Annotated in this window: 34 protein-coding genes and 3 pseudogenes; 23 read left to right on the plus strand and 14 right to left on the minus strand. The window is 73.7% G+C overall.

Going from position 1 to position 49,384, the window contains the following annotated elements; translation table 11 throughout:
* Positions 1 to 110: 110 nt before the first annotated feature.
* From ACGFX4_RS36905 to ACGFX4_RS36960, 12 genes are all read right to left on the minus strand, one after another.
* Positions 111 to 1,166, minus strand: a complete 1,056-nt coding sequence (locus tag ACGFX4_RS36905; protein WP_393084498.1) for a hydrogenase expression protein HypE — start codon at positions 1,164 to 1,166, stop codon at positions 111 to 113.
* Between the two features lie 134 nt (positions 1,167 to 1,300).
* Positions 1,301 to 3,010: an enoyl-CoA hydratase-related protein gene (locus ACGFX4_RS36910; protein WP_393084501.1), complete on the minus strand. Its 1,710-nt coding sequence runs from the start codon at positions 3,008 to 3,010 to the stop codon at positions 1,301 to 1,303.
* Positions 3,011 to 3,233: 223 nt separating this feature from the next.
* The gene (locus tag ACGFX4_RS36915) at positions 3,234 to 3,713 is read right to left on the minus strand and encodes a suppressor of fused domain protein (RefSeq protein ID WP_393084504.1); all 480 of its coding nucleotides are present in this window, start codon (positions 3,711 to 3,713) and stop codon (positions 3,234 to 3,236) included.
* 293 nt (positions 3,714 to 4,006) lie between these two features.
* Positions 4,007 to 4,195: a hypothetical protein gene (locus ACGFX4_RS36920; RefSeq protein ID WP_393084507.1), complete on the minus strand. Its 189-nt coding sequence runs from the start codon at positions 4,193 to 4,195 to the stop codon at positions 4,007 to 4,009.
* Between the two features lie 70 nt (positions 4,196 to 4,265).
* The gene (locus tag ACGFX4_RS36925) at positions 4,266 to 4,685 is read right to left on the minus strand and encodes a hypothetical protein (RefSeq protein ID WP_393084510.1); all 420 of its coding nucleotides are present in this window, start codon (positions 4,683 to 4,685) and stop codon (positions 4,266 to 4,268) included.
* A complete protein-coding gene (locus ACGFX4_RS36930; protein ID WP_393084513.1) occupies positions 4,682 to 6,715 on the minus strand; it encodes a hypothetical protein in 2,034 nt (677 codons plus the stop codon). Before ACGFX4_RS36930 ends, ACGFX4_RS36925 begins: the two co-directional genes overlap by 4 nt.
* Complete coding sequence (locus tag ACGFX4_RS36935) at positions 6,712 to 7,848, minus strand: VWA domain-containing protein (RefSeq protein ID WP_393084515.1); 1,137 nt, start codon at positions 7,846 to 7,848, stop codon at positions 6,712 to 6,714. The genes ACGFX4_RS36930 and ACGFX4_RS36935 overlap by 4 nt, the downstream gene beginning before the upstream one ends.
* Positions 7,845 to 10,340, minus strand: coding sequence for a DUF5682 family protein (locus ACGFX4_RS36940; RefSeq protein ID WP_393084517.1), 2,496 nt, complete (start codon positions 10,338 to 10,340; stop codon positions 7,845 to 7,847). The genes ACGFX4_RS36935 and ACGFX4_RS36940 overlap by 4 nt, the downstream gene beginning before the upstream one ends.
* 23 nt (positions 10,341 to 10,363) lie before the next feature.
* The gene (locus ACGFX4_RS36945) at positions 10,364 to 11,467 is read right to left on the minus strand and encodes an AAA family ATPase (protein ID WP_393084519.1); all 1,104 of its coding nucleotides are present in this window, start codon (positions 11,465 to 11,467) and stop codon (positions 10,364 to 10,366) included.
* A complete protein-coding gene (locus tag ACGFX4_RS36950) occupies positions 11,464 to 15,126 on the minus strand; it encodes a WGR and DUF4132 domain-containing protein (RefSeq protein ID WP_393084521.1) in 3,663 nt (1,220 codons plus the stop codon). Before ACGFX4_RS36950 ends, ACGFX4_RS36945 begins: the two co-directional genes overlap by 4 nt.
* A gap of 142 nt (positions 15,127 to 15,268) precedes the next feature.
* On the minus strand, positions 15,269 to 15,904 hold the full coding sequence (locus tag ACGFX4_RS36955; protein ID WP_393084524.1) for a dihydrofolate reductase family protein: 636 nt from the start codon (positions 15,902 to 15,904) through the stop codon (positions 15,269 to 15,271).
* A 194-nt stretch (positions 15,905 to 16,098) separates the two neighbouring features.
* Positions 16,099 to 16,617 carry a GNAT family N-acetyltransferase gene (locus ACGFX4_RS36960; RefSeq protein ID WP_393084527.1) on the minus strand — a complete coding sequence of 173 codons (519 nt, stop codon included), beginning with the start codon at positions 16,615 to 16,617 and terminating at the stop codon, positions 16,099 to 16,101.
* Between the two features lie 286 nt (positions 16,618 to 16,903).
* Between ACGFX4_RS36960 and ACGFX4_RS36965 the strand changes: the two genes are divergently transcribed.
* From ACGFX4_RS36965 to ACGFX4_RS37045, 17 genes are read left to right on the plus strand one after another with little or no spacing between them, the layout of a single operon-like run.
* Complete coding sequence (locus ACGFX4_RS36965; RefSeq protein WP_393084530.1) at positions 16,904 to 17,452, plus strand: Pvc16 family protein; 549 nt, start codon at positions 16,904 to 16,906, stop codon at positions 17,450 to 17,452.
* Positions 17,449 to 18,039 (plus strand): hypothetical protein, encoded by a 591-nt coding sequence (locus ACGFX4_RS36970; RefSeq protein WP_393084533.1) that lies wholly within the window; start codon positions 17,449 to 17,451, stop codon positions 18,037 to 18,039. The genes ACGFX4_RS36965 and ACGFX4_RS36970 overlap by 4 nt, the downstream gene beginning before the upstream one ends.
* 41 nt (positions 18,040 to 18,080) lie before the next feature.
* Positions 18,081 to 20,690, plus strand: a complete 2,610-nt coding sequence (locus ACGFX4_RS36975; protein WP_393084536.1) for a phage tail sheath subtilisin-like domain-containing protein — start codon at positions 18,081 to 18,083, stop codon at positions 20,688 to 20,690.
* Between the two features lie 11 nt (positions 20,691 to 20,701).
* Positions 20,702 to 21,139 carry a phage tail protein gene (locus tag ACGFX4_RS36980; RefSeq protein ID WP_393084539.1) on the plus strand — a complete coding sequence of 146 codons (438 nt, stop codon included), beginning with the start codon at positions 20,702 to 20,704 and terminating at the stop codon, positions 21,137 to 21,139.
* Position 21,140: 1 nt separating this feature from the next.
* Positions 21,141 to 21,605: a phage tail protein gene (locus tag ACGFX4_RS36985; RefSeq protein ID WP_393084542.1), complete on the plus strand. Its 465-nt coding sequence runs from the start codon at positions 21,141 to 21,143 to the stop codon at positions 21,603 to 21,605.
* Between the two features lies 1 nt (position 21,606).
* Complete coding sequence (locus tag ACGFX4_RS36990) at positions 21,607 to 21,771, plus strand: hypothetical protein (protein ID WP_393084544.1); 165 nt, start codon at positions 21,607 to 21,609, stop codon at positions 21,769 to 21,771.
* Entirely contained in the window at positions 21,768 to 22,442 is a 675-nt protein-coding gene (locus ACGFX4_RS36995) for a LysM peptidoglycan-binding domain-containing protein (protein ID WP_393084547.1), read from the plus strand. The genes ACGFX4_RS36990 and ACGFX4_RS36995 overlap by 4 nt, the downstream gene beginning before the upstream one ends.
* Entirely contained in the window at positions 22,439 to 24,157 is a 1,719-nt protein-coding gene (locus ACGFX4_RS37000; RefSeq protein WP_393084550.1) for a phage baseplate assembly protein V, read from the plus strand. Before ACGFX4_RS36995 ends, ACGFX4_RS37000 begins: the two co-directional genes overlap by 4 nt.
* Before the next feature lie 17 nt (positions 24,158 to 24,174).
* Entirely contained in the window at positions 24,175 to 24,453 is a 279-nt protein-coding gene (locus ACGFX4_RS37005) for a PAAR domain-containing protein (RefSeq protein ID WP_393084553.1), read from the plus strand.
* Positions 24,450 to 24,866, plus strand: coding sequence for a GPW/gp25 family protein (locus tag ACGFX4_RS37010; protein WP_393084557.1), 417 nt, complete (start codon positions 24,450 to 24,452; stop codon positions 24,864 to 24,866). The genes ACGFX4_RS37005 and ACGFX4_RS37010 overlap by 4 nt, the downstream gene beginning before the upstream one ends.
* Entirely contained in the window at positions 24,863 to 27,565 is a 2,703-nt protein-coding gene (locus ACGFX4_RS37015) for a baseplate J/gp47 family protein (RefSeq protein WP_393084560.1), read from the plus strand. The genes ACGFX4_RS37010 and ACGFX4_RS37015 overlap by 4 nt, the downstream gene beginning before the upstream one ends.
* Positions 27,562 to 29,193: a hypothetical protein gene (locus tag ACGFX4_RS37020; protein ID WP_393084563.1), complete on the plus strand. Its 1,632-nt coding sequence runs from the start codon at positions 27,562 to 27,564 to the stop codon at positions 29,191 to 29,193. Before ACGFX4_RS37015 ends, ACGFX4_RS37020 begins: the two co-directional genes overlap by 4 nt.
* Positions 29,186 to 30,022: a hypothetical protein gene (locus ACGFX4_RS37025; protein WP_393084566.1), complete on the plus strand. Its 837-nt coding sequence runs from the start codon at positions 29,186 to 29,188 to the stop codon at positions 30,020 to 30,022. Before ACGFX4_RS37020 ends, ACGFX4_RS37025 begins: the two co-directional genes overlap by 8 nt.
* Positions 30,023 to 30,052: 30 nt before the next feature.
* Entirely contained in the window at positions 30,053 to 32,062 is a 2,010-nt protein-coding gene (locus tag ACGFX4_RS37030; RefSeq protein WP_393084569.1) for a hypothetical protein, read from the plus strand.
* On the plus strand, positions 32,059 to 33,270 hold the full coding sequence (locus tag ACGFX4_RS37035) for a contractile injection system tape measure protein (protein ID WP_393084572.1): 1,212 nt from the start codon (positions 32,059 to 32,061) through the stop codon (positions 33,268 to 33,270). The genes ACGFX4_RS37030 and ACGFX4_RS37035 overlap by 4 nt, the downstream gene beginning before the upstream one ends.
* Positions 33,267 to 34,589: an ATP-binding protein gene (locus ACGFX4_RS37040; protein ID WP_393084575.1), complete on the plus strand. Its 1,323-nt coding sequence runs from the start codon at positions 33,267 to 33,269 to the stop codon at positions 34,587 to 34,589. The genes ACGFX4_RS37035 and ACGFX4_RS37040 overlap by 4 nt, the downstream gene beginning before the upstream one ends.
* Positions 34,586 to 39,601, plus strand: a complete 5,016-nt coding sequence (locus ACGFX4_RS37045; RefSeq protein WP_393084577.1) for a hypothetical protein — start codon at positions 34,586 to 34,588, stop codon at positions 39,599 to 39,601. Before ACGFX4_RS37040 ends, ACGFX4_RS37045 begins: the two co-directional genes overlap by 4 nt.
* Before the next feature lie 98 nt (positions 39,602 to 39,699).
* Here the strand turns inward: ACGFX4_RS37045 and ACGFX4_RS37050 are convergent, their stop codons facing one another.
* Complete coding sequence (locus ACGFX4_RS37050) at positions 39,700 to 40,059, minus strand: DUF6191 domain-containing protein (protein ID WP_393084579.1); 360 nt, start codon at positions 40,057 to 40,059, stop codon at positions 39,700 to 39,702.
* A gap of 480 nt (positions 40,060 to 40,539) precedes the next feature.
* Between ACGFX4_RS37050 and ACGFX4_RS37055 the strand changes: the two genes are divergently transcribed.
* From ACGFX4_RS37055 to ACGFX4_RS37065, 3 genes and pseudogenes are all read left to right on the plus strand, one after another.
* Positions 40,540 to 42,135 (plus strand): serine hydrolase domain-containing protein, encoded by a 1,596-nt coding sequence (locus ACGFX4_RS37055; RefSeq protein WP_393084582.1) that lies wholly within the window; start codon positions 40,540 to 40,542, stop codon positions 42,133 to 42,135.
* Between the two features lie 474 nt (positions 42,136 to 42,609).
* A pseudogene (locus ACGFX4_RS37060) lies at positions 42,610 to 42,849 on the plus strand (peptidoglycan-binding protein); the annotation flags it as partial.
* Positions 42,850 to 42,951: 102 nt separating this feature from the next.
* A pseudogene (locus ACGFX4_RS37065) lies at positions 42,952 to 43,245 on the plus strand (M23 family metallopeptidase); the annotation flags it as partial.
* Between the two features lie 268 nt (positions 43,246 to 43,513).
* Here the strand turns inward: ACGFX4_RS37065 and ACGFX4_RS37070 are convergent.
* Positions 43,514 to 43,918 (minus strand): type II toxin-antitoxin system PemK/MazF family toxin, encoded by a 405-nt coding sequence (locus ACGFX4_RS37070; RefSeq protein WP_393084584.1) that lies wholly within the window; start codon positions 43,916 to 43,918, stop codon positions 43,514 to 43,516.
* A 154-nt stretch (positions 43,919 to 44,072) separates the two neighbouring features.
* On the opposite strand from ACGFX4_RS37070, the pseudogene ACGFX4_RS37075 reads away from it, so the two are divergent.
* The 3 genes and pseudogenes from ACGFX4_RS37075 to ACGFX4_RS37085 form a co-directional block, all read left to right on the plus strand.
* Positions 44,073 to 44,311, plus strand: a pseudogene (locus ACGFX4_RS37075) (IS701 family transposase); the annotation flags it as partial.
* A 134-nt stretch (positions 44,312 to 44,445) separates the two neighbouring features.
* Positions 44,446 to 45,099: a hypothetical protein gene (locus ACGFX4_RS37080; protein WP_393084586.1), complete on the plus strand. Its 654-nt coding sequence runs from the start codon at positions 44,446 to 44,448 to the stop codon at positions 45,097 to 45,099.
* Between the two features lie 243 nt (positions 45,100 to 45,342).
* On the plus strand, positions 45,343 to 49,209 hold the full coding sequence (locus tag ACGFX4_RS37085) for an FG-GAP-like repeat-containing protein (protein WP_393084589.1): 3,867 nt from the start codon (positions 45,343 to 45,345) through the stop codon (positions 49,207 to 49,209).
* The last annotated feature ends 175 nt before the right edge of the window (positions 49,210 to 49,384 follow it).

Genomic DNA, 49,384 nt, shown 5'->3' on the forward strand with positions numbered 1-49,384 from the left:
TCGCGGGCCTCGTTGTTGGGGGGTCCCTGGTTGTGTGGGGGGGCGTGGTGGGGGGGGGGGGGGGTGGGGGCGGGGGGGCCCCCCGCGCCCGCGCGCGGCGCCCCGCCGGTTCACCACGGAGCGCGGTAGCCGGTCGTGAGCTTGCGCCCGGTGTGGCGCCACTTGGGTTCCTTGTCGACCGTCTTGAGGGTGATCGAGCGCAGCCGCCGGATCGCCGAGCCGTACGCGGAGCTGGCCGCGGTCGACACCGTCGAGCCGGGCGGCGGGTCCATGAACGGCATGAACTTGTCGGGGAAGCCGGGCATCGTGCAGGCGATGCAGATGCCGCCCACGTTCGGGCAGCCGCCGACACCGTTGATCCAGCCCCGCTTGGGGACGTTGCACTTCACGACCGGACCCCAGCAGCCGAGCCGCACCAGGCACTCCGGCGTGCCGTAGTCGGTGGCGAACTGCCCCTGCTCGTAGTAGCCGCCGCGGTCGCAGCCCTCGTGCACGGTCGCACCGAACAGCCAGGCGGGACGCAGCTTGTCGTCCAGCGGGATCATCGGCGCCGAGCCGGCCAGCTGGTAGAGCAGGTAGGTGAGGGTCTCGGCGAAGTTGTCGGGCTGGATCGGACAGCCGGGCACGCACACGATCGGCAGCCCGGCCTTGGACTTCCAGCCCCACCCTAGGTAGTCCGGCACACCCATGGCGCCGGTCGGGTTGCCCTCCATGGCGTGGATACCGCCGTACGTGGCACAGGTGCCGATCGCGACGACCCCGGTGGCCTTCGGCGCGAGCCGGTCCAGCCACTCACTGGTGGTGATCGGCTGACCGGTGTTCGGGTCGTCGCCGAAGCCGCACCAGTAGCCCTCCTCCTTGATCTCCTCGTTGGGGATCGATCCCTCGACGACCAGGACGAACGGGTCGAGCTCGCCCCGGTCGGCCTTGAAGAACCACTCCACGAAGTTGTCCGCGCCCTGCACCGGCCCGCACTCGAAGTCGATCAGCGGCCAGTGGACGGCGACCTTCGGCAGGCCCGGCAGGGCCCCGGTGACGATCTCCTCGATGCTCGGCTGCATGGCGGCGGTCAGGGAGACCGAGTCGCCGTCGCAGCTGAGCCCCGCGTTGATCCAGAGAATGTGCACCACGTCGCTTTCGGTGGCGCTCGATGTTGCAGCACCCATGAGGATGCCTCCTCAGAACTGGGAGAGCCGGACGCAATGGCTCAGAACCGTCTTAACAGCGGTTGGCCCCGCCCGCCGGTCCGCAGGGCCGCGCGGGACATCCGAAGGGACGCAAGCCGGATCCGCCGTTCGGGTCAGTCCGTCGCCGCCGGAGCCGGCAGCTTGCGGACGAAAGCGGCCCGCAGCGCGTGGTACGGCGCGTCCGGGTCGAAGAACTGGCGCCGCATCACCGCCAGCTCCTCGGCCCGGTACGAGGCAAGCGGCCGAACGCGCTCGTCGGCCTCCCGGGCGGCCTTCTTGGCCGCGATCCGGCCGTGGACCGTCGGCGACGCCGCCGACAGCCGCGCCAACCGGGCGGTCTGCGGCCCGAACTCCTCCGGTGCGCACGGCAGGACCCGGTCCACCAGCCCGAGGCGCAGGGCCGCCGGGGCGCCCACCGGGAGGGCCTGCCCGGTGAGCCTGAGCGCCGTCGCCGCGCCGACCCGGCGCGGCAGGGTGTAGGTCCAGTACTCGGAGCCGTACAGGCCCATCAGCCGGTAGTGCGGGTTCAGCACCGAACCCTGCCGGCACCAGACCTCGTCCGCGGCCAGCGCGAGCATCGCGCCGCCGGCCGCGGCGTTGCCGCCGACCGCCGCGACCACCAGCCGGTCGGTGGTGGTGAGCACCGCCTCGACCAGGTCGTCGATGGCGTTGATGTTCGCCCAGGACTCGGCGGCCGGATCCGCTGCCCCCTCGATCACGTTCAGGTGGATGCCGTTGGAGAAGAAGTCGCGGCCGCCGCCCAGCACCAGCACCGAGGTCGGCCGGGTCAGCGCGAAGCGGTACGCCGCCAGCAGCCGGCGGCAGTGCTCCGTGCTCATCGCCCCGCCGGGGAAGGCGAACCGCACCAGACCGACCTGCCCGTCCTCGACGTAGCGGATGTCCGACCAATCCGGATCCTCCTCCGCCGCCACCTTCGACGCCGCCATCAACGGGGCCGCCATCAACGGGGCCGGCACCTCCGGCAGCGGCGGCAGCACGCCGCCGAGCGCGGTGACCGCCGGCAGCTTGAAGGTCGCGGGCCCGCCGGGGGAGCGGCGCCGCCGCAGCTCGGGGATCCACACCGCGCCGTCGGCGGTCGCCCGGCACACCGCGCCCGCGCGGGTGGCCACCAGCTCGCCGGGGCGCCCGCGCAACCGCCGCTCCGGGTGGCCGCCGTGCAAGTACCATTCGGCGCCGAGCAGTTCGTCCAGCACTCCCGGCCGGGAGTCCGCGGCCCGGAGCACGCGGACCACGGCGTCGGTGCCGTCCCGCTCCCAGTCGATCCGGCGGACCTCCTGGCGCAGGTACGGCCGGGTGCGGCCGACGGCGCGCCAGTCCGGTCCGCCCTGCCGGCGCGGGGTGTACGTACCCGAGGCGAAACGCTCCACCGCCCGCAGCACCGCCTCGACGGCGGCGTCCGAGACCTCGCCCCGGTACAGGTCGCTCTTGGCGACCGGCGGCAGCGGGCAGTGCGCCGACGCCCACACCGGGCCGCCGTCCATCACCGCGTCCGCCTGGAGCACCGTCACACCCCACTCCGTCGCCCCCTCGTGGACCGCCCAGTCGAGCGAGGACGGCCCGCGGTCACCCGGCGGACCGGGATGCACGATCAGACAGGTGACGGACGACCAGACGTCCTGCGGCAGCGCCGTCCTGAGCATCGGCGCGACCACCAGATCCGGGGCGAAGCGCCGCAGCGCCTCCCGGAGCGCCTCGTCCTCCCCGGCCAGATGCACCTCCACCGTGTGCCGCAGCTCCCGGAGCTCGCCGTGGACCCGCTGGGTGAGACTGTTGAACGCACTCGCGACGAGCAGGATCCGCACTGCGCCTCCGACCGTGTGGGCACCCCTGAACCCGGCGATCCTCCCTCCGCACGCACCGCAACCCGCCGCACCGCGCCGACCGTTCACCCGTGCGGTTCCCCCGCACGAGGCACCGGACCGGCGCGCAGCCCACCGCACGGCGCACACGGCCCCGGCGCACGCCGGTGCGGCAGGCGTCAGGCGTCGGGTGCGCCCACCCGGCGGCGGGCACCGCCGCGCACGCTCACAGGTCGATCCGGGGACGGGCCGGGTCGAGGAGATCGGGGTCCTGGCGGGCCAGCTCGCCCTCGAACGCCTCCCAGCCCTTGTCGGACACGAAGGCGGTTTCCTCGGCCGTGATCGGGACGAGCCAGACGATGACGACCTCGCTGCCGTTCTCGACGGTGACGGAGAAGAAGTCCTCGTCGAAATAGACGGGCAGCGCCGCGTAGAGGGACGTCATGGTGCCACCCGGAAGCGGCACGGGAAGCGGCACCACGTCGCCGCGCAGCAGCGGACGGCCGCCGGCCACCAGCCGCCCGGCCACGAATTCCAGGACGTCGGGGAAGTGCCCGTAGCCGGCCGGGCGGTCGGTGTTCTCGCAGGCCAGCAGTTCCAGGTGGAAGTGGCGGCCCGAGTCCGGATCCCACAGCGGAGTGCGCGAGAGGCCGACCGTCGCGAACGACTGGGTGCCCGGGAGCCGGCCCTCGCGGAAGCACGCCACCTGAGGAGCCTCCGGAGGGGCACCCGCCGGAGGGGACCAGGCGCCGATCATGCGCCCGAGTCTGCTCTCGAGATGGTCGATGAGCTTCGGCACCAGGTCCTCCCGTCGGATGTCCGAGCACGTAGGGCCCGGCGAGGACCCATGATGCCCGACCGCAACGACCACGACGGAGCGGGTGCCAGCCAGGTCTTCCCACCGGATGTCCCACGCGGTTGACAGGGTCCGGTTCCGTGACAGGTTGTCGCTCTCTTGCCGTGAGGCCGTCGGTGCCTGGCGGACGTGCCGGCGGAGGGTCAGACGTCGGCCCAGGCCTGCTGACCCGGCGCGCAGTGGTAGCAGTGGGCGACGAGACCGTCGTGGTTGTACCACTCGTGGGCCCCGCAGTCCTGGCTGCCCTTGCCGGCCAGCCCCCACTCGATCAGGAACCACGGCAGGTGCCTGCGCAGGCGGGTACGCCATCGATAACGGCCGGTCCGAGTCATCCCGGCAGGCTATCCGCGGCGGGCGGTCGTGATGATCTCGGGGCGCCACGTGCACCGGACCGAGCGGGGGCTACCGGGTGAAGCGGCGCCAGTAGGACCAGTGCTCCGGGGGTGCGGGGCGGTCGGGGTCGGGGTCGTCGGGGGGTGTGGGGCGGGTGTCGAAGAAGTAGGCGTGGAGGTCGAGGAGGAAGCCGTACAGCTCGCCCTCCGAGTAGAAGTGCATGTCGTGGTTGGTGATGGCGTGCCAGGTGCCCAGGCTGGCCGGCTGTTGCTCCAGCAGGTGTTCCAGGCTGGTGCGCAGGCGTGCGGCGTAGGCGCGGTCGCGGGCGAGGGCGCGCTTCTCCTCGACGAGGTCGATGCCGATGTTGGGGTGGAGGAAATAGAGGTAGAAGGCGCGGAGCCGGCCGTCCTCGCCCCAGCCGGGGATGTCGCGGGCGCTCCAGACGGGCGGTCCGGCCTTGAAGTAGGTGAGTTTCGGGCGGTCGGTCATGGCGTGGTGACGTCCTCGCGGTCGGTGCGGGGGTGGTCGGCGCCGGTCTCGTGGTGCAGGTCCAGGGCGGTGAGGAGGTGGACGGCGGCGTCGGCCCAGGTGTCGGGGGTGCGGGGGGTGATGGCGTCGAGGAGGCCGGCCGCGGTGGTGAGGCCGGTGGTGCGCAGTGCGGTGGCGGCTGCGGCGAGGCGGGTGGGGTCGGCGTGGCGCAGTCCCGCGTGGGTGAGGTCGGCGAGGGTGGCGAGGGCCGACTCCAGGGCGGTGGTGATCGGATCGCCGGTGTGGCGCGGGGCGGGGGTGAGGGCCGGGGAGGCGGTCGCCGGGGCGAGGTCGGGGACGGTGGGGCCGTCGGGGGTGAGGACGGCGAGCGGGTCGAGCACGGGGCGGCCGCCCTCGCGTCGCAGGAAGCCGGAGAGATGGCTGACGTGACCGGAGCCGAGCGCCTCGGCGAGGGTGTCCAGCCGGCCGGGGGCGGCGGGTTCGTGGTCGGCGCAAACCAGGACGGCGTTCCCGGCGGCGTCGCGGACGACGGCCTCCAGGCGCTGCGCGGCGGCGTCGTAGCCGAGGGATTCGACGGCGCTGACCGCCAGGACACGCGTGTGGTCGGCCTCCACGCGGGGCCGGACCAGACGCGGCGGGCGGTCGCTCCACCGGTCGAGGTGGGCGGCGGCGTCGCGGACCAGCACGGTGTCCGGGAGGTCGGCCCAGGCCGCGCCGACCGGTGTGACGCTGGTGGCGGCCACCCGGCCGCGTCCGATGGTGACCGTCCGGCCGGGGCTGCGGGAGATCTGCTCGCTGACGACGTTGGCGGTGGCGAGCGCGTGCAGCGGGTGGCCGAGCAGACGGCGGGTGGCGAGGTCGGCGCCGGTGGGCTGCCGGCCGTCGGTGAGTTGCCACTGCCGGCGCATCACCAGGACGATCCCGGCGTCCGGCTGGGCGAAGTACAGCTCCGCGGTGCGGTCGAGTGCGGTGCGTCCGGTGATCCGGCAGCCGAGGGCGACCAGGCGGGTCCGGCGCAGGGGGGTCTGGGCGGGTTCGCGGGTGCCGAGGGCGCCGGGCCGGTCGAGTACGGCGGCGAGGTGGCGGGCGTGGAGCTCGGCGAGCAGCGCGGCGACCTTCGCCGGTTCGTACCGGGCGTCGCGGGCGGCGCCCCAGGCGACCTGGTCGCGGAGCTCGCCGAGGGCGGCCGCCGGCCAGTGGAGCGCGGCGCGGGACAGGTCGTCGGCGGCGCGGGTCAGCTGGGCGGCGAAGACCGGGGTGGTGCGGGTGACGCCGTCCAGGAGCAGGTCCCGGGCCAGGGCGAGGGCCTCGTCGAGCTCGCCCGTCCGGCCTCGTCCGTCCGGCGCGTCCGATGTGTCAGGCCCGTCCGATGCGTCCGGCCCGTTCGAGGCAGGGGCAGGGGCAGGGGCGGCGGTGGCGGCGGGGCCGCCGATGGAGAGCGGGCCGTCCGCGGTGGCGGCCCGGAAGGCCCAGACGGCCAGGACGACCGTCTCGCCCGCGCGGGCCGGTGCGGCGTCGCTGAGCGCGTAGCCGAGTTCGCGCGGCACGGGGAATCGGACCGTGCAGGTGGGCAGTTCCACCCACGGGACCGCGGTCGCCCCGCCGGCCCGGTGCACGGTCGCCCGGTAGCCGCGCTCGAAGGCGCGTCGCGCGGCGGCCATCGCCGCCCGGCCGAAGGCCGCCGCGAGCTGCGCGTCGTCGAAGTCCGCGGGCGACCAGGCGGGGTCGGGCTCCGGGGCGGCGGCGGAGTGGCGTTGGTGGGCGAGGACCAGTCCGATCGTGTGCCGGCACACCCCGGCCGCGCCGCAGCTGCAGGTGGCGCCGTCCAGGGCGGCGCCGGCGGGCAGGCAGGTCCGGCTGCCGTCCGGGTGGACGCCGAGGACGGTGTCGTCGTCCCGGTACGCGAGTTCGGGCCCGGTACCGGCGTCGACCTCCTTGGCGGCGCGCTTGACCAGGCCCCGGTTGGTGAGTGCGGCGAGGGTGTCGGGGGAGAGCGCGAGCAGGTCCGGGCGGGTGGGGGAGGCGGTCACCGGCCCACCTTCTCGGCGACGAACTCGGCGAGCCGGCCCGGCGTCATCGCGCCGATGTGCGCGCCGACGTCGGCGAGCCGCCCGGCCAGGCCGCGGTCGTACACCGGGTCGGCGGCCTCGTCGAGGGCCGCCAGGCCGAGGACGACCGTACCCTGCTCGACCAGGCGGCGGACCGTGCGGACCAGCCGGTGCGGGTCGCCGCCCTCGTAGAAGTCGGTGATCAGCGCGACGATCGCGCGGCGCGGGGTGTCGACCAGCCCGGCGGCGTAGTCCACCGCGCGGGCGATGTCGGTGCCGCCGCCGAGCTGGACACGCATCAGCAGCTCGACCGGGTCGGTGACGTCCGAGGTCAGGTCGACCACCGAGGTGTCGAAGGCGACCAGGTGGGTGCGCAGGCCGGGCAGGCTCCACAGGCAGGCGGCGGTCACCGCGGAGTGGATCACCGAGTCCACCATCGACCCGGACTGGTCGACCAGCAGGATCAGCTGCCACTGCTCCAGGTGCCGCCGGGTGCGCGAGTGGAACCGCGGACGCTCGATCAGCACCCGGCGCTGCTCCGGCTGGTAGTGCGCCAGGTTGGCGCGGACGGTGCCCCGGAAGTCGAAGTCGCGGGCGAGCGGCAGGTTGCTGGGACGGCGCACACGGGAACCGGTGAGGGCGCGGCGCAGCTCCGGGCGCAGCCGGTCCATCAGCTCGCGGACCACCGCCTCGACGATCCGCCGGGCCATCACGAGGACGTCCGGGTTCATCAGGTGCTTGGTGCGCAGGACGGCGCGCAGCAGGCTCGCGCTGGGCTCGACGCGGGACAGCACCTCGGGATCGGTCACGATCTCGGTGATCTCGTACCGCTCGATCGCGTCGCGCTCCAGCCGCTCGACGGTCTCCTTCGGGAACAGCCGGTGGACGTCGTCGAGCCAGTCCACGGCGGTGAGCACGGACGGGCCGTCACCGCCCGTCCGGCCGGAGAGCGGGGTGCTGCGGACCCCGCGCTGCTCCAGGTCGCCGTCGCGGCCGTACAGCCACTCGAGCGCGGCGTCGCGGGCGGCAGCCGTCCCGGTGAGCGGGCCGGTGGCGCGGTCGGCGGGCGCGCCGAGGATCAGCCGCCAGCGCTCCAGGCCTTCGTCGGCGGTCACCGCGCCGCCCGCCCGGGGCGCAGGCCGGAGCGGTCGAGCAGACGGATCACGTTCTCCTCCAGGGAGCGGGCGCGGGCCAGCAGCAGCGGGTCGGCGGTGGTGCGCAGCAGCGTGCGGGCGGAACCGCGGACGCCGCGGCGCTCCAGCAGCCGCTCCGCGATCCGCTCGCGCTCCCGCGGCGGGAAGAACGCGAACGCCTGACGCAGGGCCGGCAGACCGGTGAGGAAGTCGTCGCCGGTCATCGCGGTGACCAGCTCGTCGAGGGTGTCGAGCAGCGACGGCCCGGCGGCCTGCGGCGTGGTGCCGAGGCCGGTCAGCTCGTCGCGGGCCAGCGCGAACAGCCCGGCCAGCCAGTCGCCCAGCGCTCCGGGATCGCCCGCGGCGAGCAGCCGGGCCTCCCGCACGGCGTCGGTACCGACGGGGACCGCTGCGGCGCCGTCGGTCTGTGAGGGAGCGGTGGTGGCGGCGGGGCCGGGGCCGAGGGACCAGCACAGGCCCAGGGCGGCGCCGCGGAGGTCGGGTGGGGCGGCGTGGTCGGCGGCGATGCGGCGGGCGGTGGCGACGGCGGCGGCGCGGGGGAGGGCGAGGGGCAGGTCGGGCAGGCGGAGGGCGTCGCGGGCGGCGGCCACGGCCCGCAGCCGGCCGGGGTCGACGACGCCGCCGCTGCCGTGCAGGCCTTCGGCGAGCCAGAACACCCGGCCGACCGCCGCGTCCACGATGTCCGCGAGCAGCGGGTCACCGGCGACCCCGTAGATCCGGTCGTGCCGCCACAGGTGCAGGGCCGTCGCCAGCAGGTCGCCGGTCGCGCCGAGCCCGGCGAGGGCGCGGACCCGGTCCGCGAGCGTGGTGAGCAGGTCGGCGGAGAGGGTGTCCGCGCCGCACAGCACGGCGTCGAACAGGACGCCGGCGAGTGCGGCCGCCACCTCGTCGGGGGCACCGGTGACGGCCTCGCGGGCCCGGGTCGCGAGCGCGACCGCGGCGGCCTCGTCCAGCCGCGCGCCGTACGCGCCGGCCTCGATCAGCGCCGCCTCGCGGCCGTGCGACGGTGCGGGCTCCCAGTGCTCGGTGAAGACCGGGTCCGCCCCGGTCTCGGGGCCGGCCGTCCGGACGTGGCCGGGGACGGCGAGCACCCGCAGCCGGTGCAGCAGCCGGCTGCGCTCCAGCCCGTCGGCCGTGGTCAGGTCGCAGTCGGCCGGACGGCGGGCGAGGACACCGCAGTGCGCGGACCGGGCGGCGACGTCGTGGACCAGCGGCGGCGCGGGCGTCCTGGGATGCAGCCGGCCGATCCGGTCGCCGGTGCTCGCGGCAACCATCTCCACCACGACCGGGTGGGTGCCCGGGGTGAGCGCGCCGCCCGCGGTCCACGGCAGCGGCTGCTCCAGGGCCTCGCCGACCAGGGCGCCCACCAGGCCGTCCAGGACGTCGGTGCGGGAGCGCACCCGGTGGCCGCGCAGCGCGGCCAGGCCGTCGGCCAGGGTACGGGCGGCGATCAGGTCGGCGGTCGAGACCGGGAGCCGCCGCCCGCGCAGCCGGCGGACCACCTGCTCCAGCAGGCCCTCGGCGGCGGCCGCGGGACCGTGCTCCCACAGCAGCTGGTAGTAGCCGGGCGAGGGCATGCCGGACTGGTACCCGGCGAAGGCGTCCAACTGCCGGAAGGAGTACGGCACCAGGAAGCTGCCGCCCTGCGCGCCGTCGGGCGGCTGCGGCACCTCGGGCCAGTCGGTGGCCGGGGAGGGGGCGGCGGCGGGGGCGGTGGCCGGGGCGGGGACGGAGGCCAGGGTCCGCAGCGCGGGCGTGTGGAAGCCGCCGGTCACCACCAGTACCGGCCCCTCGTCGCGGGCGAGCGCGGCCCTGACCCAGCCGGCCATGTACTCCTCGCGCGCCCGGTCGCCGGGCTCGGCCCGGGCATCGCCCCGGACCAGGTCGAAGTACACGTCCAGACGCCGGGCCAGCCAGTCGAGCCCGTCGAGCCCGTCCGACCCGTCGATGCCCGAAGGCCCGTCCGGCCCGTCCGACGGCCCGTCCGGTGCGCCGACCTCGACCAGCCCGTCCCACAGCGCGTCCGCCGAGTCCGCGCCGAACCGTTCGCACAGCCGCCGGGTCGCCTCCGCGTACCGGGCCTCGGCGTCCGCGAAGCGGTTGGCCAGCGGCTCGGGCCGCTCGGTGAACGCCGGATGCCAGGCCGGTAGGTCGACGAAGCGGACCTGCGCCCCGGCGGCCCGGCCGTGCTGGAGGGCGACCCACTCCGGGGAGTAGTCGCACAGCGGCGTCCACGAGGTCGCGGTGCGCCCCGCGTCGCGGTAGTGGCTGAACACCGCGACCGGCAGCCGATGGCCGAGCAGCAGCTCGTCCAGCCGGTCGTTCATGTCCGCGGGCCCCTCGACCAGCACGTGCGCGGGCTGCAGGCTGGCGATGGTGCGGGCGACCAGCCGGGCGCAGGCCGGGGAGTGGTGGCGGACTCCGAGGAACACCGCGGCGGTCTCACGGCCCATCGGCCGGTCCATCAGCCGGTCCATCAGTCGGCCAGCAGGTGTCGGGCCTCGTACAGCGCCTGCCACTGCGCGCCGCGGCGGCGGGCGGCCTCCTGCTCCAGGAAGCGGCGCAGTCGGGCGAGGTCCTCCGGGCTGTCCTTGGCGGCGGTGCCGGCCAGGCAGGTCACCACGTCGGCGGCGCTGCCGGCCTCGCCGCGCAGGAACCAGCCGCGGACGCCGACCGCGTGGGCCACCGACACCGCCTCGGCGGTGGACATCACGGCGGACAGCCGTTCGCCGGACGGTTCGCGGCCGCGCAGCTCGCGGAAGGTGCCGACCAGCACCTCCAGGACGTCCCGGTCCAGCGCCGCCTCGACGCCGGAGCGGCGCAGCAGCGCGCCCGCCTCGGCCTCGACCAGGGCCAGCTCGGTGTCGAAGTCCGGGATCGGGAAGACCGTCTCGAAGTTGAACCGGCGCTTGAGCGCCGCGCTCATCTCGTTGACGCCGCGGTCCCGGGTGTTGGCGGTGGCGATCACGTTGAACCCGGCGCGGGCGAACACCATGCCGTCCGGCCCGTCCAGCTCCGGTACCGCCAGCACCCGTTCGGAGAGCAGTGAGAGCAGGCAGTCCTGTACCTCCAGCGGGCAGCGGGTGATCTCCTCGAAGCGGACCACCCGGCCCTCCGCCATCCCGCGGTACATCGGCGCCGGGACCAGCGACCGGCGGGAGGGGCCCTCGGAGACCAGCAGCGCGTAGTTCCACGAGTACTTGATCTGGTCCTCGGTGGTGGCCGCGCCGCCCTGGACGGTGAGCGTGGAGCTGCCGCCGACCGCCGCCGCGATCAGTTCGGAGAGCAGGGACTTGGCGGTGCCCGGCTCGCCGACCAGCATCAGGCCGCGGTCGGTCGCCAGGGTCACCAGGGCCCGTTCGACCAGCGCGGGGTTGCCGACGAACTTGCGGCTGATGCCCGCCTGCGGGTCGCCGACCACGAAGCGGCGGGCGGCCCGCAGGCCGAGCTGCCAGCCGGGCGGGCGCGGGCCGTCGTCCTGGGCGCGCAGGGCGGCCAGTTCGTCGGCGTAGCGGACCTCGGCGGGCGGCCGCTGCAGCGGGTGTTCGGGGGCGGGCGGGTGCTCGGGGCCGGTGGTCATGAGGCCGTCATCTCCTCGAGGTCGGCGAGCAGTTCGGAGGCGGCGACGGCGTCGAGGTCGCCGAAGCGCAGTGGGTACTCGCGGCCCGACCAGTGGTCGCCGGGGGCGGTGTCCAGCCAGACCGTCTCGAAGGTCTGGTCGGGGAACTCGCTGACCACACCCACCCAGATGCCCTGGTCCAGCTGGATCACCAGGTGGCAGCCGTCGGATATCCGCTTGGAGAACCAGCGCTCGACGCCGGCGTCCTGCGGGACGCCGCGCTCCCAGCCCTTCTTGGTCATGCCGAGCAGCCGGCCCACCGGCACGGTGACGCCCTCGAAGCGCGGCAGCCGGTTGGAAGCCGTCTCCTGCGCCGTCAGCCGGCGCACCGGACGGCCCAGCTGCGGGAACGGCTGCAGGATCTCGTAGTCCGCGAACAGCTCCGACCACACCGGCAGCTCCGCACCGAGGTGCAGCGGGTGGGCCAGGCGCACGCTCGCGCCCTCGGGCAGCGCGAACGCCTCGTCGGAGGCGTCGGCGAAGGTCCGGTCCTCGGCGACCCGGAAGGCCACGGTCGGCGCGTCGGCCACGTCCGCCAGCCAGACCAGACGGCGCGCCAGGTGCCAGACCAGCGGGTGGCGCAGGAACAGCTCGTCGAACTCCGCCGCCGACCAGGACCGGCCGGCGACCATCGCCGCCTCCAGCCGGCGGATCTGGTCGGCGGCCACCGCGCGGACGTCCTTCTTCAGCGCGGCGAACCGCTTGCGTTCCGCCGGGGCCAGTTCCCGGTCGTCCCGGGCGCCCGGCACCGGCAGGTCCTTGCGCCGCTTGCCGTCGGCGTCCAGCACGTACGGGCGCAGCTGCTCGTCGAAGCCCACGGTGAACCGGCGCGGACCGTAGTCGACGACCGTCGTGCCGTCCGCGTCCAGGCCGAGGTCCGGCACCAGCCGGTCCGACAGCTGCTCCCCGGTCAGCCCGAGCCCCTCCGCGACCTCGGCGATCTTCTCCTGGGCACGCAGCTTGAGCGCCTTGAACTTCACCCGCTGGGCGATCGTGTGCAGGTGCAGCAGCGCCACGTCGGTGCCGATCTCCGCGAGCACGTTCAGGCCCTCCACGGCGCGGTGGTGGGCACCCTCGCCGGGCCACTCGCGGACGATCGGGGTGAGCCGGCGGACCGTGTCGTCGTCCCCGAGCACCCCGAGCGCCTGCAGCACCCAGCTCTCCTTGGCGGGCATCGCCGCCTGCCGCCACTCCTCGAACATCGCCCAGCCGAGCGCCGCCAGCGAAGCCGGCCGACAGGCGTCGACGGCCGCGGCGAGAGCCGGGAACGGGTCGCCGGGCTTGGACAGGGCCAGCATCGTCAGCACGTGCCCGGTCGCGGCGTCCGGCAGCGCCTCGCCGGAGGCGAGCAGCAGCTGCGGCAGGACGGCGGGCTGCAGCCAGGCCGGCAGCACCGGCATCTTGGCGGGCAGCGCGTTCTCCAACGGGTCCGAACCCAGCGCCTCGGCGAGGATCCCGGCCGCCTCCTCGCCGTAGCGGTCCGTCGCGGCGGCCAGCAGGGCATCGGCACCCTCGGCCGCGGCGACCACTCGCAGCGCCTGTTCGGCCGCCCGGCGGGCCCGACCGACCGGACCCACCGCGTCGGGCACCAGCAGTACGGCGGCCGGGACACCGTGCCGGGCGAACCACGAACGCGCGGTCGCCTGCACCGACTTGAGCCGGACCAGGCCGTCCGCCATCACCCGGGCCGCGGCCACGTCCAGGATCGGGAGCAGCAGCGGCGCCAGGGTGGCGGGCTGCGTCCGGGCGGCGTGGAGCGCCGTCGGCACCGCCGCCGGACCGAACTTGGCGAGGACCGGGCGCAAGCACTCCAGCCCGTTCCACAGGTCGCCCGGCCGCCAGTCCACGACGTACGGGGACAGCTCCTCCACCGGCCCCTGGAGGAGCAGCCGGGTGGCGTACCAGAGACCGGCATGCTCGTTGAGCACCCGCTCGGCGGTCACCCCCCACTCGGTGTTCGCCGGGTACTCGTAGCCGGAGAGCTCCGTGCGGGCCCACTGCTCCTGCTCGCCGTCGCGCCACAGCAGCGCCGAGGCGGCGTCCGGCTCCAGGCCGGCCAGCACACGCGGCTTGCTCGGGGTGCGCTTGCGGGTCCACGGCGGCGAGACCAGCACGGGCGGCAGCGCGTCCGGCGCGGCCTCGGCCACCCGGGCCGCGGCGGCGTCCATCGAGCGGACCAGCTCGGCGGCCGCGGGGTCGAGCTGCGGCAGGATGGCGGGCAGCTGGGCGTGGTGCAGCCGGACATGGCTGTCGAGCAACTGCCGGGCGGCGGGCGCGTTCTTGCCGGACCCCGCGGCCGCCTCCGCGAGCAGCCGCACGGCCCGGACCGGATACCGGGTCATGGCCTTCTGCAGCGCGGCCCGGGAGTGCTTGTCGTCCAGCCGGGAGAGCAGGAACCCGAAGGCGTCGTCGGTCGGGAAGACCGTCGCCGCGTCGGCGACGGCCCGGATGTGGTCCGTGCCGTAGCCGTGCTCGACCGCCTCCGGGAGCAGCGGCACGCAGGCCGTCCCCACCGAGTCGGCGAGCGTCGCGAAGAAGTCCACCGTCCAGGCGTTCCAGACGAGCTGCGGCTTGGGGCCGAGGCCCCGCAGCTGCGCCGGGTCGTCCAGGGACTGCATCAGCATCGTCCGCAGCCACGGGCCGTCGTCGACGTACGGCTGGTCCGCCAGGCACTCGTCCGCCCAGCCCGGCGTCCCCGGGGCGAGGAAGACCGTGACGACCCGGCGCCGGGGCGTCGTCCGGCACACCGCCAGGGCGTCCACCGCCTCCCGGTAGGACGCCTCGTCGGTGACGGCGAGCAGGGCCCGCACCAGGGTCGCCACACGGCGCTCCAAGTGCCAGGCGCTGCTGGTGTAGTGGGGCCCCTGGAGGAGGGGCCGGCACAGCATCATGTCGGAGCGGTGACGGCCGGCCTGCTGGTAGGCGGTGCGCACCTCGAAGAGCTCGACCGCCGCCAGGGCGGCGAAGGCCGGCCCGTGCTGGGCGGCCCACCGGTCGACGATCGGCAGCCGCTTCAGCAAGGTGTCCCCCATGACGGAGAACAGCATGCTCGCCACCGCCGCCGCGCCGAGCGCGTCCGGCTCACCGGCCAGGTACGCATGCGCGGCGCGCACCAGCTCGGGGTCGGAGGCCGGCGCGGCGAGGACCTGGTCGATCCAGGCCTGATGCTCCGCGAGATCGGCGGGCTCCAGGCCCCGGCCGCCGCGCGCGGCGGGCGCGGAGGCGGGTGTCGCGCGGGAGCGGCGGGGCAGCGCCTTCGCGCGCCACTCCGCGGGCAGCACGAACGTGTCCTCGTCGGGCAGCCCGGCGGGCTCGTCGATCGGCGCGGCGGCGGGCGCCGACGGTTCGGCCTGCCCGGCCACGGCGGGGGCGGGGGCCTGCGCCGGGGCCTGTGCCGAGGCCTGTGCAGGCTGCGGACCGCTCTCGGCGTACCCCTTGCGCTCCTTCTCCGCGACCAGCTTGGCGAAGTGCGCCCCGGCCGCCTCGTCCGAGGCCAGCTCCTTCACCTGCTCGCGGCCGCCGGTGCCGATCCGGCCGTACCGGACCCGCACCGACGCGCCCTCGACCGCCGCCTCCCAGAACTTCGCCGAACCGTCCCCGACCAGCTCCCAGCGCCGCACCGCTCCTCCTCCACGCCTTGGGTGATCAACGGGCGAAACCCTAGCGACCACCTCCGACAGCCCGTGTCCGACCCCAGGGGGCCCGACCTGCCCGGACGCGCCCACGGCGGCCGGGCCGGGGGTGGTGGGGGAGCGGCGTCGGTCAGCCGGCGTCGTGGGCGTCGCGCCCGGGTGCGCCCATGTCCCCGGTGGCGGGAGTGCCGTCGGCGAGCGCGTACCGCAGGTAGACGGCGCCGCGCGGGCCGGCGATGGGCGCATCGAGGAGCGTGAGGTTGGCGGGGACGGTGCCCGTGTCGAAGACCTTCTTCCCGGTGCCGAGGGTGAGGGGGTGGACCCACAAGTCGAGGCGGTCGAACAGCCGCTCGCGCAGGAGGGTCTGCACCAGGTCCAGGCTGCCGACGACCTTCACGTGCTCGTGGCGGTCGCGCAGCTCGCGCACCGCGGCGGGCAGGTCGGGTCCGAGCTGGGTGGAGTGGGCCCAGGGGAGGTCCGGGGTGCCGCGGGAGGCCACGTACTTCGGGATGCTGTTGAACAGCGCGGCGAACGGGTTGCCCTCGGCCTTGGGCCAGTAGGCGGCGAAGATGTCGTAGGTGCGCCGGCCGAGCAGCAGCGCGTCGGCGTTCTCGTACGCGGCGTCGACCTGCGCCCCGGCCACCTCGTCCATCAGCGGGACCTGCCAGCCGCCGAAGGCGAAGCCCTCGGGGTCCTCGTCCGGGCCGCCGGGCGCCTGCGCGACGAGGTCGAGGGTGGTGAACAACTCGATGTGGATGAGTCCCATGGTCTGCTCCCGATGCGGTGGATCGTCCTGTCGAGAACTGAGACGGGTCGGGGCGGCCGAACTCATCGCTCCCCCGGCAGGAGCCGACAAAGCGCAGGTCCGGCCGGTCGCCGACAGCGGCGATGCGGGTCCGCCGCCCCACGCGCCGCCGGACGCGCCCCGGGAGGGTCAGGAGCCGTCGCCGCCGGCTCGCATCACTGGGCGCGAGTGCTGGCGAAGACCGCCTCCGGCGGGTCGGCGGGGTTGTAGCGGTCGGAGATGCCTTCGTCGAGCATGCCGGCCTTCCGCGCGACCCGCAGCGAGGCGTGGTTGCCCGGGTCGACGGTGGCGACCAGCCGCGAGACGCCGAGAGCGTGGGCGTGTTCGAGGGCTGCGGTGGCCGCCTCGGTGGCGTAGCCGCGGCCCCAGTACGGGGCGGCGAAATGCCAGCCGATCTCGTGCTCGCCGGGGTGGCCGGCCATGGGGCGGACGTAGACGTCGCCGACGAAACCGACACGGTCTGCGTCGACCGCCCAGAATCCGCAGCCGGGGCCGCGGTCGGCAACCGTCTGCCAACGGGCGATGTCCGCGTGGATCACCGAGAGGTCGCCGGGCGGATCGTCACCCGTGTACCGGCACACCTCGGGGTCGGACCACATCGCGAACACGGCGTCCGCGTCGGCCGTGGCGAAGGGGCGGATCGTGAGCCGGGGCGTGCGGAACACAGGAGCCATGGGCCGGATGCTACTGCTCCGGTTCGTACCCGGCGACGGAAAATCCTGTGGTACGGCGCCCGGCCGCACGACGCCGGCCGGGCCAACTGCAGTACCGCGCTCACCCGATCGAAGGAGACACCGGGCAGCGGTTGCCGATCTGCCCCGCGTACGCGGCCTGACGGCGAATCATCGAGGTGCCGTCGGGTCGTGGTCGCGCCACCGGACACCGAGCCGTACGGCGACGGGCCGTGGTGTGCCACGGGTGCGGAACGCGATGGCGGGTCGGCGGGAGAGGGAGCGGGGCATGGGGTCGATGGCCGAGGTCAGCGAGGCCCTGTGTGACGTCGTCCACCGGGCCACGCCCGACTTCGGGAACTGGATGGTCGTGCACTCGCTCTCGCAGGCGGACAAGACGCCGGTGCCGGAGGCGAAGGGCATCCTCGCGCTGATCGCCGTCGAGGAGCACGACCACCTGCGCAACCGGCCGCTCGTCGAGGGCGCGGCCGGACTGGTCCGGGCGCCGCTGGCGCTGAAGCTGCACTACCTGGTCACGTTCACCGGCGACCACGAGGAGGTCCAGCGCCGGCTGACCCGGATCGCGCAGGCCTTCCACAGCACGCCGATCCTGCGCCCGCCGTTGCTCGGACCGCCGCTGGCCGACGAGGTCGAGAGCCTCACGGTCCGTCTGGTCGCGCCCACGCACGACCAGCGCAATCAGATCTGGGGTGCGCTCGGCCGGCCCGGGCGGCTCTCGCTGTTCTACGAGGTGGACACGGCGCCGATCCCGGTCCTGCCGCAGGACGGTGCGCGCCGTGTGGTCGAGCACCGCGTCGAGTACGTGAGGGAGCCGTGACCACCGAGACGTCCACCACCACCCTTCGGCACCACGTGCGCCTGGTGCACGCTTCCACGGGCGCGCCGATCGGTCCGCTCGCCGCCGAGCTCACCGAGGCGCGGTACGGGTGGGCCACCCGGACCGTCCCGGACGGTGTCGTCGTCACCGCGCGGGCCGACGCCGCCGTCCCGTCCGCCCCGCCGAGCCTTGCGGTCACCGTCACGGACGGCGCCGTGGCGCAGTTGCTGGTGTTCCCGCCGGTACCGGGCCGGCCGCCGCACACCGTGGTGGTCGAGCTCACCGCACCCGAGATCGAGCGTCCGCTCCGGCCTGTGCCGATGACTCTGACGGTCACTCTGGTGGCGCCGTCCACGACCGTTCCCCGGACCGGGCGGACAGTCACCGCCCGGGCCACGGCGGGCCCGGAGCCGAAGCCGGAGATCGCGCTGCCCGAGGCCGAGCCCGGCGTCTACGCCTCGGCCCCGACCGAGTGGACGGCCGCCCTCACCCCGGTGGATCTGCTGGTCGACGGCACGTTCCTGCGCACCGTTTCGATGAGCGGGTCGTCCGCGGCGACCCGGATCCGGCTGGTCGACACGACCTGAACGACGAGTCCACGACCCGAACGACGAGCTGAGGAGAGTCCGTGACGTATTCATCGCCGGGCGTGTACATCGAGGAAGTCCCGTCCGGGCCGCAGCCGATCGCCGCCGCGCCGACCAGTGTGGTGGCGATCGTCGGCACGACGCGGAAGGGGCCGGTGCTCACCCCGACCCGGGTGACCGGCTGGGCCGACTACCTGCGGACCTTCGGTGCCCCGACCGCGCGCGGCTTCACCGGCGAGTCCGTCTTCGGCTACTTCGAGAACGGGGGGCCGGCGGCCTGGGTGGTGCGGGTGGACCCGTCGACCGCGGCGTCCTGGAAGGTCTTCGACGCCTCCGGGAGGGACAGCTTCGCCGTCACCGCCGCTTCGCCGGGCTCCTGGGGGACGGCGCTGGGGATCGGCGTCAGGCCCGACGCGTCCGGCGCCTCCGGCGCCTTCTACCGTGCGCAGACGACGGGTGCCACGGTCGCGGTGACCAGCACCGGGACCTTCACCCTGCAGGTGCCGTCCACGACCGGACTCCGCCCGGGTGACGACCTGGTGCTCGTGCCGGTCCCCGCCTCGGGTGCGGTGAGCGCGCCCGTGGCCGCGACCGTCGTCTCGCTGAGCCCGACCGCGATCGAGCTGACCGCGGCCGGCTCGGCGTCCATGGCCGCCGGCTCGATCGTCGCGAGTGCGCTGGCAGGCGGCCGGACGGCCCTCTTCCTCCCGTCCGGCAAGGGCTTCCGCAAGGGGGACGTGGTCGTCGCGACCGCCCCGAACGGCGGGCGGTCCGGTGCACTGGTGACGGACGTCGTCACCGCCGGCACGTCGGTCGCACTCACCCTGGACACCGCGCCCGGTGCGGTCGCGGGGGCCGCGTTCGTGCAACGCCGGGCCGACTTCCCGGCGGTCGCCACCGTCACCGGCACACCCTCGGGCGCACCGCCCAGGACCAATGTGGCCATGTCGGCGCTGACCTTCGAGCGCCCCGTCACCGCACCGGTCGCGGCCGAGCTCTCGGCCTCCGCCCCGCAGAGCGCCGCCGCCCGGATCACGATGCCCGACGGCCGCACCGCGGACTGGACGGTGAACCGGTTCGAGCTGGTGGGCGCCGCACCACCGCCGAGCGGGCCCGTCACGGTGAACGCCCCGGTGTCGGCCGTCCTCCTGGCGGACACCGGTCTGAGCATCACCGGCCTGACCGCCGCCGGTGTCCTCGCCGACTACGGATTCCTGCCCACCGGCGCGAAGGTCACCTACACCGGCGCCGGAGCCACCACGGTGGTCGCCACCCGCACGGCCGGCAGCTTCACCCTGGCCCCCGCCCCGAACGCGGCGCACACCTTCACCGACGCGGCCTTCACCCTGCAGGGCACCGCGGACGCCGGTATCGCCGTGCGCTGCGCCGTCGAGCCGCGGGTCGGTGACCGGCTCGCGATCGACACGGTCTTCGCCCCGATCACGGATGTCGTCCGCAACGGCAGCGGCACCTACCTGCTGCGCTTCGCCGACGGAACGAACGTCCCGAACGCCGCCCAGACCCGGTTCGGGCTGTTCGCGGTGGAGAGCGCCTCGGTGGTGGCCGAACGGTTCGCGCTGTCCGTGGTGGTGGACGGTGTCGTCGCCGAGAGCTTCGGTGGCCTGTCGCTCAGCCCGGAGCACCCTTCGTACCTCGCCAAGGCCGGTGTGGTGAACGGCGTTTCGGCGCTCGTCACGGTCGCGCCGCGGGCCGCCGCCGCACCGGCGGTGGCGCCGGACTCGGTGCCGTTCTACGTCGCACCGGACCGGAGCGGCGCGGACCGGACCGCGACCAACGCCGACTTCCGCGAGGGCCTGGCCCGCCTGGAGGCGGTGGACGAACCCGCGATGCTGATCTGCCCGGACCTGGTCACCGTCGACGACCCGTTGCTGCAGGCCGATCTGGTGGGACAGGTCGTCACCCACTGCGAGCACTTCCGCCGGTTCGCCGTGATCGACGCACCGGACGAGGGCGACGACTCCGCGCTGCTCGACTGGCGCAACAGGACCCTGTCGTCCACCTTCGCGGCGGTCTACGCCCCGCACATGCGGATCGTCGCGATCGATCCGGACTCGCAGGACAGGTTCGCCTCGGTGCCGCCGTCGGGTTTCGTCGCCGGGGTCATCGCCCGGACCGACCGGCTCCGGGGTGTGCACAAGGCCCCGGGCAACGAGGTGGTGACCGGTGTGGTCGGGCTGTCGCAGACCTACACCCAGCGTCGGCAGGACCTGCTCAACCCCGCCGGTGTCAACCTCGTCCGGGCCTTCCCCGGCCGTGGCACCCGGGTCTGGGGCGCCCGGAACGCGACCGACGACACCACCTGGCGCTACGTCAACGTCCGCCGGCTGTTCAACATGATCGAGACCTCGGTCGACCGGGCCCTGCAGTGGGTGGTCTTCGAGCCGAACACCGCCCAGACCTGGATCCGGATCAAGGTCTCGGTGGAGAACTTCCTCGACCAGCAGTGGCGGGCCGGCGCTCTCGCCGGGACCAAGCCCGAGCAGGCCTACCGGGTGCGCGTCGGCCTCGGCGAGACCATGACCGAGACCGATGTCGACCTGGGCCTGGTGATCACCGAGGTCGCCCTCGCCCCGGCCAGACCCGCCGAGTTCGTCGTCGTCCGGTTCAGCCACAAGCGACTGTCCGAGTAGGAGTGTCACCCATGTATCCCATGACCACCCTGCACTTCGCGGTGAGCTGGGGGGACCGGCAGCAGACCTCGAGCTTCTCCGAGGTCAGCGGTCTGACGATGGAAGCCGAGGTCATCGAGTACCGCGGCGGTGCCGACCCGCAGTTCTCCACCCACAAGCAACCCGGGTTGCGCAAGTTCTCGAACGTGACGATGAAGCGGGGCATCGCCCCCGCCGAGGCAGGCAACGGTCTCTTCGAGTGGTACAACTCGATCACGGTCGGCGCGGTGGAGCGCCGCGACGTCACGGTCAGCCTCCTCAACGAGGAGCGGGACCCGGTGATGACGTGGAAGATCAGGGCGGCCTGGCCGGTGAAGCTCGAAGGCCCGGGCCTCAAGTCCACCGGCACCGACATCGCCATCGAGTCGGTCGAGTTCGCCTGCGAAGGCATCCTGATCGAGACCCGGTGACATGGCGCAGCCGCTGGTGTCGCCCCTGGTCACGCCGTTCACCACGGCGCACTTCGTGCTGTCCATCGACGGTCTGGCCTCGGTGAACTTCGCCAAGTGCACGGGCCTGGCCGGGGAGGTCGGCGTGGAGGAGTACCAGGAGGGCGGCGAGAACCGGTTCGCCCACCGCTTCCCGACCCGGGCCTCGTACCCGAACCTGGTGCTCAGCCAGGGCGCCGGGCCGGTGCGGGAACTGTGGGACTGGTTCGCCGAGTTCCACGTCGCCGGTCTGGTCGCGCCACGGGACGGGAGCGTCATGCTGATGGGTTCCGTCGAGGGCGTGCTCGCCCCGGTCCGGGTGTGGGCGTTCACCAGGGGCTGGCCCGCCAAGCTCACCGGCCCCGACCTGGACGCGCAGTCGGCCGCCGTGGCGATCGACGCCATCGAGATCGCCCACCACGGGCTCTCCCTGAAGAAGGTGCTCTGAGATGGCCGTCGTGATCGGACAGATCGTCACCGAAACCGTACTGGCACCCGTGCCCCCGGCCGCCCCGCCGCCCGGTGGAGCTCCGGGGGAGCAGGAGCTGGACGTGGTCGTGCGCCGGGCGACCGAGCGGGTGCTGGAGATCCTCCGCCGGGAGTGGGACCTGTGAACCCGACCGCGACCCAGCTCGCCAAACTGACCGTCGACGCCTACGCGGACATCAAGTTCCAGCAGTTCACCGGCATCAGCTGGCGGGCCCTGCTGAACCCGACCGAGCTGTCCTTCTCCCGGAAGAACCTGTACCTGGCGACGCAGTCCGCCGGGACCTCCGCCCCGCAGCAGTCGTTCGGCGGCGGCGAGCCGGACCAGGTGCAGATCGACCTGCTGCTGGACGGCACCGGAGTGGTGGGCGAACCCGGCAGCATCGGCCCGCTGCTCGACGCCCTGCTGGAGCTGACCCGGTTCCGGGGCGACACCCACCAGCCGTACTACGTGCACGCGCACTGGGGACGGTTCGGCTTCCGCGGGATCCTCACCCAGGCCGACGTCACGTACAAGCTGTTCGACCGGGCCGGCGAGCCGCTGCGGGCCACGGTCAAGCTGTCCCTCAAGGAGGCGCTCTCCACCGAGGAGGTGGCCGCGAAGGACCGGCCGTCCTCACCCGACCTCTACCAGACCTGGCTGGTCACGGACGGCGAGACACTCGACGCGATCGCCGCCCGGGTGTACGGGGACCCGGCCTACTGGCGGCCGCTGGCCGCGGCGAACCGCCTCGCCAACCCGCGCGGCCTGCGCACCGGTCAACTGCTCGTGCTCCCGCCACTGGCGGCCGGACGATGAGCGCGGCCGAGCGGGACCGGCCCGCGTTCGAGGTCCGGGTGGCCGGCGCGGCGCTACCGCCGCCGGTGGCCGCGGACGTGGTCGAACTGGACGTCTCCGAGGAGGTCGGACGGCACGGCCGCCTGGCCGTGATCGTGCAGAACTGGGACGCGGACCGCCGCCGCGTCCGGCACAGCGACGACGGCCCGTTCGAACCGGGGGCGGCGATCGCCGTCTCGCTCGGGTACCACTCCCGGCTGACCACCGTGTTCGAGGGTGTCATCACCTCACTGACCACGCACTTCCCGCGCGGCAGCCGCCCGGTGCTGCGGGTGGAGGCGCGGAGCAGGTCGATCCTGCTGGAGCACCCGCCCCGCTCCCGCCAACTGGCCGACGTCTCCGACGCGGACCTCGCCTCGGCCGTCGCCGCCGACTACGCGCTCTCCACGGACGCGGCGGACGGCGTCAGACGGCCGTCCGTGGTGAGCGACCGGACCGGCGACTGGGAGCTGCTCAAGCGCCGCGCGGCCGAACTGGGCTGGGTCACCTACGTCCGCGGCGACACCCTCGTGCTGCGGCCGCCCGCGCGGAAGGAGCAGCCGATCCCGATGGACTGCACCCGCGACATCGTCGAGCTGCACCTCACCCAGGACCTGACCCGCGCCATCGGCACGGCCGTCGGCGTCGCCTGGGACGTGGCCACGCTCGAGGCCGCCGAATCCGAGCAGAGCGCCGCCGCGGCGGGCATCGACGTCGGCGAACGGGCCGCGCACGACAGGGCGGCGGCCGACTCCGGCTGGCCGTCGCGCGACCAGCGCACCGAGTCGCCGGCCGTCGCCGGCCCGGACGAGGCCGACGCCCGGGCCGTCGCCGCGCAGCGCAAGGCCGCCCTGGCGCACTACCACGGGTCCGGCGTCGTCCACGGCGACCCGGCGCTGCGGTGCGACGGCTGGGTGTCGATCGCCGGCGCCGGCACCCGGATGTCCGGGCCGCACTACGTCACCGCGGCCCGGCACCGGTTCTCCGCCGGCGGGTACCTGACAGAGTTCCAGGTGGGCGCGCCGCCCGCCCTGGTCCCGCCGGGACGGACCGGCGGCCCCGGCCTCGCCCTGGGCGTCGTGGCGGCGCTCGACGACCCGGAGGCACTGAACCGGGTGAAGGTCCGGCTGCCCTGGCGGGCCGACGCCGGTGACGGCGTCTGGGCCAGGACGGCCGGCCTCGACGCAGGCGACGGCCACGGCGCGGTCGTCGTCCCGAACGTGGGCCAGGAGGTCCTGGTCGGGTTCGTGGACGGCGACCCGGCCACGCCCGTCGTCCTCGGGTCCCTCTACAACGGAGCGCAGCGACCGCCGTTCGTCGTGGACGCCGACACCAACGCCGTACGGGCCCTGACGACCCCCGACGGCCACGCCCTGCACCTCGAGGACGGCGACCGCGCCGCGGTGAAACTGACCACGGGCCAGGGGCACAGCCTGGTGCTCGACGACAGGGACTCCGAGGTCGTCATCACCCACGCCGGCTCGGGCAACAGCATCCGGCTGTCCGGCGACGGCATCGAACTCGTCGCGGCGCAGGGCGACATCACGCTGTCGTCGCCGACGGGCAGCATCGCGCTCGACTCGATCGGGCTCCGGGCGAAGGCCTCGGGGCCGTCCACGATCGAGACCTCCGCGACCTTCGGCCTCAAGGCGTCCGGGTCGCTCGCCCTCAACGGCTCGCTCGTCACCATCAACTAGCAGCAGGGGAGATCGCCATGCCCGCGGCCGCTCGGGTCGGAGACACCACGGTGCACGGTGGCACGGTCGTCGGACCGGGGGTCGCCACCGTGCTGGTCGGCGGCATGCCCGCGGCGGTGATGGGGGACCTGCACGCCTGCGCGGTCCCGTCGCCTCCGCCGCACCCGCCGGCGACACCGTTCCTGGCCGGCTCGGCCACGGTGCTGATCCAGGGCCGGCCGGCGCTGCGCGTGGGCGACTCCTGCGCCTGCGGGGCGTCGCCGGCCGTCGGCAGCCCGACCGTGGTGATCGGATGAGCGGCGGCGACTACCCGCAGGTGGGCCGGGGTTGGGCCTTCCCGCCCCAGTGGGAACGCCCCGGGTCCGGGCCGGTGACCGTGGTGACCAACGACGGCGAGGAGCACGTCGCCCAGGCCCTCGCCCTGCTGCTCAAGACGATGCCCGGAAGCCGGGTCATGCGGCCGGGCCTCGGCGTCGGCACGGACCGGTACGTGTTCGAGCCGGTCACGCCCGAGGTCTGCCACCGGCTCGCGGACGACGTGCGGCGCGCGCTGCTGCTCGGCGAACCCCGGGTCGTCGTCGACTCCGTCGAGGCGGCCGCGGCCGGGGACGCGGACGACCGGATCGACGTCGCCGTCGTCTACCGCATCGACCGCCACCGGCGCCCGAACAGCCTCGTCGTCCCGTTCTACCTGGCGGGTGGGCGATGACCCGGTCCACGGAGCGCATCGTCGCGGCGATGGCGGCCGCAGCCCGGCTCACCCCGTTCGACGGCGGGACCTCCTGGTACGACGCGCTGTTCACACGGGCGGACGGCGCGGACGTCCTGGCCCGGCCGGACCTGCCGGACGGAGCCCTGCTCACCGAACTGGCCCGTGCGTACGCCGGACTCGACGAGCACCTGGCCACCCTTCCGGCCCGCACCCACCTGGCGTGGCTCGAAGGGATCCTCGGCATCCCCCGGCTGCCGGCCCTGCCCGACCGGGTGGTCGCCCGGTTCACCGCCGACCCCGGGCTCGCGCCGGCCGTCGTCCCGCGCGGCACCCTGCTGCGCGGCGGCAAGGACGCGTACGGGAACGAACGGCACTACGCCACCCTCGACAGCCTCACCGCCCACGGCGCGACCCTGGTCGCCGTCCGCACCCTGCACCCCGGCGGGACCGAACCCGGCCGCCCGGGGATCGCCGACCAGGCGCCGGAGTTCCCGCTCGTGCCCGGGGCCGGTCCGGACGCCGCCCACACCCTGCGGGTGCACTCCCCGGCGCTGGCCTTCGAAGGCGGCGACCTCACGGCCCGGCTGACCTTCGCCGACGCCACCGGAGTGCGGGCGCTGGCCCCGGCCGTGTGGCGCTGCTCGACGCCGGACGGCGGGGCGGGCCCGACCACCACCGGGACGGTCGAGGACACGCCGTCCGGCGGAACCGTCACCGTCACCCTGTCGGGCGGGTGCGGGGCGCCGGCCGGAGAGACACCGTGGCTGGAGTGCGTCGTCCCGGCCGCCGTACCGGTGCCGGAGGAACTGGCGTTCACCACCGTCGACGTGGCGGTCGTCGACCGGACCCCGTTCGTGCCGCAGGCCGCCTACTACAACGACGGCGCGGTCGACATCACCAAGGAGTTCCAGCCGTTCGGCGCGGTGGCCAGGCGCGGGGACGCCTTCTACCTGCGATCGGACGAGGCCTTCTCGAAGACCCTCGAGGAACTGACCGTCACCGTCACCCTGATGCAGCCGGGCGGCGGGATCCTGTCCGCCTCCGCGGGCGGCAGCGGCATCCCCGCGGTCACCGCCGGCCTCCTCAGGGACCGGCTGAGCTCCGTGCGCACCCGGGCGGGCTCGGGCCTCTCCCAGCACTTCGACGACATCCTCTCCTTCCTCGACGACAGGGGCGACCCCTCGGTGGTGTGGCAGCGCCGGGTGGAGGGCCAGTGGCGGCCGATCGGCACCCCGACCGACCGGTTCGGCTCGCTCGGCGCGGACGTCTCCGGGGCCCTCGGCTCCGAGCGCTCCGCCGTCGCCGGCCAACCGGGGCACTACGTACGGGCCTTCCTGTCCGAGGGCGACTTCGGATGGACCGCCTACCAGGACGCCGTCGCCGCCTTCGCCACCAAGGCCGTGGCCGGCACCACGCCGAAACCCGTCATGCCGACGCCGCCCGTGCCACCGATCGCCTCCGGCGTGACGATCTCCTACACGACCGCGCCGGTGGCGGCCAGCAGGGTGGAGTCCCGCAGCGGCTGGCGGCGCGCCGTCCAGCAGGGCGGCGCCGTCTTCCGGCCGTTCCGGCGCGCCGTCTCGGACGCGGGAGCCACCGGGATGGTCGCACTCGGCCTCGACCTGCCCGCGTCGGCCGCGGGGTCGAGCGTCTCCGTGTACTTCGACGTCGACCCGGCCTCGCCCTGCGGTGCCGCCGACCCGGTGGACGCGCACTGGGAGTGGTGGGGCGGGACGGCCTGGCAGGACCTGCCCGTCGCCGACGGATCCCGGCACCTGCGGGAGTCCGGACTGCTGCGCTACGTCGTCCCCGCCGGCTCGCCGGTGGGCTGCGCGGACCTCGACGCGACGACCGGCCGCTGGATCCGCCTGGTCACGACGGCACCCGAACGCCTCGGCACGGTCCGGGGCGTGTACCCGGACGCCGTGACGGCCGAGTTCGTCTCGTCGGCCGCCGACCCGCAGTCCGACCCGAGCTCGGCCACCGCGCTCCCGCCCGGAGCGATCAAGGGCACGCTCTCCCCGGTGCGCGGCGTCAAGAAGGTCACCAACCTGGCCTCGCTGCGCGGCCGCGCCCCGGAACCCGATCCGGCGTACCGGGCCAGGGCGACGGCACGCACCCGGCACCGCGACCGGGCCGTGCTGCCCTGGGACTACGAGCGGCAGGTGGCGCTCGCCTTCCCCGAGGTGGCGGCCGTCCGGTGCCTGCCGCACACCGGCCGGGACGGCGCGCGCGAGGCCGGGAAGGTCGCCCTGGCCGTCCTGCCCGACCGCCCGCTCGACCCGGCGCCGCGCCCGTCGGCGAGCCTCGCCGGGCGCATCGCGGACGCCGTCGCCCCGCTCCGGCCGCCGGGCGCCGACGTCGTCGTGCTGTGCCCGCTCTACGCCCCGGCCACGGTCGTCGCGTCGATCACGCTGCGGCCCGGCATCGCCGCCCTGACCGGCAAGGAATCGGTCACCGCCGCGCTGGAGACGGTGCTGCACCCGGCCGGCACCGCGCCCACCCGCTGGGGGAGACCGCTGTACGCCTCGACGCTGATCGCCTTCCTCGAACGCCAGGCCGCAGTGGACGCCGTCACGTCCTTCCAACTGCGCGACGCCGGAGGGACACCGGTCGAGGTGATCGAGGTGGACCGGTGCCGCGGCCTGTACTGCTCGTCCACCGCACACCGGCTGACGTGTGAGGAACACCTGTGACCCCCCATCAGGCGACGCCGATCGTGCCCTTCGTGCCCGTCGGGCCGGACGGCGACTGGGAGACGATCCGGGCCCGGATCACCGCCGGCCTCGCCGCCGCCGTCCCCGACACATGGAGCGACCACAACCCGACGGACCCGGGCATGACCCTCGTCGAGGTCGCCGCGTTCGGGCTGGCCGACCTCCACTACCGGGTCGCCGAGCGGCACTTCGACACCTGGCCGCTGGAAGTCCGGGGCTGGGCGCCCGACGCCGAACGCTCCTGGCACGCCACCCTCCCGCAGGGCTCGCTGACGGCGATCGCGAACGCCCTGGCCCCGTCCGGGCCCATCCCGGCCACCGAACTCGAACCACTGGTCCGGGCCTGCCCGACCCGGGCGGACGCCGCGGCACTGCTGTCCACGTCGCCGTGGAGCGCGGCGATCGGCGTCGAGCTGCGCCCGGCCGTGATCGCGCTGATGCGTTCCCGACTCGTCACGCAAGTGGCGCAGGAACAGGCCCACGTGGTCGCCGACACCGTCGCGGCCCAGCGCGGACCGGCCGGCCCGGTCGCCGAGCGGGACGCCCGGGCCGCCGCCGAACTGGCCCGCACGCTGCCGCTGTGGGACGAGGAGATCCTCGCCGTCGTACGCCGCGAGCGGCGCAGGCTGTCGCAGGAGGCGCTCGCCGCACGACTGGCCGAGGTCCGCGCGGCCACCGACGCGACCGCCCCGGCGGTCCGGGCCGCGCTCACCGCCGACGGCCTGGACCCGGCCGAGGTGACGGTCGCGATGGCGGCCGCACCCCAACCGCCCGGGATGCTGCCCGAGGACCTCGAGGACGCCCAGGGACGTACCCACGTCTGGCCGCCCCATCCGATCCAGTCGCTGACCTGCGAACCCGTCACCGCGGAGGACTACGCGCGGCGGGCCCGCGCGCACCCTTCGGTCGGACGGGCCTGGGCCGTACCCGGCAGGCTGGAGGGCATCGCCTGGAACGGGCTGCCCACCGGGACACTGCCGAGCATCGCCGTGGACGAGAACGCCGCCGCGATCACCCTGGTCGTCGAGCGGATCGCCGAACCGGCGGCCGACACCGACGAGTTCCTGCGGGCGGTGCTCCGGACGGCGATCGGCCCGGAGGCCGGGGCGCCCTTCCCCGACTGGCGCGCCCACACGGACACCCTCGAACCCCGCCGGGTCGTCGGTGACGAGATCGGCGCCGGCCTGCTGGCCGCCGCACCCGTCCTGATCAGGGGAACGCTCGTCACGGGCATCGGAGTCGACCGCGAAGCGCTCGTCGCCGCCGCCCGCGCCCGGATCTCCGCGTTCTTCACCGCGGGCCGCCCCGCATCGGGACCCCCCGCACCCGAGCGGACCGTCGACGGCCCGTGGCCGAGAAACGACCAGCCACCCGGCGGCTGGATCCCCGGCACCCCGGTCCGGCTCGCCGAGGTGGTCGAGGCGATCGTGGCCGACCCCCGGGTGTGGGGCATCGAGACCCTCGGGATGAAGACCGAGGGCGGGGACGCGTTCCGCACCCTGGCCGACGGCAGCCTCTCCCTCCCCGCGAACGCCGTGCCGACACTCGCCGCGGCGGACTGCCTGCGCGTGCGGTTCGCGCCGGTCACGGAGGGCGGAGATGCGTAGCCCCGACTACACGCGGCTCTCCGCCCAGCTCCCCGCCGCCTACCAGGAGGCCACCGCGTCCTTCGCGCAGGTGGACGCGTACCTCGGACTGGCCGACGAGCTGAACCGGGCGATCGTCGAACGGCTGGAGGACCTGCTGCCCGCCCTCGGACCCGACGCCCCGCTGCGCTGGCCCACCGACCTGCCCCTGGACGCCGGCGGCGACGCCCTGCTGAGCTGCTACCTCGCGGCGTACGACGAGGTCGCGGCCTGGGCCGGCTTCACGTTCCCGGAGAGCTGGACGAAGGACGAGGCCGGACTGGCCCGCCGCCGGGAGTTCCTCGCCCGGTCCGCGCGGCTGTGGCGCCGCCGAGGCACCCCACGCGGCTTCCTCAGCTGGTTCGCGCTGTACTTCGGCCTCGCCGAAGCGGAGCTGCCCTACCTGCTCGAGCACCACCGGGCGGTCGGCACCGGGCCGGCGATACGGCCGTACACGGCGACGCTCCTCGTCCCGGTCCCGAGGTTCACCGACTGGGCCGCGCGGGAGGAGGCCACCGACTTCGCACACCGCTACGCACCCGCCCACGTGAGGATGCGCCTGTGCTTCGTGGATCCGGCGATCTTCGCGAAACCGCCCTTCACCGACCCGCCGGTGCTGCCCGCCTCGCCCACCGAGGCACAGCTGGACGCCTACGCCGCCGCGGTCGCCGCACGGGAGCAGGACTTCCACACGCTGGTGTGCTCGACCGTGTCCGTGACCGACCACGGGAACGGCATCCACATCCACGCGTGCATCGACGAGGGCCGCGCCGTCGACCGGCTCGGTGCCGGGCGCCTGCCCACGACGTGACACGCCACCGGACGCCCAGGAGAGGACCCCATGACCGCCAACCAGTACCCGTCCTTCGAAAGCGGTCAGACCCTCACCGCGGCCGACCTCAACCTGGTCCGGGAATTCGCCCACGCCCGGGACCGCCTGATCGGGCGGATGACCGGCTTCGGCGTGAACTGCGGCCTCGGCGGCACCGTCGCGGGCGGCACCCTCACGATCCGGCCGGGACTCGCGGTGGACCAGCTCGGCGAGCCGCTCGTGCTGCCGGCCGAACAGCAGATCGCCCTCGCGCCACCGGCGATGCCGCTCGCGTACGACTTCGTCGACGCCGCCCCCGGCGGCTTCAGCGTCGTCCTGGAGGCGACGGACGCCGCCCAGCCCGCCCCGGACTGCGGTGAGGACGGCTGCGCCGGGCACGCCACCCTGCACACCGTCGGCGTCGCGCTGCGCACGGTCGCGGGCCGCGTCACCGGCACCCGGACGGACTTCTCCACCGACGACCTGCTGACGGCCGAGCCGATCCGCCTGGCCCTGGACTCCGAGCCGACCAACTCCTACACCGCGCTGCGCGACGCCGTGGCCGACCGGCTCACCAACGGCACCCAGCCGCTCGTCGACCCCGATCTCATCGCCGAACTCCGGGCCACGTCCATCGCCGACAACGACCCGCCCGGGACCAAGGGCTACAAGAGCGGCTGGCTGAACATGGTCCTGTTCGCCACCCTCGACCTGCTCCGGGCGCGGGCACTGCTGCAGGCCGGCTGCGACCGGCCGACCGCCCGGCCCGGCGTGGTCCTCGGCTGGCTCCACCAGGTGGGCGGCGCCTGGGAGTTCGACTGCTCCTACCGGCACGCCTGGGAGCCCCCGCGCGGCCTGACCGAGTCGGCCTTCGGCGGGAGCTGCGGCAACCCGCTCGCCCGGCTGCAGGACGAGCTGGAGGCACTGCTCGCCGGCTACGCGCCACCCGACCCGGTGCCGCAGGGAGGCGTCGTCCCGCCGGTGTACTGCCCGAGGGGCTCGGTCCTCGTCCGCGGAAAGTGCGTCAACATCTACTACCCGCCCGTGGACGTCCCCGCCACGTGGTCCGACAACTGGAAGATCCACCCGCGCGATCCGATCGGGTACCCGCCGTTCGAGCCGAAATGGAAGAAACCCTGGACGATCTACGAGACGGCAGGCTGGGACTTCTTCGAGGACGGCGTGATCGGCGCCACCGACTACCTGGGACGGAAGGCGGACGCCGTGAAGGGCGCCCTGCAGACCTTCATCGCGGGGCGCGGCGGGGCCGCGGACGTCCAGGTCGTGGCGGCGGGCGCGGCCGCCACCATGCCGGGCTACCTGCCGTCGGGCGGCTTCAGCCCCTCCGACACCATCGTGCTCACCGCGGACGCCACCGGGAACGTCATCGCCACCGGCCGCGTCCCCGCCGTGCGCACCACCCGCAACGTCGGGGCCGCGCTGCCCGCCGCCGTGAGCGCCGCCACCGAGGCGAAGAACGCCGCCACCGAGCTGCGCGGCCTCGCGGCCACCGTGACAGGCCGGATCGACCGGGCCGAGACCGACTTCGCCGGGCTCGAGGGCGACCTCACCGCCCTCAGGGGCGAGTTCCAGTCCTACAAGGGCGGCGCATTCGACACCAGCGGCTTCGGCGTGCGGATCGCCACGGTCGAAGGGCAGCTGAAACAGTTCGACGAGGTCCAGCGCCGCGTCTCCGGGGTCGAGGGCAGGGTGGACGTCCTGGTCAGAACCGGCGGCGTGAAGACCATCGACCGCAGCCTCGGCAAAGGCATCGGCGAGTTCGCCCGTGCCACCGTGGGCGCGATGCAGACGCTGCCGAACGCGCAGGACCCGGCCTTCCAGAAGGCCGTCGCAGCGGCCGAGAAGGCCCGCATCACCCTGGAGAGCGCGCTCGAGGCGGGCAACCCCCAACTCGTCAACGAGGCGACCCTCGCCCTGCTCGGCACCGTCCGGACCATGGTCAAGGCATCGGGAGCCGCCGAGGAGCACGGTCGCAGGCTCGACGAGCAACTGAGGAACCTGGGCGGACTGTTCACGTGACCGACGTCGCCGTGGACACGCTGCGCCTGCGCGGGCCCCACGCGCGGCGGCTCGCCGCCGTCGCCGCCCGCACCCTGCCGGCCGCCCTCGAGCGCGCCCTGGCCGACGTCGGCGAGGTGCGCGCGGACGAGATCGTGGTCCGACTCCATCCGGACGTGACGGCCCACGACGACGACACCCTCGCCGTCCTGTGGGCGGACGCGATCCGCGCACAGGTCCTGGCCCTGCGCCACGGGCTCCCGCCGGACACCGCCGCCCGCCCGCCCGCCGCGGTTCCGGTGGGCGGGCCGGAACCCGCGCCGCCGGACGTGCTCACCGCGATCCGCGCGTACGCGGCCACCGGCCCGGCGGCGGGCACACCCCTCCCGCGCGCCGTCCTGGCCCTCGCCGACCCCGCCACGGCACAGGCCGTCGCCGGCGCGGCCGGCCCGCACGAATGGGCCGCCCTGCTGCGCACGCTGAGCCGGGCGCTCCGGCTGCCCGCGCCCGGCCGGCGGGCGGGCGCCCGCCCGGCAGCCGAAGGAGACCGAACCGAATCCCCCCACCCGAACCTCCCTCCGGCACCCGCGGCGACCGCGACCGACGCGCAGCAGCGGGCCACCGAGAAGACCGACACCTCCCGGGAGCGGATGCGACCCGCAGGCCTGCCGAGCGGGGTCCTCGACGTCGTCGCCGCCCTGGCACGGCTCGTCGACGGACAGGCAACCCACGTCGAGCCCGCGGCCCTGACCCGGGCCGCCGGCCTGGTCCTGCTCTACCCGTGGCTGGCCGAGCACTGCCGCCTCGCCGAGGACCTGCACCCGGGCCCGGACGGCCTCGACGTCCGGGAGGCGGCCCTGGCCGCGATCGTCGATCCGGGCGACCCCGCCCTCGTGGACGACCCGCTCGTCGGAACGCTGGCCGGACGGACCTCCCCCCGGCGCGGCCGGACCCGCCGGCCGCTGCCCCGGGCGGAGGAGGTGGCCGAGTCCGCCGTCCGGGTGCTGACCTCGTTCACCGCCCTGCTGCCGGGCTTCGAACGCTCCTCCCCGGCGTACGTCCGCGACTCCTGGATCGCCCGCCTCGGCGTCGTCGACACCGACCGGTCCCCGGTCCTGCTCACGGCGGCCTGCCGACCGCTCGACCCCCTGCTGGCCCGACTCCCGTACCCCGTGGGCCTGATCAAGCTGCCCTGGTCGCCGCCCCTCACCGTGCGGTTCCGGCCGTGAGCGCGGTCCCCGCGCCCGTCCCCGCGCCCGTCGCCGAGCTGCGCGCCGCGCTGGAGATGCTCGACGCCCTGATCCAGGTGCGGCTGGAGGAGCGCCGTGGCGGGCTTTTGGGGCGGCGGCTGAGCATCGACGAGGACGGGGAGGGACTGCCCGACGTCCGGCGCTTCGACGGCACCGGCCCCCTCGCCGAGATCATCGCCTCCGCGGGCCTGTCGGCCGCGGAGGCGATCGTCCTGACGGCGGCGGTCGCGCCCTGCACGGACGAGCGGTTCGACGCGCTGTACGGCATGCTCACCGACCGCCCCGGCGTCGCGGCCCTCACCGGTGAGGTGGCCAGGACCCTGGCCGCGCGGTCCTTCCGGGGCAGGCTGGACGCGGCGGGCCTCCTGTCCGCACAGGGACGGCTGCTGGGGCACGGCCTGCTGTCCCTGGACCCGCCCGACGACCTGTCAGGGATCCTGCGACCGGATCCGCGGCTGCTCGCCTGGATCCTGGGCCGGTCGCCGACGTCGCCCGTCGCCACGGCCGACTTCCCCGCCCGCCCGCTGACCACCGTCCACTCCCTGGAGGACGTCGTCCTGCCCGCGACCGCCAGGGCCCGCATCGACGACCTGACGGCGCGCATCGAGCACCGGGACCTCGTCGTGGAGAAGTGGGGCTTCGGTGCGCACCACGACAACGCCGCGGGCCTGGTCGCACTGCTGCACGGCCCGCCGGGGACCGGAAAGACGATGACGGCGGCCGCGATCGCCACGACGGTCGGCCTGCCCGCGTACCTGGTGGACCTGTCGGCACTGGTCTCGAAGTACATCGGCGAGACCGAGAAGTCGCTGGCCAAGGTCTTCGACCGGGCCGCCCGGGAGCGGTGCATCCTCGTCTTCGACGAGGCCGACGCCGTCTTCGGCGCCCGCACCGAGGTCGACGACGCCCACGACCGGTACGCCAACCAGGAGGTGTCCTACCTCCTGTCGCGGATCGAGCAGCACGCCGGGATCGTCATCCTGACGACCAATCTCGTCGCCAACATCGACTCCGCGTTCCAGCGGCGGATCCACGTGGTCGTGGAGTTTCCCGAGCCGGGGCCCGGCGAGCGCGAACGGCTGTGGGCCCAGGTCGCCCCGGCGCGACTGCCGGTGGACGCCGACGTCGACCTGGCGGCGCTGGCACACCGCTACCCGCTGACCGGAGCGCAGATCCGGGAGGCGATGCTGGAGGCGGCGTACCTGGCCGCCGCCGACGGCCTGGTCGTCACCGGCGAGCACCTCGCGACCGGGATCCGCCGCCAGTACGAGAAGTCCGGAAAGTCGGTGCCGCCGTGAGCCGGCTCGCCGACCGGGCGGCGCCGGAGCGGACCGGCCAGGGGCGGCAGGCGACCCCGGCGCCGTCGCCGGCCGTCGCCGAGGCGGCCTTTCCGGCGAAGGTCCCGCGGCCGGAGGGCGGGGCGGGCGTCGTGGGCCTCGGCGTGCGCGTCGCGGGAGACCTGACGGCCGTACAGGCCGAATGGGGCGTGGACGGCGGCGTGCTGACGCTCGCGGGCACCGCGCCGTTCGCGGACGTCACGGGGCACGCGGGTCTCCGCTCCGACGGGTCCCTCGACGGCGTCGTCCGGATGCGGACCGCGGTGAGGTTCCTGGGCCTGCACCTGGGCGAGGTGACGTGGACCGTCCACGGCTGGAGTCCGGAGACCCCGCTCGCCACCCCGACCGTCACGATGCGTGGCAGCACGCTCGCCGTGGACCTGGAACCGCTGCCGCAGGGTGCGACGTGGACCGCTCCGGACGGCGTCGACGTGACCCGCGACGGTGGCCGCGCCGTCGTCCACCTGCCCGTCGACGCCGTGGCGCCGGGCCTGCCACTGAGCCCGCGCACGGCCGAGATCTACCGCGGTCTCGGGCTCGACGTCGCGCGGCTGCGGGTCCACCCGGACACCGCGGTCGGCGGGGCGCCCGCCTTCGTCACCGACCAGGACCTCTTCTTCGCGCCCGGCATCTACGGGGTGGACAGCCCCGAGACCCTGAAGGTCCTCGACGCCGCGGTCCGGGCGGCGCTGACGGGCCTGCTCGGTGCCGTCGGCGGGGCCCCCGCCCAGGTGGTTCCGCCCGCCCCGCCCGCGGCACCGGCCCCGCCGGCAGCCACGTCCGAGGTACCGGCGACCGGACCCGAGGGCCGGGCCCCGGCCGAGTCGGGGGCCGGCGCGGCCGAGGCGACCGGTACCGAGCCGCAGGTCCCGCAGGCGGGGCCGACCCCGGGGGAGGACGCGGCCGGCGGAGAACCGGGCACCGCGCCCGCCGAGGAGACGCCCGCCGAGGCGCCGCCCGTCCCCACCGTCCAGCTGATCATGCCGGAGCCGCCGTCCGACCTGACGCCGACGGCGGCGAAGCGGGGCGCGACGGTCGCGGGCGGGGCGCGCGGAGCCGGGCGGGCGGCCCGCGACCTGCCCGGCGCCGACGCCGACGTGGCCTCCGCACGCGCCGCCGTGACCGAGCCGGCCGCCGAGACCGCCGCCCGGGCCCGCGAGGAACTCGCCACCGAGCTGGGCGAACGGCCCGCGCCGAGCCCGGAGATCGTCGAACTCTGCGAACGCATCCGCAAGGCGATCCGCGCGAACCGGCCCGAGGACGAGGACGAGCTGCTGGACAGCGACCCGACCAAGGAGGCACAGCAGGCCGGCGCCACCGTCACGGGTTCGGTCCAGGGCCAGGTGCAGCAGGTCGGCAGCAGCTACGACGCGATGGCCTCGCCACCGCCCGGCACGCCGTCCCTGACGCCGCAACCGCTCGGGAACCCGTCTCCGACCTCCCCCGGCATGGGCGTCGACGCGGCCTCGGCGGCCCCCGACCCGATCCCGCCCGAGAACACCACCCTCGACGCGGACGTGGCCGCGACCGACCGGAGGATCACCGAATCCGGCATCGACACCCGGGTGACCCGGGAGATCCCGGACGGGCCGTTCGCCGCGGCCCGGGACGCCCGCGCCGGGCTCGGCGAGGCCGCGCAGCGGACCCCCGAGCAGATCCAGGCCGAGCAGCAGCAGGCCATCGACTCGGCCCAGGCCGACATGGCCCAGCTGCAGCAGCAGGCCGTCGCGGCCCTGCGCGGCGCCCGCAAGGGGACGGTCACGGCGGTCGGCGGCGGCCAGAGTGCCGCGGTCGCCTCGGAGGAGCACACCCGCGAGGCGGTCGCACGCCGTGCCCAGCAGATCTACGACGACGCCCAGAAGCAGGTCGACGCGCTGCTGCAGCCGCTGAGCCGGGTGGCCATCGACCGGTGGGAGAAGGGCCTGACCCGGCTCTCACAGGACTTCCACGACGCGCTCGACCAGGTCAAACGCTGGATCGACGACCGGCACTCCGGCGTCGGCGGCACCCTCCTCGCGGTCGGTGACTACATCGGCGGCCTGCCGGACTGGGTCACCGACGAGTACAACCGCGCCGAGCGGACCTTCGGGGACGGCGTCTGCGACCTGCTGACGGGCATCTCCAGCGACGTCAACGGGGTCGTCGCGGCGGCCCAGGCCGTCATCCGGCACGCCCGCACCGACATCGACACCACGTTCAAGGCCATGGAGGCGGAGTTCCCCGAGTGGGCGGCGCAGCAACGGGAGCGGTTCGGCGGGATGCTGGACGGTCTGAGCCGACGGGTCACCGAGGCGCAGACCGGCTTCGTCCGCGACGTCTCCCAACGGGCCGTCACCGCCGTCAACCAGATCCACGCCGAGGCCCAGGCGCTCCGTGAGGCGGCGGGCGGCCTCATCGGCCGCGTGGTCGCCGCGATCGAGGAGTTCATCGACGACCCGGTCCGGGCGATCATCAACGGCCTGCTGCGGCTCGTCGGCATCCCGCCCGCCGCGTTCTGGGCCCTGATCGCCAAGATCGAACAGGTCATCTCCGACATCGCCGACGACCCCGAACGCTTCGTCAACAACCTCGTGGCCGGCCTCAAGCAGGGCTTCGAGCAGTTCTTCGACAAGTTCGGCAGGTACGTCCTCGAAGGGTTCTGGGACTGGCTGTTCTCGGGGCTGAAGACCCCGATCCCGATGCCGCGCGACCTCTCGGCCAAGTCCCTGTTCGCCTTCGCCCTGCAACTCATGGGAATCACCTGGCCACGGGTACGCGAGATCCTGGTACGCCACCTCGGGCCGACCGCGGTCGAGGTCGTCGAGACGGCCTGGCAGCTGATCTCGGTACTGATCGAGCGCGGACCGGAAGGCCTGGTCGAGCTCGTCAAGGAACAACTGACCCCCGAGAACATCGTCGGCATGCTCCTCGACGCGGCGGTCGACTACCTGGTGAAGACCCTGATCGAGCAGGTCGTCGTCCGCGTCGTCGGCCTGCTGAACCCGGTAGGCGCCATCGCCCAGGCGATCGACCTGATCTACCAGGTGTGCGCGTGGATCTTCCGCAACGCCGCCAGGATCTTCCGGTTCATCGAGGCCGTCGTCAACGGGCTGGCCGACGTCGTCGCGGGCAACATCGCCGGACTCGCCACCGCCGTCGAGAAGGCCCTGGCCTCCCTGATCCCACCGGTGATCGACTTCCTCGCCGGCCTGCTGCACCTCGGCGGACTCCCCGGCGAGGTGGCCGACGTCATCACCCGCCTCCAAGCCGTCGTCCTCGCCGCGATGGAACACGTCGTCGCCTTCCTCGCCGCCCGGGCCCGAGCACTCCTCAAACGCCTCGGCATCGGGGAGGAGACCCCGGACGGGGAGAAGGGCGGCGACGGCGAACTCGGCACCACCGTGCGGTTCACCGCGGCCGACGAGAGCCACCGCCTGTACGTGCAGAGGGCGGGCAACCAGGCCGAACTGATGGTGGCCTCGACGGCGACCACCATCCCCGAGCTGATCAACACCTGGACCGAGAAGCTGAAGGCCGGCGAGCCCGCCGACAAGAAGAAGCACCAGGAGGCCACGGAACTGATCGGCACGCTCGGCGGAGCGGCCGCGAGCGCCAACCAGGAGGCGACCATGCTGCTGGCGGCGTTCGACAAGGCGGCCCGGGATCCCAAGGACACCGCCAAGCCGCCCGACGACAGCGCCCTGGAAACCAGCGAGCGGTCCATCGCGAACACCCTCGACCGGCTCTTCGCCCTCTTCGGCGAGGACCGCCGCGCGGCCAATATCGCGGCCGTCCGAGAGGCCCTGCCGCCCCACGGACTGGCCCACACCGAGACCGTGCTGGAGAGCTGGAAGCGGCAGTACATCGACCCGCCCGAGGCGAAACCGCTCCAGGGCACGCAGGGCAAGGTCTGGGACGCCGCATCGTTCCAGCCCGCGAGTCTCGTGCCCTCCGAGGTCCTGGCCTCCGGCGCGAACCACGCCAAGCTGCTCGGGTACTTCGAAGCGGCCGAGCGCCGGGGAGCCGACACGGACGAGTTCCGCAAGTACGCGCTGATCAACAGGTCGCCGGGTCACGACGTCCGCGAGCAGTTCCTCCGCTCCCTCGGCACCCGGGTCGCGGCCAAGCTGCGCAGCGACGGCGCCGCGCGCCTCTCCGACACCGGGGACAGCGACCTCCGCACCAAGGTGCGGGGCATCGGCTTCAAGCCGTCGGGATTCGACTACGGCTCCTTCACCCCGTGGCCCGACAGCCCGGTCTCGATCCTGGTGCACGGCGTGATCATCCCGACCGGCCTGCTCGAGGCATTCCGCGCCTTCGTCCGCGGCGAAACCGTCGGGGCGGTCAGCTACGAGGAGTTCCTCGCAGAGCTGCAGCGCGACCCGAAGACGCGCACCTGGCTGGCCGGGCAGATCCGCGACATCCGGGCCGGACAGCACGAATGGCTGCCGGTGTCGATCGGCTACGAGGTCCTGCAGAACGCGGTCGAGGCCGGGCGCGACGACCTCAGCAAAGGACTCGGCTGGATCTCCCTGCTGGAAACCCTGCGCAGCCCCACCAACGGGGTGCTGTGGCAGATCGTGCGCCAACCGCTCCTGGTGCCCGGCGAGAAGCCGCAGGAAGGACCGGTCATCGAACCCCTCGGCCACGTCGCAGCGCTGTCCCGGGACCGGTTCACCCTGGTCCAGGACGGCCTCACGGTGGGCACCGGCGACTTCCACGACGAGCTCCGCCTGTTCTTCCGGCGGAACCGGTCGCTCCACCCGGCCGACTGGGTGGACGCCCTGCTGGCACACCTCCCCACGATCATGTGGACGGGTTCCAACACCCCCATCCCCAGCGAGCTGCTGAACAGGCCCATCCAGGCCTTCTACGCCATGCCGTCGGGCCTGTACGCACCCGACCTGACCGTGGCCCAGGTGCAGGCCGAGACGCAGAAGCGCTTCGAAGCGATCGTGGCGGCGTTCCGGGCGGCGAAGTCGGGCATCAGGTGAACGAACGGTGTCGCCGGAACGCGCACGCCCGGCCGCCACGCCCTCTGAGCGCCGCGCCGCCTGTCGCCCGGGTTCACCCCCGGACTCGTTCCGGGTGGTCAGGCCGGTGCGCCGGTGCTGGAGCCGGTGCCTGCCGGTTGCCGGGGCAGAACGATGACGGCCCGGCCGGTGTGCAGGTCGACGGTCGAGCGGGGTGGCGCAGCGTCTCCTTCCTCGTCGCGGCGCATCGCCTCGGCGGAGCGTTCGTCCAACTCGACGGCTTTGCCGGTGTTCACCGATCCGGTGAAGACGTCCACGGCCACGGTGGAGACCGAGGTCGGGCCGCCGAGTCGGCCGGACTCCCTGCGGAACCGTGCCGGGACCAGGCCCGAACGGGCCAGCCGGCGGAGCACCGTCGAGGCGAGCGCGAACAGCACCACCGCCAGAGCGAGTCCGGGCAGTGTGAGAGCGAATGCCATGACCATCGACCCGTGACCCCCTGTCGCACGACGCCCGCTGCATCGTGTTCCGACCGACAAACGCTTCCTGTCCGCACGATGGTTCCCCCGACTGGCGACGCTCGGGAGGGACGGGGGCTCAGGCAGGCCGACCTGTGCGTGAGGCCGACCGTCCGCGGATCGCCGCCGGCCCGCCCGGTTGCCTGGCCGGCCGGGTTCGGCCCGGTACTTGTTCCGTCCGTGTACTGGGGGCGTGTGGGGTGGCGTCTGATGGTCTGTCGGGGCGGCGGGGTGCTGCTGGTCGGATGATTCTCGGTCAGTGCGGCGGAGTGTTCGGCCGGTTGTTGCGGGTGCGTGGATAGCGTGTCGAGGTGGTCTCGACCGCGTCGGCGGCCGCACCGCGCCGGCCGTGTTGGCCCGGTTGCACGGTTCAGCCGGCGGGGCGGGCCCCGGTCCCGTGCCCAGTGTCAGTGCTTACCGTAGGAGTGAGGGGAAATGCGGGTGGAGTTCGATGCCGCGACTGCTGTCTCGCCCGCCGTTTCGACGCGCAGGTCGGTGATCCGGGGCCTGGTGGCGGCCGGCCTGGCCACGGGGCTGGGCACCCGCTCGTCGGCCGCGACAGCGCGCGCCGCCGACACCGCCGACACCGCCGACTCCGCGGATGCCGCGGACGACTGGGGCTCCTTCGCCGCCCGGGTGCAGGAGGAGTTCACCGCGATGGGCCTGGTCGGTGCGGCGGTGGCAGTGGTCAGCGGGGACCGGGTCCTGCTGAGCCTTCCGCTCGGCGTGCGCGACACCGAGAGCCGGGCGCCCGTCACCTCGTCGACCCGGTTCCTGGTCGCCTCGACCACCAAGTCGATGACTTCGCTCCTCGCCGCGACCTACGTCGACCGGCGACAGCTGGCCTGGGACCAGCGGGCGGTCGACGCGTGGCCGGGCTTCCGGGCGCCCACGGACGAGCTGACCCGTTCCCTGAGGGTCCGTGACCTGCTGGGCATGGCCACCGGCATCGACGAGCCGCCGGCGCTCTCGGGCCTGCACGAGGGAGACCCGACCGCCCCTCAGCTGCTCCGCTCCCTGACCACCCTTCCGGTGACGGCCGCGCCGAACACCGCATACCTCTACAACAACACGGTGTACTCCGTCGGCGGCTACCTCCCGCTGCTCGCCACCGGGGTGTCCGGCGACGCGCTGACGGGCAGGTTCGCCGACGAGATGCGGGAGCAGGTGTACGGGCCCGCGGGCATGGCCGGCGCCCGGATCGCGGACGACCCCCGCGGGCTGGTCACCGACTTCATGCGCGGCCACGTCCCCGACCTCACCGCCGCCAACAGGCCGCTCGCCTTCGGGCCGGTCGGCAGCTACGCCCCGGCCGGCGGCACCCTCGCCTCCCTCGACGACATGGCCGCGTACGTCCGCCTGCAACTGCGGGGCGGGGTCTCGGTGGACGGCCGCCGGGTGGTGTCGGCGGCCAACCTCGCCGAGTGCTGGAAGCCGCACATCCCGGTCCCCCTCTCGCCGGACCTCGACCCGGACGTCACCGCGTCCGGCTACGGGATGGGCTGGATCCGCAACCGGTTCTGCGACGGCACCTCGCTGGTCTGGCACAACGGCGGGATCGACGGCTTCACCTCGTACATCGGCTTCCTGCCCGAACACGACCTCGGGCTGGTCGTGCTGAACGGGATGAACCCGGGCCCGACCGGGCCGTACTTCTACCTGTACGTCCTCAACCTGCTGCTCAGCGAACGGTTCGGCCTGAACAAGGGCGTCCCGGAGAAGGTCCACGCCGCGTACCTGGCCGCCCTGGAGGACCTGCGCGCCCTCGGGCGCCGGACCGCGCCGACCGACCCCGGCGCCACCGCGCCGTACCTGGGGCACTACGAGGGCGGATACCGCCTGACCCGAAACGGCCGCGACCTGTTCCTCCAGCTCGGCCCGCGGACGATGCCGCTCGGCGTCCTGCCGGACGGCAGCTACGTGGCGATGGGCGGGCTGCTGGTCGGGAACGAGGTCCGCCTCGCCCTCGACGTCGACGGCACCCCGCGGATCGAGGTGGTCGGCTTCGAAACCGTCCGCCGGACGGTCGGACTGTAGGCGCCGCCCCCTGCCCGCCCACCCCGGCGACACCTTCGCCGGTGTGCGTGTCCACGAAACAAGCGCCCTACAAGCGCCCTGCCGTGCACCGGTTCCGGAGGGGCGCCGCCACGGCCGCCGTGCCCCGGAGCGCGGCCGAGGCGACGCGCCGGCGGGGGGCGAACCGTCCTGATCGTCGTCGGGTGTCGGGGCCGGCTTCCCGCCCGGGTGTCCCGCGTCCTCCTGCGTTGCGGTCGCCATCGCAGCGGCGCACGGTGGAAGTGAAGGGTCTGATACGAACGGCCCTCTCCGGCACGGGGCGAATTGAACGACCCGACATCTTCCCGGCCGGTCCGCCTCTCAGTGCTGCGTTTCGTGGCGCGGCGCGGTACCGGCGTGCCCGGGCGGGGACACCCGCCGGGCACCGCATTCCCCCGGTGCCGGAGCCACGTGCCCATGCCCAGCACAGCAGAGAGGAGCATGATCATGGGCTTGCAGCCTTTCCCCGGAGCAACGTTCTTCCATGACGGACAGGTCAGCCCGATCATCACGGTGATGGGCCAGCGCCTCGTCGAGGAAGGATGCAGCCGCTACCAGGTGGGTCCCGGCCCCTCTTGGGGTAACGCCGACAAGGAGTCCTACGCCGCCTTCCAGCGCAAACTCGGATTCTCCGGCGGCGACGCGGACGGCATCCCCGGACAGTCCTCCTGGGACAGCCTCCGTGTTCCGTCCGTCAACGGAGACCCCCACCGCGCCTCCTCGCCGGTCCCCAACCACGGCGTCACCACCGCCTACCACATCGAGGGGCCGCACTGGAGCCTCGGATACCACACCGGCGCCGACTACGCCGCCGACGACGGCACGCCGTGCGTCGCCGTCCTCGACGGTTCCATCAGCCGTATGGGCGAAGACGACAGCTTCGGGAACTACCTCGTCCTGCGCGCCAACAACGGCACGGACTACTGGTACTGCCACCTCTCCAAGTACGACGTCGGCGACGGCGCGGGCGTCGGAGCGGGCCAGCAGCTGGCCCTGGTCGGCCACAGCGGCAACGCGTTCGGCCCGCACCTGCACTTCGAGAGGAGGCCCGCCGGCGGCGGCTTCGGAAGCGACATCAGCCCCGACTGGTGAACCCGCGAACGGGCAACCCCGGGGGGCGTGAGCAAGCCGTTCCCGCCCCCTTGGCCTCCCGCCGAGGTCCCTGACCGCCGGGAGCCCACGAGGTGGACTCCCGGCGGTCGGAAGACGAGACGGCGGTGCGCCGGAAGACAGCGCATCCGTTGTGATCGCACGGGCTGTGGCCGGACGGGCCGCGTTCGTCGTCTTGCTGCTGGAGTGCGGTGGAGAGGAGGCCGCCGCCGGTCGTCGACGAGATCGAGCCGGTCAGCAGAGGTGTCCGCTACTCGAGTCCTCCGAGACGGCGGGCACCTTTGATCTCGTGGAGCCTGGCAGCCGTCATCGGGGTCCACTCCCTCCTCTGTTCAGCGGCACGAAGGGCTTCCCCGACCTCGCCGAGCTTCGCGGAGGACAACACGCCCACCCGCTCGATCAGGTCGTCCCGGGCCACGGTGGTCAGCCAGGTGCAAGGAGTAAAGCCTGGACGCGGGAACGCGAACCGCAGCACGCCTTCGAAGGGCAGTCCTTCCAGAGCGCCTATCGCCACTTCAACGCCCAGGCCGCTGATGTCGACGCCCGCCGGCGCAACGACCTGCATCGCCTGGAACCCGGACGACTCGACGTCCGACAGCAGTACGACCGGGCGTCGCTCGTCGAAGTCGACCCACCAGACTTCGCCGCGTTGCATGTGTCCTCCTGGTACGGGACGGCGGGCGAACGCCGCGTGTCCCGAGCGGGATGCGCAAGGGATACGGCCCCGTCTTCGCACGTCGTGACCGAGGGTGGCGAAGACGGGCGAGGCCACCCATGATCATCGGTGGGTGAAGACTGAAGACCATGCGATGGCCGCAGGTCACAGCGTAGACCCAGCCCGCCGGCAGGAGGCGTCCGAGGCCTTGACGTCCCGAACAGCAGACCGGTTCGCACGGGTTGAACCCCGGCGCCGGGTGAGGGACTTGGTGCCGGGGCTGCTTTCGGGCCTGCCGCGCAAGAACCGCTGGAGCATCGCCGAGCGGGCCGGGGAGGCCACCCCGGACGGGGCATGCAGCACCTGCTCGACCGGGCCAAGTGGGATGCCGACACTTCGGGTAGAGCGAATCGAACGGTGCGGGCGATGCGACGATCGACTTCTCCAAGGACCTTCGAACGGGTCTTGGTACGAAGCGCCTGCGCGCCCATCAGCGGGGCGCGGTCATGAGGTCTGGAGAATTTTTTGTGGAAGTAATCGAGACGAGCCAGGAGACTGATGATCTCCGCGACCTGGTGACCGACTCCGTGACGGGGTACGAACCGTCGGGCTACGCCGACCAGTGCTGGATCCTCCACGCGGTCTGGGAGCTGGACGGCGAGGGGCGTCGTGTTCGCCGGGTCCGTTGGGCGGACCTCGTCTCCGGGGCGGGTCGGGACCTGGGCCAGTGGGGTCGGACGCTCTCCACGAGGGTCTTCGACGGTATTCCGATGGAAGGGATGACGAGGCCGGAGACGGGCGCGCCGGATCGCGACAGCTTGACCGGCTTGATCGAGACCCTCGCGCGGTTCAGCCCGGACGGTCCGGACAGCGAGTGCTTCTGGGCGCAGTCTCCGTTGGAGAACATCGGCGAACCGGTCGAGCTGCGGCGAGGCCTGCTCAGCGAGGCAGTCCCGCTGCTGGACGGAATCGGCTCTGCCGGTTTTCCGTACGCGTTTCCTGTCAACTGGTGGCCTGCTGACCGGTCGTGGTTCGTGTATTCGGACAGCGATCTCTCCGCGACCGAGGTCCACGGTTCGAAGGAGCTCATCGCGGCGATCCTGGCGGATTCCTCGTTCGAGGCGGTGCGGCACCCGCGCGTCTCGGAGTTCGAGGCTTCCGCTCCGGGCCGGCTCGACTGATCTCTGGACCCGGAACGGTCTTAGGTAAAATCTTTCCCAAAGATTGGCGATCTTGTCGGCAAATATCATGCGTAGTCGGACAAGCGGTCCTGTGATTCCTGTCGCAGCATGAAGTTTGGACGCGGTGGTTGTCTAGCGTGTCGGCTGACCTGGGCGAATGCCCGTTCTCCGTTCGAGAGAGATGACTTCGTGTCAGCTGACTCACCCTCCAGGCGACCATCCGGCGTGATACGCGGACTCGCCATGGCTGCGGCAACCGCCGTCGTCACGACCGTGGTTGTGGCACTGCCCGCGCAGGCCGAGGCGTCCGGTGCGCCGTCGCCGGCCGCCGGCCCGCGGGCCGCTTCACTGACGCTTGCCCAGGCGACGGCCCAGGCCGTGGCCGGGGGCAAGGACGTGCAGGCCTCCGCCGCGACGACGGAGCAGAGCACCACCACCGCTCACCCCGACGGGACGTTCACGGTCGAGCAGTCGCTTGTCCCGGTGCGCAAGCACGTGAACGGCGCGTGGGTCGCCCTGGACGCGACCCTGCGCAGGAACGCGGACGGTACCGTCTCACCGGCCGTCACCAGCAGCTCGCTGAGCCTCTCCGGAGGTGGTACCGGGCCGCTGGCGACCATGGCGCACCAGGGCCGCAAGCTCGCCCTCGGTTTCCCGGTGAAGCTGCCCGCGCCCACCCTCTCGGGTGCCACGGCCACGTACGCCAACGTCTTCGACGGTGTCGACCTCAAGGTCACCACCGACACCCGGGGCAGCTTCTCGGAGGTCCTGGTCGTCAAGGACGCGAAGGCCGCCGCCAACCCGGCGCTGAAGAAGCTGCGGCTGACGGCGAAGACCGACGGCGTGACCCTGAGCTCCGACGAGGCGGGCAACATCACTGCCGGCGACCGGAGCGGCAACGCGGTGTTCACCGCTCCCGCCCCTCTCATGTGGGACTCCGCCACCAGGCCCGCCGCGGCCGCCGCTGTCGGCGAACAGGCGAAGGCGCTGCGGAGCCAGGAGCCCGGACAGGCCCCGGGTGCGCGGACCGGCGAGCCCGCGGCCTCCAGCGAGAAGGCCCCCGGCGACAGCGCGCGCACCGCGCGCATCGCCGCACGCGCCACCGGCGACGGCATCGAGCTCGTCCCGGACGCCGCCCTGCTGGCGTCGCCCGACACCACGTACCCGCTGTACATCGACCCGACGTTCTACCCGTCGCCGGCGTCCAGCAGCCGCCAGGGTTGGGCGCAGACCAACTCGTACTACCCGAGCCAGTCGTTCTACAACACGAACGACGTGCTGCGGGTGGGCTACAACGGCTGGGAGAGCCCCTACTTCACCGCCCGTTCCTACATGCAGGTCAGTGTCGACCCCGCCGTGTGGGACTCGAACGTGATCAGCTCCCAGATCAACTTCACCGGTATCTGGTCGGGCAGCTGCACCGCCAACAACACCGAGCTGTGGCTCGCAGCCAAGGGCTCCAAGCTGAGCAACGCCACCACCTGGAACAACGCGCCCGCGCCGCAGACCTACGTCGGCAGCAGCAACGCGATGTTCTGGGGCGGCACCAACTGCGACCCGCGCGGCGTCGGCTTCAACATCAAGAACGTGATGACCACCGCCGCTTCGGGCCACTGGTCGAGCATGGTCTTCGTGCTGAAGGCGCAGTACGAGAACGGCAACCGAGACAGCTGGAAGAAGTTCGCCAACACGGTCACCGTCTCCACCACGTACAACCACGCCCCCGACCGGCCGACCACCCTGACGACGTCGCCTTCGACGTGGTGTTCCGGTGGCGAGTTCGCCGGTGACGGCGACGTGTGGCTGTACGGCACGGTCTCCGACCGCAACGGCGGCACCCTCGGCGCCACCTTCCACGCCGTCAAGCACGGCACCAGCACGACCATCGTCCCGGACAGCAACCCCAACCTCCTGACGGCGAAGTCCGGTTCCACGCTCGCCTTCAAACTGCCCAAGGCCAGCCTGGAGGCGGCCGCGAAGGGCCAGCTCCTGGACGTCGACTGGACGGTGACCACCACCGACTTCAACCTCAGCGGCCCCACCTCCACCACCTGCAAGTTCACCTTCGACCCCACCCGGCCGGGGGCGCCCGTCGTCACCCCGCCGTCCGGCAGCGTCCTCGGCACCGCGGTCGAGGTGGACATCGCTCCGGTCTGTGCCCAGAACACGCCGAGCACCTGCACGGCCGCCAACACCCCGAGCAGCTACGAGTACCAGCTGAACGCCGGCGGGCGGATCAGTGTGAACGCGGGGGCCGGCGGCACCGCGACGATCTCCGTCAAGCCGAACCGGCGCACCAACGTCCTGACGGTCACGAGCCTGTCGCCGGCCGGCAACATCGGCCAGTCCGCGACCGTGACCTTCAACTCGGCGGCCGCGGCCCTGGCCAGGGACGGGGACTTCACCGGTGACGGCACCCCCGACCTGCTCACCGTCGGAGGACAGCACGGTCTCGCGTCGGGCATCTGGCTGGCACGTGGGGACGGCCAGGAGCCGACCCGGGCCGGCGGCTCCGCCGTGGACATCGGGATCAACGGCAACGGCTACTCCAGCGAGAACCTGCCGTCCGACTTCGACGGCTCCCTCGCGGTGTCGGGCCACTTCACCGACACCAACCTGCAGGACCTCCTGGTCTACTACCCGGGTTCGAGCAACAACCCCGGCGGGGCTGTCGTCCTCAACGGGAGCGGGGACGGATCGGCCATCCCGTCCGCCCAGAACGGGAACTCGCACACCGTGCCCGCCGGGTCCTTCACGGACGGCAACGGGGACGAGCCCCTCAGGCTGGCGGCGGCCGGACACGTGTCCGGCGGTCAGGGCCCGTACCCGGACCTGATCGGCATCTCCGGCGACGCCGGCGGCGGCTACTACCTGAACCTCTACCGGGCCACCAGCACGATCGGGGGCTTCGACTTCCCCGTGCAGATCGACGCCAGCACGCCGAACGGCACCTCCGACTGGAACAACTGGACCCTCGCGACCTGCCAACTGCCCGACGGCACCGGTACCAGCACCGCGATGTACCTGTGGAACAGGACCACCGGCCAGCTGGCCCTCTGGAAGGACCTCGCGGTCGACCCCGACTCGGGCGCGATCACCTACACCCCCGTGAGCATCGCGGCCAACTGGAACACCGGCAAGGACCTCTCGCTCCAGGCGGCGGACCTCAACGCCGACGGGATCCCCGACCTCTGGACGGTGGGCGACAACCGCAAGGTCACCGCCCACCTGGTCGGCTCCCTGCCCACCCAGCCCGGTGGAAGCGCGGCCATCGCCACTGCTTCGGACGTCCTGACCCCGTACGCGGGGGTGCCGGCCGCGGCGCCCGACGACCTGAACAGCGACGGCATCGGCGACATGGTGGCGGTCTGGGGCGACGGCACCATGCACGCCTACTTCGGTGACCGCACCACCGGTCTGGACGCCCAGAGCCTGGGCCAGTTCGGCGGCACGACCTGGTCGACCGTCAAGCACGTCGCCATGGGCGAGTTCACCGGTGACTACGCCGCCGACGTGATGGCGGTCTGGGGCGACGGCACCCTCCACCTGTACAAGGGCGACGGCAACGGGCACATCACCCAGAGCGTCGCACTGACCAGGTGGGGCGTCACCTGGGGCGCCATGCAGCAGGTGGAGGCCGGCGACTTCAACGGCGACGGGAAGTCCGACCTGGTCGGCATCTGGTCCGACGGCTCCATGCACGTCTACCTCGGTGACGGCAACGGCGACGTCAAGGACGGAATCGCCCTCACCCAGTTCGGCACCACCTGGAACAACCTGCCGCAGATGGCCGCGGGCGACTTCGACGGGGACAAGGTCTCCGACCTGATGGCGGTCTGGACGGACGGCAGCCTGCACCTCTACAAGGGCGGCGGCACCGGCTACATCGGGAGCAGCACCCCGCTCACCCAGTTCGGCACGACCTGGAGGACGATCAAGCAGTTCGTCGCCTCCGACGTGAACGGTGACAGCAACGCCGATCTCCTCGCCGTGTGGGAGGACGGCACGATGCACGTCTACAAGGGCGACGGGCGGGGCGGCATCGACCACGGCACCGCGCTCGACCAGTACGGCACCACCTGGTCCCCGATCAGGCTGACCGCCGGCTGATCCTCGGGCGACCCGGCGGGCGGTACGCCGCACCGCCGTCCCGAAGTCCGAACCCCAGTGGGGCCCCCCCCCCCGCGGGGGCCCCCGGGGGGTTGGGGGGGGGGGGGGGGGGGGGGGCCCCGGCGGCGGCCCCGCCCGGGGGGGCGGCGCCGGGGGCCGGGGCGGGGGCGGGGCC

The sequence above is a fragment of the Kitasatospora sp. NPDC048365 genome (assembly GCF_043200835.1).
In the GTDB taxonomy this organism is placed as follows: Bacteria; Actinomycetota; Actinomycetes; order Streptomycetales; family Streptomycetaceae; genus Kitasatospora; species Kitasatospora terrestris.

What these genes read in the sequence shown, in the direction of transcription:
- ACGFX4_RS36905 (WP_393084498.1), bottom strand. Translation starts at nt 1,166, where the DNA reads ATGGGTGCTGCAACATCGAGCGCCACCGAAAGCGACGTGGTGCACATT.
- ACGFX4_RS37085 (WP_393084589.1), top strand. Translation starts at nt 45,343, where the DNA reads ATGGCTGCGGCAACCGCCGTCGTCACGACCGTGGTTGTGGCACTGCCC.
- ACGFX4_RS37005 (WP_393084553.1), top strand. Translation starts at nt 24,175, where the DNA reads ATGCCCGCGGCCGCTCGGGTCGGAGACACCACGGTGCACGGTGGCACG.
- ACGFX4_RS36980 (WP_393084539.1), top strand. Translation starts at nt 20,702, where the DNA reads ATGTATCCCATGACCACCCTGCACTTCGCGGTGAGCTGGGGGGACCGG.
- ACGFX4_RS36945 (WP_393084519.1), bottom strand. Translation starts at nt 11,467, where the DNA reads ATGACCACCGGCCCCGAGCACCCGCCCGCCCCCGAACACCCGCTGCAG.
- ACGFX4_RS37050 (WP_393084579.1), bottom strand. Translation starts at nt 40,059, where the DNA reads ATGGCATTCGCTCTCACACTGCCCGGACTCGCTCTGGCGGTGGTGCTG.
- ACGFX4_RS37070 (WP_393084584.1), bottom strand. Translation starts at nt 43,918, where the DNA reads ATGCAACGCGGCGAAGTCTGGTGGGTCGACTTCGACGAGCGACGCCCG.
- ACGFX4_RS36940 (WP_393084517.1), bottom strand. Translation starts at nt 10,340, where the DNA reads ATGGGCCGTGAGACCGCCGCGGTGTTCCTCGGAGTCCGCCACCACTCC.
- ACGFX4_RS37000 (WP_393084550.1), top strand. Translation starts at nt 22,439, where the DNA reads ATGAGCGCGGCCGAGCGGGACCGGCCCGCGTTCGAGGTCCGGGTGGCC.
- ACGFX4_RS36920 (WP_393084507.1), bottom strand. Translation starts at nt 4,195, where the DNA reads ATGACTCGGACCGGCCGTTATCGATGGCGTACCCGCCTGCGCAGGCAC.
- ACGFX4_RS36960 (WP_393084527.1), bottom strand. Translation starts at nt 16,617, where the DNA reads ATGGCTCCTGTGTTCCGCACGCCCCGGCTCACGATCCGCCCCTTCGCC.
- ACGFX4_RS36925 (WP_393084510.1), bottom strand. Translation starts at nt 4,685, where the DNA reads ATGACCGACCGCCCGAAACTCACCTACTTCAAGGCCGGACCGCCCGTC.
- ACGFX4_RS37015 (WP_393084560.1), top strand. Translation starts at nt 24,863, where the DNA reads ATGACCCGGTCCACGGAGCGCATCGTCGCGGCGATGGCGGCCGCAGCC.
- ACGFX4_RS36955 (WP_393084524.1), bottom strand. Translation starts at nt 15,904, where the DNA reads ATGGGACTCATCCACATCGAGTTGTTCACCACCCTCGACCTCGTCGCG.
- ACGFX4_RS36965 (WP_393084530.1), top strand. Translation starts at nt 16,904, where the DNA reads ATGGGGTCGATGGCCGAGGTCAGCGAGGCCCTGTGTGACGTCGTCCAC.
- ACGFX4_RS37030 (WP_393084569.1), top strand. Translation starts at nt 30,053, where the DNA reads ATGACCGCCAACCAGTACCCGTCCTTCGAAAGCGGTCAGACCCTCACC.
- ACGFX4_RS36990 (WP_393084544.1), top strand. Translation starts at nt 21,607, where the DNA reads ATGGCCGTCGTGATCGGACAGATCGTCACCGAAACCGTACTGGCACCC.
- ACGFX4_RS37025 (WP_393084566.1), top strand. Translation starts at nt 29,186, where the DNA reads ATGCGTAGCCCCGACTACACGCGGCTCTCCGCCCAGCTCCCCGCCGCC.
- ACGFX4_RS36985 (WP_393084542.1), top strand. Translation starts at nt 21,141, where the DNA reads ATGGCGCAGCCGCTGGTGTCGCCCCTGGTCACGCCGTTCACCACGGCG.
- ACGFX4_RS37010 (WP_393084557.1), top strand. Translation starts at nt 24,450, where the DNA reads ATGAGCGGCGGCGACTACCCGCAGGTGGGCCGGGGTTGGGCCTTCCCG.